This is a genomic window from Paenibacillus sp. FSL R7-0302 (genome assembly GCF_038006885.1).
Classification (GTDB): Bacteria; Bacillota; Bacilli; order Paenibacillales; family Paenibacillaceae; genus Paenibacillus_AQ.
In genome coordinates this window covers 114,580-172,250 of sequence record NZ_JBBOWB010000001.1, presented here as the reverse complement: position 1 = coordinate 172,250, position 57,671 = coordinate 114,580, and the positions used below count along the sequence as shown (strand labels likewise).

The 57,671-nt window shown below is 55.9% G+C and carries 45 protein-coding genes (2 of these 45 only partly in view); 9 read left to right on the top strand and 36 right to left on the bottom strand.

Annotated elements, in window-relative coordinates; genetic code table 11:
• The 3 genes from MKY96_RS00785 to bglB all read right to left on the bottom strand — a co-directional run.
• On the bottom strand, nt 1-293 hold the 5' portion of the coding sequence (locus MKY96_RS00785; protein WP_445322037.1) for an ABC transporter permease. Its footprint begins 679 nt before the window's first position; 293 of the gene's 972 nt are visible here — the first part of the coding sequence; its start codon is at nt 291-293; the stop codon falls past the left edge of the window.
• 163 nt (nt 294-456) lie between these two features.
• Nucleotides 457-1,497, bottom strand: coding sequence for an SGNH/GDSL hydrolase family protein (locus MKY96_RS00780; RefSeq protein ID WP_340937935.1), 1,041 nt, complete (start codon nt 1,495-1,497; stop codon nt 457-459).
• Nucleotides 1,490-2,554, bottom strand: coding sequence for a beta-galactosidase BglB (gene bglB / locus MKY96_RS00775; RefSeq protein WP_340937932.1), 1,065 nt, complete (start codon nt 2,552-2,554; stop codon nt 1,490-1,492). Before bglB ends, MKY96_RS00780 begins: the two co-directional genes overlap by 8 nt.
• A 302-nt stretch (nt 2,555-2,856) precedes the next feature.
• On the opposite strand from bglB, the gene MKY96_RS00770 reads away from it, so the two are divergent.
• A complete protein-coding gene (locus MKY96_RS00770; protein ID WP_340937930.1) occupies nt 2,857-3,657 on the top strand; it encodes a polysaccharide deacetylase family protein in 801 nt (266 codons plus the stop codon).
• A gap of 131 nt (nt 3,658-3,788) precedes the next feature.
• The gene (locus tag MKY96_RS00765; protein WP_340937926.1) at nt 3,789-4,919 is read left to right on the top strand and encodes an IS4 family transposase; all 1,131 of its coding nucleotides are present in this window, start codon (nt 3,789-3,791) and stop codon (nt 4,917-4,919) included.
• A gap of 481 nt (nt 4,920-5,400) precedes the next feature.
• Here the strand turns inward: MKY96_RS00765 and MKY96_RS00760 are convergent, their stop codons facing one another.
• The 8 genes from MKY96_RS00760 to MKY96_RS00725 all read right to left on the bottom strand — a co-directional run bounded on the left by MKY96_RS00760 (nt 5,401) and on the right by MKY96_RS00725 (nt 14,882).
• Entirely contained in the window at nt 5,401-6,465 is a 1,065-nt protein-coding gene (locus MKY96_RS00760; RefSeq protein ID WP_340937924.1) for a hypothetical protein, read from the bottom strand.
• A gap of 1,011 nt (nt 6,466-7,476) precedes the next feature.
• Entirely contained in the window at nt 7,477-8,772 is a 1,296-nt protein-coding gene (locus MKY96_RS00755; protein ID WP_076084569.1) for a homocysteine synthase, read from the bottom strand.
• A gap of 145 nt (nt 8,773-8,917) precedes the next feature.
• Nucleotides 8,918-9,892, bottom strand: coding sequence for an alpha/beta hydrolase (locus MKY96_RS00750; RefSeq protein WP_339251396.1), 975 nt, complete (start codon nt 9,890-9,892; stop codon nt 8,918-8,920).
• A 302-nt stretch (nt 9,893-10,194) separates the two neighbouring features.
• The gene (locus MKY96_RS00745; RefSeq protein WP_209876752.1) at nt 10,195-10,941 is read right to left on the bottom strand and encodes a GntR family transcriptional regulator; all 747 of its coding nucleotides are present in this window, start codon (nt 10,939-10,941) and stop codon (nt 10,195-10,197) included.
• Nucleotides 10,928-11,941, bottom strand: coding sequence for a sugar kinase (locus tag MKY96_RS00740; protein WP_036730392.1), 1,014 nt, complete (start codon nt 11,939-11,941; stop codon nt 10,928-10,930). The genes MKY96_RS00745 and MKY96_RS00740 overlap by 14 nt, the downstream gene beginning before the upstream one ends.
• Nucleotides 11,934-12,689, bottom strand: a complete 756-nt coding sequence (gene dagF, locus MKY96_RS00735; RefSeq protein ID WP_339251400.1) for a 2-dehydro-3-deoxy-phosphogluconate aldolase — start codon at nt 12,687-12,689, stop codon at nt 11,934-11,936. Before dagF ends, MKY96_RS00740 begins: the two co-directional genes overlap by 8 nt.
• Nucleotides 12,689-13,795: a DgaE family pyridoxal phosphate-dependent ammonia lyase gene (locus tag MKY96_RS00730; protein ID WP_339251402.1), complete on the bottom strand. Its 1,107-nt coding sequence runs from the start codon at nt 13,793-13,795 to the stop codon at nt 12,689-12,691. Before MKY96_RS00730 ends, dagF begins: the two co-directional genes overlap by 1 nt.
• The gene (locus MKY96_RS00725; RefSeq protein ID WP_339251404.1) at nt 13,773-14,882 is read right to left on the bottom strand and encodes an amidohydrolase/deacetylase family metallohydrolase; all 1,110 of its coding nucleotides are present in this window, start codon (nt 14,880-14,882) and stop codon (nt 13,773-13,775) included. The genes MKY96_RS00730 and MKY96_RS00725 overlap by 23 nt, the downstream gene beginning before the upstream one ends.
• A 262-nt stretch (nt 14,883-15,144) precedes the next feature.
• Between MKY96_RS00725 and MKY96_RS00720 the strand changes: the two genes are divergently transcribed.
• Nucleotides 15,145-17,481 (top strand): helix-turn-helix domain-containing protein, encoded by a 2,337-nt coding sequence (locus tag MKY96_RS00720; RefSeq protein WP_339251406.1) that lies wholly within the window; start codon nt 15,145-15,147, stop codon nt 17,479-17,481.
• An 800-nt stretch (nt 17,482-18,281) separates the two neighbouring features.
• Here the strand turns inward: MKY96_RS00720 and MKY96_RS00715 are convergent.
• The 6 genes from MKY96_RS00715 to MKY96_RS00690 all read right to left on the bottom strand — a co-directional run bounded on the left by MKY96_RS00715 (nt 18,282) and on the right by MKY96_RS00690 (nt 28,586).
• Nucleotides 18,282-19,298: a glycoside hydrolase family 130 protein gene (locus MKY96_RS00715; RefSeq protein ID WP_340937919.1), complete on the bottom strand. Its 1,017-nt coding sequence runs from the start codon at nt 19,296-19,298 to the stop codon at nt 18,282-18,284.
• A gap of 224 nt (nt 19,299-19,522) precedes the next feature.
• A complete protein-coding gene (locus MKY96_RS00710) occupies nt 19,523-22,693 on the bottom strand; it encodes an alpha-mannosidase (protein WP_340937917.1) in 3,171 nt (1,056 codons plus the stop codon).
• A gap of 3 nt (nt 22,694-22,696) precedes the next feature.
• Nucleotides 22,697-25,000 (bottom strand): glycoside hydrolase family 3 N-terminal domain-containing protein, encoded by a 2,304-nt coding sequence (locus tag MKY96_RS00705; RefSeq protein ID WP_340937916.1) that lies wholly within the window; start codon nt 24,998-25,000, stop codon nt 22,697-22,699.
• Nucleotides 25,001-25,095: 95 nt separating this feature from the next.
• Nucleotides 25,096-26,706, bottom strand: coding sequence for an extracellular solute-binding protein (locus MKY96_RS00700; RefSeq protein WP_340937915.1), 1,611 nt, complete (start codon nt 26,704-26,706; stop codon nt 25,096-25,098).
• 37 nt (nt 26,707-26,743) lie between these two features.
• Nucleotides 26,744-27,655 carry a carbohydrate ABC transporter permease gene (locus MKY96_RS00695; protein WP_036694906.1) on the bottom strand — a complete coding sequence of 304 codons (912 nt, stop codon included), beginning with the start codon at nt 27,653-27,655 and terminating at the stop codon, nt 26,744-26,746.
• A gap of 16 nt (nt 27,656-27,671) precedes the next feature.
• Nucleotides 27,672-28,586 carry an ABC transporter permease gene (locus MKY96_RS00690; RefSeq protein ID WP_235192024.1) on the bottom strand — a complete coding sequence of 305 codons (915 nt, stop codon included), beginning with the start codon at nt 28,584-28,586 and terminating at the stop codon, nt 27,672-27,674.
• 357 nt (nt 28,587-28,943) lie between these two features.
• On the opposite strand from MKY96_RS00690, the gene MKY96_RS00685 reads away from it, so the two are divergent.
• Together MKY96_RS00685 and MKY96_RS00680 are read left to right on the top strand one after the other, a co-directional pair.
• Nucleotides 28,944-31,700 (top strand): alpha-mannosidase, encoded by a 2,757-nt coding sequence (locus MKY96_RS00685; protein ID WP_340937914.1) that lies wholly within the window; start codon nt 28,944-28,946, stop codon nt 31,698-31,700.
• Nucleotides 31,701-31,727: 27 nt separating this feature from the next.
• Nucleotides 31,728-33,008, top strand: coding sequence for a glycoside hydrolase family 125 protein (locus MKY96_RS00680; protein ID WP_340937913.1), 1,281 nt, complete (start codon nt 31,728-31,730; stop codon nt 33,006-33,008).
• Between the two features lie 259 nt (nt 33,009-33,267).
• On the opposite strand, the gene deoC is transcribed toward MKY96_RS00680, so the two are convergent.
• Entirely contained in the window at nt 33,268-33,945 is a 678-nt protein-coding gene (gene deoC, locus MKY96_RS00675; protein ID WP_339311648.1) for a deoxyribose-phosphate aldolase, read from the bottom strand.
• Between the two features lie 149 nt (nt 33,946-34,094).
• Nucleotides 34,095-35,804 (bottom strand): methyl-accepting chemotaxis protein, encoded by a 1,710-nt coding sequence (locus tag MKY96_RS00670; RefSeq protein ID WP_340937912.1) that lies wholly within the window; start codon nt 35,802-35,804, stop codon nt 34,095-34,097.
• 294 nt (nt 35,805-36,098) lie between these two features.
• On the opposite strand from MKY96_RS00670, the gene MKY96_RS00665 reads away from it, so the two are divergent.
• Nucleotides 36,099-36,239, top strand: a complete 141-nt coding sequence (locus tag MKY96_RS00665) for a hypothetical protein (RefSeq protein WP_340937909.1) — start codon at nt 36,099-36,101, stop codon at nt 36,237-36,239.
• A gap of 385 nt (nt 36,240-36,624) precedes the next feature.
• Here the strand turns inward: MKY96_RS00665 and MKY96_RS00660 are convergent, their stop codons facing one another.
• The 13 genes from MKY96_RS00660 to MKY96_RS00595 all read right to left on the bottom strand — a co-directional run bounded on the left by MKY96_RS00660 (nt 36,625) and on the right by MKY96_RS00595 (nt 50,763).
• Entirely contained in the window at nt 36,625-37,701 is a 1,077-nt protein-coding gene (locus MKY96_RS00660; RefSeq protein ID WP_340937907.1) for a bifunctional 3-deoxy-7-phosphoheptulonate synthase/chorismate mutase, read from the bottom strand.
• A gap of 488 nt (nt 37,702-38,189) precedes the next feature.
• Nucleotides 38,190-40,466, bottom strand: a complete 2,277-nt coding sequence (locus MKY96_RS00655; RefSeq protein WP_340944409.1) for a PAS domain S-box protein — start codon at nt 40,464-40,466, stop codon at nt 38,190-38,192.
• A 211-nt stretch (nt 40,467-40,677) separates the two neighbouring features.
• Nucleotides 40,678-41,079, bottom strand: coding sequence for a response regulator (locus tag MKY96_RS00650; RefSeq protein ID WP_340937905.1), 402 nt, complete (start codon nt 41,077-41,079; stop codon nt 40,678-40,680).
• 150 nt (nt 41,080-41,229) lie between these two features.
• Nucleotides 41,230-41,904: a Na-translocating system protein MpsC family protein gene (locus MKY96_RS00645; protein WP_340994531.1), complete on the bottom strand. Its 675-nt coding sequence runs from the start codon at nt 41,902-41,904 to the stop codon at nt 41,230-41,232.
• Between the two features lie 311 nt (nt 41,905-42,215).
• Complete coding sequence (locus tag MKY96_RS00635) at nt 42,216-42,578, bottom strand: 4Fe-4S dicluster domain-containing protein (protein WP_209876726.1); 363 nt, start codon at nt 42,576-42,578, stop codon at nt 42,216-42,218.
• The gene (locus MKY96_RS00630) at nt 42,575-44,182 is read right to left on the bottom strand and encodes an FAD-binding protein (RefSeq protein WP_340937902.1); all 1,608 of its coding nucleotides are present in this window, start codon (nt 44,180-44,182) and stop codon (nt 42,575-42,577) included. Before MKY96_RS00630 ends, MKY96_RS00635 begins: the two co-directional genes overlap by 4 nt.
• Nucleotides 44,183-44,226: 44 nt before the next feature.
• Entirely contained in the window at nt 44,227-45,027 is an 801-nt protein-coding gene (locus MKY96_RS00625) for an alpha/beta hydrolase family protein (protein WP_340937901.1), read from the bottom strand.
• Nucleotides 45,028-45,056: 29 nt separating this feature from the next.
• Nucleotides 45,057-46,121, bottom strand: coding sequence for an ABC transporter substrate-binding protein (locus tag MKY96_RS00620; RefSeq protein WP_340937899.1), 1,065 nt, complete (start codon nt 46,119-46,121; stop codon nt 45,057-45,059).
• 53 nt (nt 46,122-46,174) lie between these two features.
• Nucleotides 46,175-46,507 carry a ferredoxin family protein gene (locus tag MKY96_RS00615; protein ID WP_340937898.1) on the bottom strand — a complete coding sequence of 111 codons (333 nt, stop codon included), beginning with the start codon at nt 46,505-46,507 and terminating at the stop codon, nt 46,175-46,177.
• Nucleotides 46,504-48,111 carry an FAD-binding protein gene (locus MKY96_RS00610; protein ID WP_340937895.1) on the bottom strand — a complete coding sequence of 536 codons (1,608 nt, stop codon included), beginning with the start codon at nt 48,109-48,111 and terminating at the stop codon, nt 46,504-46,506. Before MKY96_RS00610 ends, MKY96_RS00615 begins: the two co-directional genes overlap by 4 nt.
• A 49-nt stretch (nt 48,112-48,160) precedes the next feature.
• On the bottom strand, nt 48,161-49,048 hold the full coding sequence (locus MKY96_RS00605; protein ID WP_340937893.1) for an ABC transporter permease: 888 nt from the start codon (nt 49,046-49,048) through the stop codon (nt 48,161-48,163).
• A gap of 14 nt (nt 49,049-49,062) precedes the next feature.
• The gene (locus MKY96_RS00600) at nt 49,063-49,884 is read right to left on the bottom strand and encodes an ABC transporter permease (RefSeq protein WP_340937891.1); all 822 of its coding nucleotides are present in this window, start codon (nt 49,882-49,884) and stop codon (nt 49,063-49,065) included.
• Nucleotides 49,885-49,986: 102 nt separating this feature from the next.
• The gene (locus MKY96_RS00595; RefSeq protein ID WP_340937889.1) at nt 49,987-50,763 is read right to left on the bottom strand and encodes an ABC transporter ATP-binding protein; all 777 of its coding nucleotides are present in this window, start codon (nt 50,761-50,763) and stop codon (nt 49,987-49,989) included.
• Nucleotides 50,764-51,156: 393 nt separating this feature from the next.
• Between MKY96_RS00595 and MKY96_RS00590 the strand changes: the two genes are divergently transcribed.
• Both MKY96_RS00590 and MKY96_RS00585 read left to right on the top strand, forming a co-directional pair.
• Nucleotides 51,157-52,305, top strand: a complete 1,149-nt coding sequence (locus tag MKY96_RS00590) for an LLM class flavin-dependent oxidoreductase (protein WP_340937888.1) — start codon at nt 51,157-51,159, stop codon at nt 52,303-52,305.
• A 211-nt stretch (nt 52,306-52,516) separates the two neighbouring features.
• Nucleotides 52,517-53,839, top strand: a complete 1,323-nt coding sequence (locus MKY96_RS00585) for an IS4 family transposase (RefSeq protein ID WP_076086935.1) — start codon at nt 52,517-52,519, stop codon at nt 53,837-53,839.
• A 352-nt stretch (nt 53,840-54,191) separates the two neighbouring features.
• Here MKY96_RS00585 and MKY96_RS00580 read toward each other — a convergent pair whose 3' ends face one another.
• The 3 genes from MKY96_RS00580 to MKY96_RS00570 form a co-directional block, all read right to left on the bottom strand.
• Complete coding sequence (locus tag MKY96_RS00580) at nt 54,192-54,593, bottom strand: hypothetical protein (RefSeq protein WP_340937886.1); 402 nt, start codon at nt 54,591-54,593, stop codon at nt 54,192-54,194.
• A 391-nt stretch (nt 54,594-54,984) separates the two neighbouring features.
• On the bottom strand, nt 54,985-55,212 hold the full coding sequence (locus tag MKY96_RS00575) for a hypothetical protein (RefSeq protein WP_340937885.1): 228 nt from the start codon (nt 55,210-55,212) through the stop codon (nt 54,985-54,987).
• 4 nt (nt 55,213-55,216) lie between these two features.
• On the bottom strand, nt 55,217-56,218 hold the full coding sequence (locus tag MKY96_RS00570) for a TIR domain-containing protein (RefSeq protein ID WP_340937883.1): 1,002 nt from the start codon (nt 56,216-56,218) through the stop codon (nt 55,217-55,219).
• Nucleotides 56,219-56,446: 228 nt separating this feature from the next.
• On the opposite strand from MKY96_RS00570, the gene MKY96_RS00565 reads away from it, so the two are divergent.
• Entirely contained in the window at nt 56,447-57,613 is a 1,167-nt protein-coding gene (locus MKY96_RS00565) for an N-acetylmuramoyl-L-alanine amidase (RefSeq protein WP_340937881.1), read from the top strand.
• Between the two features lie 7 nt (nt 57,614-57,620).
• On the opposite strand, the gene MKY96_RS00560 is transcribed toward MKY96_RS00565, so the two are convergent.
• Nucleotides 57,621-57,671 carry the end of an HD-GYP domain-containing protein gene (locus tag MKY96_RS00560; protein WP_340937880.1) on the bottom strand. Its footprint extends 954 nt past the window's final position, so the window shows 51 of its 1,005 coding nt (coding positions 955-1,005); its start codon lies off the right edge, out of view; it ends in the stop codon at nt 57,621-57,623.

The following is a 57,671-nucleotide window of genomic DNA, read 5'->3' as shown; positions in this document are numbered from 1 at the left end:
CGGATAATCTGCACCGACTGCGCCTGGGTGAACAGATTGGTGAAATTGTCCATGCCCACCCACCTGCTGCCCCATACCCCCTCATAGAAGGTATAATCCTTGAAGGCGATGACCAGCCCCAGCATGGGGGTGTATTTGAAAATCATATAAAATGCGATAACCGGAACGAACATGACCCACAGGGGGACATTATTCTTGAAGCGGCGGGTCTGCCAAAAACGTCTGCGGCTGCTTCCGGTCTGCCGTGAAGTGTCCAGACGCAGCACCGCCTCACTGCTTGTATTCGCTTTCATTACGGTGCCTCCTTTCACTTGCATGTGGTGCCTAATTGTGTGATGAATAAATGCTACGGAGCTGAAATGGCCGATTTCATGTCCTCACCATAGCCGCTTCAGCGGGTTAGGGCAATATTCAGTTTTTCTGTTAATTGCCGCTGAACCCTTATGCAGCCCGGGATTACAGGATTCCGGCCAGCTCCCGGGCCAGATTCTCACCCATCCGTATATGTCCCTCATCCCCCGGGTGAATCAGATCGCAGGACAGCCCGGCCAGGTCATCCAGCACCCGGCTTCCCTCGATCAGGCTCAGCTTGGGACGGGACAGACGCTGCACATGACTTCGCAGAATGTCGTTGAACTGAAGATCCTTCTCGGCTACTCCGCTGCCGGGGAACATGGCAAAATTGGGATACATCGTGATCACCGCTACCGGCTTCCCGGGATGTCTGCTCACCAGCTGGTCAAGCAGGTAGCCGCTCCGCTCACGGAATTCATCCGGCGACAGGTGGTCACGCATATTCACGCCCAGCTCCAGCGTCATGAATGACCAGTCCTCCTGCGCCGCAAGATAGTTGCTCATCTCCCGTTCACAATGGCAGGAGCCACTCATGCCGAGATTGACTACATCGGCAGCCAGCCGTCTTGCCGCGTGGGCAATATACGGCAGGCTGCTGTTCTCTCCATACGTGATGGATGAGCCGTAAGCAATCCAGCGTTTGCGGGGAATCTCCCCTTCCACCGGCGGGCGGAGCGGATGGCCGAAGGTCTCGATGCCGCAGACCACACAGGCATACCGTCCGAAGCAGATCCGCCATACCTCCGGCGCGAAGCCCGCTTCCATCAGCAGCCCGCGCTCTGCCATCGCCAGCCGCGGCGGCTCGCTTAGCTGGAGGGTGCGGATCGTCCCGGCCTGCAGTTCATGCCTGGAATGGAACAGCCCGCCCTTGTATACCGTTACGCTGCCATCCGTCTCCGGCAAGGTCAGTGTGACACGGATATTCGGAGCCGGTGTGACGAACCTGAGCTCGCAGCCGCCCGCTTCCCCGGCGATGAACCGGCCCCGCTCGTTCAGATGCTCCCTAACGCTGCGGGGAATGCGGCGGAGGTGCACTCCGTAGCCCGTAGCCGGCTCCAGCTCGCCAACATTATGGAAGGCAATCCGGTCCAGCCCCGGCAGCCCCTTGATGCTGGCGGAATTGAGGCTGGCGGAATTATACATGCTTCATCGCCTCCACCAGCAGCAGGAGCGCCATGGATTGCCCGTAGGGCATCGGGCAGACCGGAATCTCCCGGTAGTCCTGAAGCGTAGCACCCATTCCCGTGCCGTAGGAGACACCCTGCACCACCCCGTCCTCATCGATCTGGTCCAGCACGTAATGAAGGGCTGCCATTGCAGGCTTGCGGCAGTCCTCAGGCAGCAGTCCCTGCCGCACCGCCTTCAACATGCCGTAAGCAAAGGCAGCGGTGGCCGAGGTCTCCAGATACGAGCTGCTGTCGTCCAGCAGGGTATGCCATGCACCTTCCGGGGCTTGCAGCTCCGTCAGCTTGCGTACCTGCCGCGCAAGGGAGGACAGCAGGAAGCTGCTCACCCCTGGCGGCAGCTCCACCATCTCCAGGTAATCCACCAGTCCGGCGGTATACCAGGAATTGCCCCGTGCCCACAGGGCCCGGGCAAAATGGTGGCCTCCCTCGAAGGTCCAGCCATGGAAGAACAATCCGGTCACGGGATCGGTCAGGTACTTGAGGTGGACAAGAAACTGGCGGATGCTCTCCTGAATGCCCTCCTCTTCCTTCAGCACGATCCCCATCCGGGCTACAAACAGCACCGTCATATACAGCGTGTCGTCCCAGAGCTGCCCGGTATTCGGACTGCCGGTCACCTCATGCTGAAGGCCGCCTTCCTCCGTGCGTGGCATCTCATGCAGCGCATACTCCAGCCACTCCCGGCATAGCTGCATATAATCTGCGCGCCCGGTCTCCTCTGCCAGATAGCTTAGGGTAAGCATCGGGCACATTGTATTGACGTTTTTCACGGGGATGCCCCCGTCAAGTTTGCTGTCGAACCAGCCGGTCAGGTAATGCAGAATTTCTTCCTTCCGGTTCTCACGGTAGTAACTGTACAGGGCAAACAGTCCCACCCCCTGTGGCCACTCCCAATTATCCATAGCAATAATGCCGATGGGCGCAGTCTCCTGAATCGAGCCTTTCATATTCTTCATCCGCTCAATGACACGGGCGATATGGCCTTCCAGTGCTGTTCGTGATATTGTCTCCATAATGTTCCTCCTTGTAAAATGTCCTGCTCTGAACCTGGAGCCTGAAGCGTGAAACCTGGAACCTCAAATCTGGAGCCTGATTCTTCAAACCCGGAACCTGAAGCCTGTGTAGCCTTTTCCCGGCTGTATAGCCCTGTTAGCAACCCCAGTGTAGTCAAGCGCCGCAGTATCGTCCATTAACAAGAATCTTGCTAATCGCTTTCACTTCTGGCATTGTTCATAATGGGACTGTATTCATCAGAAGGAGGAGTACATGCTCACGTTCTAATTCTGTATTGAGAAATCAGGGAGGGTAACAGGTGATGAGAATCAAGTTTGATCTTTTTCCGGGCGGTGTTACTAAAGCGCTCACATTAAGCTGGGATGATGGAAGAATCCACGACAGACGTCTGGTGGAGATCCTTAACCGGCATGGGCTGAAGGGCTCCTTCCATTTGAATTCTGGGTTCTTCGGCAATGAAGGCTATATCACTGAAGACGAAGTGGCTGCGCTCTATGAGGGGCATGAGATTTCGGCGCATACCAGTACCCATCCTTTCCTTACCATGACTCCGCGCGAGGGGATCACGGGTGAGATTCTGACGGACCGCAAGGCGCTGGAGGCGCTGGCCGGTTATCCTGTAAGGGGCATGTCCTATCCGTTCGGCAATTACAATGATCAGGTGATCGGCCTGCTGCCTGCCCTGGGCATTGAGTATTCCCGTACGGTGAATTCCCACCGCAGCTTCAGTCTGCCGGACAACCTGCTGGCCTGGCACCCTACCTGCCATCACAAGGAGATGCTGGCCCTGGGCAAAAAGTTCCTGGAGGAAAAGCCCCGCTTCTCGTATATGCAACTGCTGTACGTCTGGGGACACAGCTATGAGTTCAATGACGACGATAACTGGCAGGAGCTGGAGCAGTTCGCCGCCATGATGGGCGGCCATGAAGACATTTGGTACGCGACCAACATCGAGATCGTGGACTACCTGTCCGCTGTGCAGGGACTGCGCTTCTCAGCTTCGCAGGAGATAGTGTATAACCCGTCGGCTACGGAGGTGTGGGTCTCTGTGGGGGATGAAGCCCGCCGTATTCCGGGCGGGGGAACGGTGAAGCTGGGGTAGGGATTGCTGACCACGAAGGAGAAATGTTGCACAAATTGCAAGCGTGTTGATTTCCCAAAAAAAGGGACAAAAAGGCCGCCATTTCGGGTAATGGTAAGTACGACCAAACCAAACCGAAATGAGGCGACCTCATGAATAAATATACCCCATTCTTAGCCGTTTTCAAACAAGTACTAACACCGGAAGAAGTCCAAATGGTGACCGGACAGACCGAGGACTACGAGGATACAGCAACCAAAATGACCGTCGAGTTGCTGCTCGATTACTTTGTCCAAGCCTGTTACCACAAATGGGACGGCTTCCGGCAAAGTGCCCGCTTAGGCCCAAGCGTTGACTTGCCCGAGATTCATTACTCCACGTTTTCCGGCAAGGCCGGTGAAGTCCCTTACGACATCTTCAAACGTATCTTTCAAATGCTCGTCCAGAAATGTAACCGGCAAACCCGGCGGCACCTGAATCTGCCTAAAGATCTTCTGCTTATTGACTCTACGACGATTACGGCGGCAAACTCCCACATGTCTTGGGCTCCGTATAAAAAATTCAGAGGAGGCATTAAGCTGCATGTCGCTTTTTCGCATGGGCAGCGTTCTCCCGTGAAAGTGGTCGAATCGATTGCCCGGCGCAATGACGCTCCATTTGGAGAAGTCTTGGCCGATAAGGACTACCTTTTAGTCCAGGATCGAGCGTATGGAAAAATCGGTCGATTGGATCAATATGTGCAGCAAGGTCAGTCCTTTGTGATTCGTCTGAAAGACAATCTCCATTTGGTGATGCCGCGAAAGCTTCAGCGACCGGCGGAGGGAGACACCAAAATTGTACGCGATATCACCTGTTATATTGGTCAAGGGAAATGCCAGTCCGCCCAGCGCCACCGCGTCGTTGAATTTGAAAATGACCGGGGTGAAGTCGTACGGGTCGTGACCGATTTGAGAAAAGAGTCCGCTTATGTGATCGCTGAAATCTACAAGGCCCGCTGGCAAATTGAAGTCTTTTTCCGCTGGATTAAACAGCATCTGAATGTGCCCTGTCTATTCGGAACGACCGAAAATGCGGTATATAGCCAGTTATATGTGGCCTTTTGTGTCTATGTGCTTTTAAAGTGCCTATACGATACCGTTCAACCTAAAGTCCCAACCTTTGCTCAATTGACCTTTTGGGAATTTATGCAGTATTGGCGTATGTTTAATCTTCCGCTGGAGTGGCAGGTTCAGTTTAATCTGCTCAGGCGTAAAGGTCATCCTGGCATTTTGTCCCTCCCATAATATGGGGAATCAACACGCCTGCACTAATTGCAGCTTTGATTCATTAATCCCGGGATTTTGAGAGGAATGTTGTACAAAATGCAGGAATTGTCTCGCCCATCGGTTCGGGAGATGAGAAATGCTGCATTTCATGCAACAATCCATAGTTACAGCCGACTTAACGCGGGGAATGTTGTATTTAGTGCAGGATTTCGGCTACAGCAGCCGGTTAGTTCAAAGGTACACTGTGGTGCGGTAACTCCCTGCTATATGCAGCACAATATAACCCGATTCCGCCGCAGCCTGAATGGCTGGTGGAATCGGGTTATTGTTATAGTAGAGTCACTTAGGCACTGATAGTTGTCAGTAATAATGTATGGTCCGGCGGCCCAAAGGCCTGATTACCGGCGTGTGACGGTGATAATGCTCAGGCGGTGGCAGCAGCTTGAACAGCTTGAGTCGCAGCTCTAGATGAATTAGGAACAGCCGCCCAACCCGCCTGCTACTGCCAGCCTCCGGCGGCAGCATCAGGATGCTCCTGCCTCGCTATCCAGGTGAGGCAGGCCGCCCGCAGCAGCGCGTCGGTCCGCTGAGCCGCGCCGCAGAAGACCCCGCTCAGGCCGATCTCGTACAGATCGGCCAGCGCGTACGCCGCCGGTGCCCCCGCGGCGAGCACTGCCGCCGCCGGCCGCACCCGGCGCACGGCGGCCAGCACCCCGGCCGCCGCCTGCGCGAAGCCCTCGGCGGCGTTCTCTCCTGGCGCGGCCTCCTCCGCCGCGCCGTCCAGCACCAGGAAATCGGCGATGCGCGCGATTTCCCCGGCGGCAGCCGGCCCCACATCGGGCGCGAGCAGCGCCCCGATGCGGCAGGCTGCCGCATAAGCGTGGCCGAGAGTCTGCTCGGCCACGCCCTCAATGAATTCGCGCTGCGCCGCGAATTCCTCCAGGCTGGCGGGGTACGGCGCCAGCAGGTCAATGCGGCTGTCGCCGCCCAGCCGCTGGCTGTGCAGGACGGCGGCGAACAGCGCGCCGAGCTGCGCGTCCTGCAGCGCGGCCAGCCGGTCCGGGCGGGCGGCGAGCTCCGCCGTGTAAGGCAGAGTGACTGCGGCCCAGACACCATCCGCCGACTCCAGGAGGTCGGCAGCAGCTGCCCGCAGCCGGTGATAGATCCGCTGCAGGATACGCTCAGCCTGCACCGGCTCCTCATCCCCGCACGACATCCAGCGCGAATAGAGCGCCGACAATTCCGGCTCGTGCAGCCATTCCTCGCCCCGGATCAGGCAGGGCCCCGCAGGGTAGACGCCGGGCGGCTCACGGCGGACAGCCCCGTCCCCCCTGCCCTCGCGCAGCACCAGGAAGGCCTGGCGCTCCCCGGGACGGCGGTTATACGTGCGGCTCGTACTCACGTTACTCTTGCGCCGGTCCCCCTCAGCAAGAAATTCCGCTGCGGCGGAGGCTACAGATGCGGACTGGCTCATCTCCACGCCAATGGTCCGGTCCCCGGCGTTATACTTGAACGGGCGCTCTTCCTTGTTTGGATCATCCTTCTGCTGGCGTTCACCCTTCATCCTCGCACCCACCCTTTACCTTTGAATTACTGCCGCTCCGCTCCCCTGAAGAGAAGCTGCCAGCATATTAAGAGGCTTCAATCTATAAATACTGGCAAAGGTACTGAAATATGCAAACGGTATCAAAGGAATGCGGCAGCAACACCTTACCCGGATCGGTAGTGGACACGGTGGGGCCGCGTGTTGAGGGGAGTGCGTGAGCTAGATTAGGCGGGTGAAATGAAGCGGATGAGTGAGTTGGAGCGGGTGGGGCGAGTTGGAATGTGTGAATAAGCTGGAGTAAGTGAGGCGAGCTGAGGTGGGTAGGAAGTAACTTTACATATTTTATTATTAATCCCTAAAGGCTTTGAACTGGGGTTGCGTTGGGTTGCGTTTCGACTGCGGGTTCGAGCAAGGCTTCGAGTTCTGCTTGGCGCACAGTGATCTATTGTATTTACTACAGTAGATCTTCTCTTTAGCGGTTGTAAAAAGCGATCTATTGCAGTTTGTACAGCAGATTTCCGCAGAAAGGGTGTTTTGGGACCGTATACCGGAAATCTGTTGTATGGAATACATCAGAACGGATTTTAACGCCGGATATGGCCTAATCTATTGTACAAAATACACTCGCTGGCCCATTTCTTGCGAATCAACTCCTCACAAACCGCGCCGCTTACAAACCGCTTCTCTCACGAACCACTTTTCTCACAAACCCATTTTCTCATTTCCTTGCAAATCAGTTCCTCGCAAACCACTTCCTCATTTCTCACATCCTCGCACCCCCTCCTCCCTCTTCCCATTACTCCACACCCACCTCCTGCTCCCGCCAAAAAAAAGACCACCGCCTAATGCAGAAACACTCTGCATCAAACAGTGGTCTGTAACTCCTATAGCCGCAAGGAACTGTGCTTAATTGAAACCGGTTGGGGGGATTACACTGCTTCTGCTCACCGTCTATCCAGCTACAACTCTCCGGCAGCTCAGCGGCTCAACCTCTCACTCCCCAGCACAGCCCGCTCCCGCTAAACCGGCCTAAGCCTGCTGGCTGGCAGCGATCGCCTGCTCCAGATCATAGAGGATATCGTCGATGGATTCAGTACCGATGGACAAGCGCAGCAGCTCCGGTGTAACACCGGCGGTAATCTGTTCTTCGTCCGACAGCTGCTGGTGAGTGGTGCTGGCCGGGTGGATGATCAGCGACTTGGAATCGCCGACATTGGCCAGATGGGAGAACAACTTCACGTTCTCGATCAGCTTCACCCCTGCGGCCGCCCCGCCCTTAATTCCGAAGGTCAGAATCGCGCCCTGGCCCTTAGGCAGATATTTCTGTGCCAGCTCATACGAAGGGTGACTCTGTAGTCCAGCATAGCTGACCCACTCTACCGAATCATGCGCCTCCAGATACTGGGCAACCTTGAGTGCATTCTGGCTGTGGCGCTCCAGACGCAGGTGCAGCGTTTCGAGTCCCTGCAAGAGCATCCACGAGTTGAACGGTGAAATGGCCGCGCCTAGGTCACGAAGCAGTTGAACCCGCGCCTTGATGATATAAGCAATCGGTCCGACCGCTTCAGTGTAAACTACCCCGTGGTAGCTCGGGTCCGGCTCGGTCAGGCCCGGGAACTTGCCGCTGGCCTTCCAGTCGAACTTGCCGCCATCCACGATGACTCCGCCGATAGAGGTACCGTGGCCGCCGATGAATTTGGTCGCCGAGTGTACGACGATATCCGCCCCGAATTCAATCGGACGCAGCAGATACGGACTTGGGAAGGTGTTGTCTACAATCAGCGGAATCCCGTGCTCGTGGGCGATGGCTGCAACCTTTTCGATATCCAGAACGTTCCCTTGCGGATTACCAATCGTCTCAGCGTAGAGCGCCTTGGTCTTGTCCGTAATAGCTGCCCGGAAGTTCTCCGGGTTATCAGAATCCACAAAATTCACCTTAATGCCCAGCTTGGGCAGCGTCGTGGAGAACAAATTATAAGTTCCGCCGTACAGGCTTGCGGAGGAGACAATCTCATCCCCTGCCCCGGCAATATTCAGAATAGAGAAGGAAATCGCTGCTGCTCCGGAAGCGGTCGCCAGTGCCCCTGCCCCGCCCTCCAGCGCGGCAAGACGCTGCTCAAACACATCGGTGGTCGGATTCATCAGCCGGGTATAGATGTTGCCGAACTCCTTGAGCGCGAACAGATTAGCAGCATGCTCCGCATCCCGGAAACCGTAGGATGTAGTCTGATACAGCGGCACGGCACGGGCTAAAGTAGTGGGATCAATCTCCTGGCCTGCGTGGATGGCGAGGGTTTCAAAGGACAGCTTGCGCTCTTCTGACATGGGTATTTCCTCCTCTAAAATAGGTAATGTCAAATGTTAACTCTATAAGATTGTACCTATTCTCTCACAAACCATGTCATTTGAAAAGATAAAATTCTTATTAATTCACTGTGTTTTATTAAGTTTAGTAAGCCCCGGCATAGCCTCATGGCTGCTGCGCTATCCCCTTCATGAAGCTCATGAATTTCTCCGCAATTTCTTTGGGGTGGGAACGGTACAAATAATGATTGGCATCCAGCAGCTCCATGTCTGCATGTACGGAATTCTGGATCAGCTTCTCATGCTCAGGAATCCATTGATCGGTTGCCGGATGCTCTGCTTGAACAAAAAGAAGGACAGGAAGATTAGGAGGGAACGTTACCCCTCGCTGTTCAGCCCCTCTAAAGCTGGAGTACATGTTTTCTGCCTCATTTAACAGAGTGGTGTTATACATATTTCTCTGTATCAGCAGTTTCAATTGTTCTTTGGTATGTTCATCATACGGCAGTCCCTCATAAGGGTCAGCACTCAGCTTCAATTGCAGCCGGGCGAAGCCCAGATTGCGGAACCATTTAACCATGCTTGTCTCTGAAGACTCTATTTTCTTCTCGCTCAGCGAGGGTACACTGCTATCCAGTCCGACAAATGTACTTACTTCATCTGAGTATTTATTCACATAATCCAGACTGTAAATTCCTGAAATAGAATGGCCCATAAGGATATAACGGTCAATATCGAGCTGCTGCAGCGCTTCATGGATTTCACTTACGATATTCTCTGAGGTTCGTTCTTTCTTCGTTGCGTCGCTTAAGCCGTAGCCGAAAGGCTCAACCACTACAACCTTGTAATGCGGAGACAGCTCATCGATGAGCAGCTTGAAATCAAGCGCCGGTGAAGCTGTTCCGAAGCCGGGAAGCAGCACGACCGTGTCCGGGCCATCTCCTTGAATGAACACATTCATATTCTTGCCGTCTACGGATACATGCTGGCCGTAAGGCTCTATCCTTTTGGCCTCCGCATTGCTGCTGATTACATTCGTGATATACACAATCCCCACAAAAATCACAATAGCGAGCAGGATGGCTCCCAATATTTTAAGCAGAATCTTGCGCAGTTTCTTGAACCCCGTTTGATTTCCCATTATGTTATTCGCCGATGGTCTCATGTTCATCTTCCCCTATCTTAAATGGTAGTAAGCTTGCTTCATTGACGTTAATGCAAGCTTACCGAACGAAGATGTACTCTTTATGACGACAATATGAACAGAATATGAACCGAATATGTACTATCAGGCGGACGCTACCGCTCCTACAGTTCCAAAATTCCCCTCCGCCACTTTCCCTTTCCGTATATTTTCAAGTTCAATCTATATAAGCAAAAATGCTACAGTTACCTACAAGCGAGCTTGTGTGCAACCGTAGCATAGAATGAGAGTGACGAGCCTCAGGTGTCGTAGCTGACCAGATAATGATGGAGCTCCGTATTATAGCTGCCGATGCTGTGTTCGATCAGCCTGCCTTCCCCGTCATAGGAGTTGCGCAGGCGCTTCAGCACAGGCGTCCCCGGCGGAAGCTTCAGCAGCAGGCATACCTCAGGTGGTGCTGACTCGACAAAAAACCGGTCCCTGAAGTTCTCCAGCACGATGTCGTTCTCCTCCAGCGAGTCGTACAGGGACTGGATGTCCTCCCCCAGCTCTGCCGACCCTCCGCCGGGCAGTGCTGCTGCCGTCAAGAAGTGCACCAGATGGATATAAGGCTGTCCATCCAGAATATACAGACGTTCAATCCGCTGGCAATACGGCCCGTAGCGGCTGTATTCCTCTGTCCCAGTCTCATTGGTGACCAGACTTGTGCTCAGCAGCTTCTTTTCCAGCTTATGACCTGCTTCAACCAGCAGCTCTGTGAACCGTTTGCCCTTAGAGAGCTTCTGATAGGCGGTATTGCGCATGACAATGGTTCCGACACCGCTTTTCTTCTGCACATAGCCTTCCTGGGCCAGCTCCTGGACCGCACCTCGGACCGTCATTTTGCTGACCCCGAACTCCTTCTCCAGCTGCGGCTCGGAAGGGATAATGCTGCCGAGCGGGTATACCCCGTGCAGAATCCGGTCCTTGAGGATCTTCTGGATCTGCTGGTATAAGGGGCCTTGCTTGCGTTTCAGAGACACCTTACGTTCACTACCTTTCAACATCTGAGGTATGGCCATCCAGCGCGCGGAGCACCTCGCTCTCGGTGAACAACGCTGTATCGCCCGGGATGGTATGGGCCAGCATCGCTGCGGCCGCTGCCATATCCACCGTCTGCTGCTGCGGATAATCCTGCAATTCACCATGAATAATGGCACTGGCATAAGCATCCCCGGCACCGATCCGGTCATACACCGGGAAGGTGAGCTTACGGGAGAACGCGAACGTACCTTGACGGTACAGATATCCTGTGAGGGAATGCGTATTGTCTGCGTTAATCTCACGGTGGGTGCCCGCTGCCGCTGCGATTCCGAAGCGCTCCGCCACAGCGGGCACCGCTTGCTTCAACTGTGTTATTCTATCATAATCTGCCGCTGCGGTGCCAAGAATGTACAGCGCATCCTTCTCGTTCATCAGCACCAGATCGGCAAGCGTAAGCAGCTCTTCGTAATGCGGGCGGGCCTTGGCATAACCCTCCTCGCCCCATAACGCCGGACGGTAGTTACAGTCGAATACCACCCTGCCCCCCGCACGCTTCACCTCTGCCGCAAGCTGCTTCATTTGCCCGCGCACCCTGTCATTCATAGCCAGCGTAATGCCGCATAGATGAAGCACATCCACCCGGGAAACCAGCGCCGCCATATCATACTGATCAGCCTCAGCGGTATTGAAGCTGCTGCCCAGCCGGTCGGTATACGTGACTCTTCCGGGGCGGGCACCGAACCCGTTCTCCAGGAAGTACATCCCGAGGTGCTTGCCGCCCCGGCGGATCAGTGACGTATCTACCCCAAGCTTGCGCAGATAAGCGATTGCGGCTTCCCCTACCGGAGTCTCCGGCAAGGTCGTGATTAATGCTCCGTTATGGCCATATCTGGCCAGCGCTGCCGTTACATTTACCCCGCTGCCCGAAAAAGAGTACTCCAGCCTGCTGCTCTGGGCCAGTGTCTCCACCCCCGGAACCTGCAGCCGCATCATCACTTCGCCAAATGCAGCGATTCTAGGCATACCGGTCCACCAGTGATTTCATCGCGCTGAGCAGCGTGCGGACATCCTGGATGTTCGTGTTCCCGGTCTGCGGATCGATGATCGAGGAATAGACATGCGGGATCACCTGCGGTACACCCGCCTGAAGCGCAATCTCCAGAATGGGCGCGAAGTTATCCAGATCGATGCCGCCCGTAGGCTCAAGGGCAAATCCTTCTTCTCCGCAGGCCTTGGCTACCGCACGATACTCTTCTTCCAGCTCCAGCCCCTTCATCGGATAATATTTGAGCGCATTGCCGCCCATGTCCCGGACCAGGGCGATGGCAGCGTGCACCGGAACGATGGCCTGCGAAGCATTCCCCGCGCTGACCGGGCCGGTGGATATATTGACATAGCCCGGCTGTCCGCAGGGAGAGACCAGGCTGTTAATCCAGCTGTCCTTGGCTCCCAGATTGGCCCGGGTCGCTCCTACAGCCGGAAACACCTGATTGATATGGCTGCCCGCATAGCTTGAAGCAATCTCTGCGACTACCGCCGCCTGGCGGTTGTCCCCGGCTCCAAGCCCGATGGATACGGCATCCTGGATCATCTGTCCATACTCCGTCATAGCGGCGGACGCTTCGCGGGCGTTGGCGTAATTTTTGGAGAGTACGCCTACCAGAACATGCCCTTCGGCAGCCTCGTATATATCCTTGGCATTCCTGATACTGCCGGCCAGTACATTCAGTGCCGCTCTGTTCTTATAGAATCGCTCCTGAATCTTGCTCATTATGATCTGCCCCCTATAATCTCATGAATTCTGCTGACAATGACCTGCAGATCATCGCCCTGCAGCGGCCTTGGATCGATATCGAAATACCCTTGCTTCACTCCATAGTCCCGGGTGTACACTGCAATCTCGCCTTCCCGCAGGCGGTCATTGACCTCCCTTGCATCCACGCCCGCAGCAGCGGCATCAATCTGGATGCGTCCCCGGTAAATCGCCCGGCCCGCTTCATCCTGCACGGTGCGGACCGACACTCCGGGAAGACCGGCCAGCGGCTGAAGCGCCTCCAGTGCCTGCTTCTCCTGCTGGCTGTTGTCCGCCTTGTCCTGGTACTCGTCCAGAGCCTTGAGCAGTCCGAAGGTCGTCTCTTTGCCGACCTTCATGCTGCGGCCGATCCCGTGCAGCTGCACCTTTAGCCACCCGATGTATTCCTGCTTGCCAGCTACAATGCCTGAAGTAGGACCTTCCACCGCCTTCGAGCCGCTGTAGATGGCCAGATCGGAATACTGGACATACTTGCGCAGATCCTCCTCCGCAGCCGCATCGACAATCATCGGTACTCCCCTGCGCTGTGCCACCTCCCAGGCTTCCTCCACCGAGATCATATTCTTCTGGACCGCATGGTGGGATTTCACATAGAGGATCGCTGCGGTACGTTCACCGATGGCCTGTTCAATATGCTCTGCACGGCCTTCGTTGGCATATCCCGCTTCAACCACCCGGCCGCCGCCGAGGAAAACCATCGTCTCCACCGGCGCTCCATACTGCACATTATGGCCCTTCAGCATAATGATCTCATTCTTCAGCACCGGCTCCTGGTGCAGACGCAGACTGAGGCGGGGATCTCCGGCGGTCACAATGGCTGCCACCGACAGCGCAATGCCGCTGGAGGCCGAATTCACGACAACAGCCCCTTCCGAGCCGAGCAGACGGGCGATGTACGCTCCCGATTTGTCCACCAGATCCGCAATCTCCACGTACTGCTGCCCGCCCTGCTTCATTGCCTCCATCACCGAATCTGTTGGGGCAGATACACCAAGGATGCTCATTCTTCCACTGGCATTAATCACACGCTTCAATCCATATTTAGCTTGTAATGAGTGATCCATTGATAAAGACTCCTTTTGCTTCAATATAGTGATTCGCGGTCCGGACATCGCCCTCCGAGTCTATAAGCTGCTTCTCTCCGGCTTCCAGAGCGAACAAAGTCAGGTTGGCCTGCCCGCCTACCCGGATCTGCCCAAGCTCCGGCTTGCCGAGCCACGCTGCGGCGCTGCTTGTGACTGCACGGATCACTTCTTCCAGGCTGTAGCCGAGATAGAGGAATTTGGTCAGTACATCCGCCATACTGTACACTGGACCATTCAGCCGGTTGCCCCGGTAGATGTCTGTGCTGATCGTATTCAGCGCAACCCCTGCCTGCTTGGCCTGCTCCGCCACTTGGAAGGAGAAGCTTGCCGTGCCGTGTCCTACATCCAGCAGGACGCCCCGGGCCACAGCGTCCAGCAGCTCGGGCAGCGGGGTGCCGCCCGCCTGGAACAGATTATTGGCTTTGCCGTTCAGGTAATGGGTAATTACATCGCCTGCCCGCAGCAGCTCCAGCACTTCGGAGATCGCAGGCGGAGCGGAGCCGATATGCACCATGAGCGGGAGCTTCATCTCATCCGATAAGGTACGCGCCAGCTTAAGCGGCTGTATGCCGCTGTCTTTGACGACGCTTTGGCTGATGCGGGCTTTCAGGCCGACGATGAATTCAGGATAAGCCTCTACTGCTGCAAGTGCGCAGTTTCGGTCAATCCAGTCCAGCTTGGAGAGCTCATCGGTCCGCGTAAGGCCGATTCTTGAGATATTGAGCAGCGCGAATACCCGTGTATCCGCCAGAAGACTGGCACTATAAAAAGCCCCGATCCGGTCTGCCCCGCAGCTTCCGGCATCCACCACTGTCGTCACTCCCTGCTTCACCCCGATCTCGTCGATCACATCACCATAGGGGTCAAGCTCCGGCACAGCATGTACATGCAGATCAATCCATCCGCTGGAGCCGTATAACCCGGAGCAGTCCAGCAGGGTCCTGCCTTCTGCCTGGCCCGGCGGGGTAATCGCGGTGATGATCCCATCCTGAATGGAGATATCTACCGTCCGGCCGTCCACCAGCCGCAAATTGCGCAGCACGTTCTCTGTGCCCACTTGTCCCATCTCCTTTTTTCCAAATACAGATTTACAGGGGAATTACAAAAAATGATTAATGACATGAACTCCATACATCCTTATATTTAACAAGTAGTAACGGACATGCCGTCCTCTTAGAAAAATATAAAGCTGCTTCACTCCAAAGATTATAATGTTATAATGTTTATAGTAGCACAAGTGTAATCCAGAAGAGAACTGCAATTTCTAAGTCAAGAGGTTCCATCCTAGATTTCTAGTCCGAATATCTTAACACTGGAGGTACTGCTGTATGGCTAATTCCGCACCCAAGCCATCCTTGCTGAACCGGTTCCGGCTGACCTGGAATCATTTCAAGTCAAGGCTGCTGCTGAAATACGCTTTTTCCTATATCCTCATGTTCCTGATCCCGCTCACAGGTGTTACCATCTTCGTCTATGAAAACGCCGTCAAGGGCCTGCGGGTCGAAATTGAACAGTCCAATGTCAATCAGCTCAATCAGGTGAAAAGCACCATCGACGGCCGGATGAACGAGCTTCAGGAGATCGCCGGAAGAATCGCCTATGACAAGCATCTGACTCCTTATATGGTCCGGCATCCCTATTACAGTCTGGAGGCGATTCAGGCACTGGCCAATTACAAGGCCAGCAGCAGCATCGCGGAGGATCTGTTCCTCTACTTCCACGGTGATTCCAATATCTATTCTTATCGCGGCCTGGCTGATCTTCATGTCACCTTCGATACCCTCTATCAGTTCGAGCGCTGGACCTCGGAGGAGCTGCGGCGCGACTTGAACGAGACCCGTCAGCCGCTCGTCCGTCCTGCCGAGAATGTGACCGTCAATTCCCGGATGGAGCCGATGCTCGCCATGCTTGTCCCGGTGAAGCCGAATGACCCTTTCCCTTACGGGACGGTCGTCTATCTGATGAAGGAATCCAATCTTACCGGCGTTATGGATTCGGTTCTGAGCGATTTCTCAGGCAGCAGCTATATCTTCGGCCCCTCCGGCGAGGTGCTGACCGCGAACAGCCATGGCGTCAGCTTTCCCCAGAACGAGCTTCAGACCCTATCCGCCCTTGAGCCGGGGATACACAATCTGGAGCTGGACGGGGAACAGTACTCCGTCGTGTCCGTGCAGTCGGAGGAGAATGGCTGGACCTACGTCACCACGATGCCCAGCTTCCAGTTCTTCAGCCGGGTTGCCCATGTCCAGACACTGATTCTGATTGTCTTCTGTATTACAGTCGTTACCGGCATAGCGGCCGCGCTGCTGCTGGCCAAGCGGCAGTATCACCCGATCCGCGATCTGATGGAGTTCGCCAAGCCGAGAGGCAACAGCAATGAGGCTCCGAAGCTGCGCGATGAATGGGAGTCCATCCGGCAGACGCTTCATGACTACAGTGCCCGGATTGATCTCCAGGAGCCTTTTGTCCGCAACCAGTGCATGCTGCTGCTGCTCAAGCACGGCCAGCCGGATGATCCCGAGATTGAACAGATGATCCTGAGCGCAGGCTTCCGGCATCCGCAGGGACAGGGTCTCTACTTCTCGGCCATCCTGTCCTGGGATGATACCGCTCCGGGCGGCAAGTCCTGGCAGGAACGCCATCTGCTGCAGGAGATGCTGAGCAATATCTGCCTGCCGGGCCCGGATGCGCAGATCTTCGGGATTGAATTCTCGGTCAAGGACCAGTTCGCCCTGATCATCTCCCTTCCAGGGGAGGGAGAACTGCCCGTTCAGAGCCGGATGGAGCAGGTGATTGAAGCGATTCAGGATGTGATCCGTGAACACTCGCAGCTTGCGCTGAGTATCGGTGTCGGTATGGCCTACCGTGATCTCGCCCGGCTGAACCAGTCTTTCATTGAAGCCGCCGCCGCGTTGGAGCACCGGATGATCCGGCGCAGCGGCCAGGTCACCTACTTCGAGCAGCTTGCGGAGCTGAACCCTGCCGCTGCCGAGAGCTTCTGGATTCCGCGCAAAACCATGCTGAAGCTGGAGCAGAGTCTGAAGCAGGGCAACGAATCGGTAGCGGCCCAGATGATTACCGACACCATTGACACGATCAAGGACGAGCCGCTGCAGGTTCATCTGTTGCGGTGTATCTGCTTCGATCTGCTGAACGCTTTTCTGCGCACCGCCTCCGAGCTTGGAATGGATGAGGTGTTCACCAATATGCCGGAGCTGACCTCCTTCGAGACATTAGAGGAGCTGGAGAGCCGGCTGCTCTCGCTGGCTTCCGCCATTTGCGCGCAGGTCGAGCGGAACACAGAGACCAGTGAGTCTTCCCTGATGGATGACATTCTGGAGTATGTGGACCAGCAATTCGCAGACTACACCCTCAGCCTGGAGCATGTAGCGCTGAAGTTCGCCATCTCGACCTCTTATTTAAGCCGGAGCTTCAAGGAGAAGACCGGCAGCAATTTCTCGCAATATATCTGGCAGCGGCGTGTGGACGAGGTCATCCGGCTGCTGGAGAACACCAGCGCTCCGCTCAAGGAGATCATCGAGCAGGTCGGTTACCTGGATGCGCCCAATTTCATCCGCAAGTTCAAAAAAGAAACCGGTCTGACGCCGGGGCAATACCGCAAGGAACATGCCTTGAAGGGGGCCGCTGCGAAAAGACCGGTTTGAAACGGGCGGAGCTTCCGCCCTGCCTGGATAGGCTGAGCTTAAGATTACGGATCACCGCCAATGCTTCATCGTGTGAATAGTTAATAGCCTGAATTCCGGCGGCGGCGGTGGCCGCAGGGAATTTCGGTTTCGTGCAGCTTCATGCGGCTTCGTCCAATTAGATTCAATTAAATCTGGTTATATCCAGTTATATCCAGCCCCATCTGTTTGTCCGGCTCCATGCGGTTCCATCCAATACATCCCAGTTACACTCAGTTCTATTGGTTCCATTAGCTTCGTCCGTTCCATCTGCTTTGTCCGGCTCCATCTGCTTAGTCCAGTTCTATCTGGTTCGCTATCTGGTTCGTCCGGTTCCATCTGGTTCGTCCGGTTCCATCAAATTTTAACCATATAATCCCATTTATCTATTTGCATCCGGTCAAATAAAATTCATCTGCCTTTCGGCCACTTTTCATCCGCCTTCTCGGGCAGAAATCTGGTGATTAACCCAATAATCCTGCAACAAATGCAACATTTCCCTCATCCTATCGTCCAGAATCAGCAATTGTTGCACAAAAAGCAGGATTTCACCTTTTGTAGGCGGCTTAGCAGGAATATTGTTGAATTTTATGCAACAATCGGTCCATACACCTGACTATCTGTGAACCAAAACTGCAAAATATACAACATTTATGTCCTCAATGCCTTATGAAGAGGTCTACGGTCTGCCGGGGTTGAACCAGGCGCCCCAAGAAGCGGGGCTACTGGCTAATCCGCGCTTCCGGGAGCTATCGCCTACTCCGCTTCCTAAAGGCTACCAGCTACTCTGCTTCCTTCAGAATATGCTCCACCAGTTCATCCAGCGGCACTGTGGCGAGCGCGATCGCTGTGTCGGTTACGCCGTAGTAGATATAGAGCAGGCCGTCTTTGACCACATTGCCGGTCGGGAAGATGACATTTGGAATCTGGAAGCCGAATTTCTCGTAATACGTCTCCGGCTCCATAATGAAGTTATGGGTCCGGGCAATAATCTTCTCCGGCTGCTCCAGATCCAGCAGCATCGCCCCCACGCGGTAGACGATCTCTTCATCGACGCCGTGATAGAGCACCAGCCAGCCCTTGTCTGTACGGATGGGAGGCGTAGAGCCGCCGATCTTCCGCGATTCCCAGGACAGGTTCCCGGCGGTGGCGAGCAGCTTGGGTTCTTCCCAATTCACGAGATCCTCGGAATAGGTAATCCACATGGCGGCTTTCTCCGTGCCGTAGGCCTCGCCCACATATTCTTCAGGGCGGCGGAGCAGCACGAATTTGCCGTTTATTTTCTCAGGGAACAGGATGTTGTCCCGGTCGTTAATATCCAGCGGCGTGGTGTCCGCCACGAACTCCCAGTCCAGCAGATTCGTTGACTTCAGAATCGAGGAGCGGGTCAGCCAGTGGCCCTCCTCTTCTCCCCAGCCGTCCGGGTAGGTCGGAATGGAGCGCTCAGGGACGCCGCGCCCGGTAGGATAATAGCTCATGGCGCAAGGGCGCAAGGCGTAGTTCAGGTAGAACGTTCCGTCAATCTTCACAATGCGCGGGTCCTGTACACTGCCGTAAGGGAAGCCCAGCATATCCGGCGTCACAATAGGCTCATCCTTCACATGGGTGAAGTTCACTCCGTCTTCGCTCTCCAGCAGCCCCAGATAGTTCTTGCACGGAGTCAAGGAACCGGCTGTGCGCTCGATCATATAGAACTTGCCGTTGTCGATGATAACCGCCGGGTTGAACACGGTCACCTTGCGCCACTCATAGCCGCCCGGGACGACAATCGGATTATTGGGATGTCTTGTAATTTGCATGTCTATTCCTCCTGCGAATGATGTTGGTGGTATATAAGAAGCACTTAGCCTTTGGACTTGAAGCTTGATCGTCACTCCGGTGAACATTTGGACTTTCGGCCGCTGTTGTCAACAGATTTCTTGATTTAATCCGCTTTTCAGCGGTTGAAACCCGTTGACAAAGGCGGACGCTGCCGCTCCTACAGTTCCAAATTTCCCCTCCGCTTATTTGCTTTCAATTAATTTCATTTGTGCTTCTTATATAGCTTAAACGTCTGGACCTCGTAGGGTCTGAAGGACAGCGGAATCACACCGCAGCTGGTCGTCACGGAGCCGGTCGTGCTCTCCAGCAGATTGACGCGGCAGGCGCTGATCTCCTGGTCCTTCCAGTCCAGCGTGGCCGACTCTCTGCTGCCCGCAGCTTCATACAGCCGGATAATCGTGCCGCTGCCGTCCTCTGCTTGCTTGATCGTATCAAGCATGACATGACCGCTCTGGAAGGCGAGCCAGGCATGGGTGCTTGGATAGCGGCCGGGATGTGCAGCTTCGCTAATCGCCAGCAGCGGCTCATTCAGCGCTGCCGCTTCCCGTACCACATCCGCCTGCCGCCACTCTCCGCTGTGCGGATATAGGGAATAAGTAAATTCATGCTCCCCCTGATCGGCATTGCGGTCCGGCCAGCGCGGGGAACGCAGCAGCGAGAGGCGCAGCACCCCGTTATGGATGTCATAGCCGTATTTGCAGTCGTTCAGCAGGCTGACGCCATAGCCGCCCTCGGACAGATCGGCCCAGCGGTGTCCGCAGACCTCGAATTGCGCCTGCTCCCAGCTGGTGTTGCGGTGGGTCGGGCGCTCCAGCGCGCCGAACGGAATCTCATACGTAGCCTTAGTTGCCACAATATCCACCGGAAAAGCAACCTTCAGCAGCTTATGCTGCTCCCTCCAGCTCACGCGGGTGCGGAAATCCACCCTGCGGCTGTTCCGGGGCAGCACAATCTCCTGCTCAATCTGTGATTCACCGAGCTGCCAGCGGAACTTCAGCACGGTCTGCACAGGGCCGCTGCTGACTACCCGGCGGTCCAGCAGCTTCGCCTTGCCCGCAGGCTGCTGCTCATAACGCGGGTCTATATCCCAGGCATCCCACAGCGGCGGGGTGTCATGATAGAACTGCAACTGGTTGCCGGTCTGGCCGGGCTGGAGCAGCTCACGGTCCGCGCTTTTGTCCAACCAGCGGCTGATTTCGCCGTCTTCATTGAATGTCAGGATATAATGGTCCGTCTCCCATTGCTCCGGGAACTCGTCTCCGGCGGCGGGATCACCCTGCAGCTCAAGCCGTACTCCGGCTGGCTCCGCAGCCTCCCGCAGCCAGATTGTCCGGCAGCCGAAGGCCGGAACCTTACGGACCTGTACAGCCAGTGTGTAGCTGTCCCCGCCAGCCTCCGTGTTCCAGCATTCAGTCGGCAGCATGCCATCTTCATCGAATACCTGCACCTCAGCCAACTCAGACCCGCCCGTAAGCCGGATGACCTCCGTCCGCTCCCAGCCCAGGCTGTTGAAGACCACATAAGGACGGCCCTCGCCAGACGAAGTATTCACCTGACCCGCCAGAGTGTGCAGAGCGGTGTCCAGCACCTGCCCGCCCAGACGGAAGATCTCGGCGTATTCCTCCCGCGAGGTCGTATACACCTCCGGGATGGAGGTGCCGGGAATGATGTCATGGAACTGGTTGAGCAGCAGCAGCTTCCAGCCCTCGGCCAGCTCCCCGGCGGGCAGCAGACGCTGCACATCCGGCTGCTCCGGCTGCCCCAATTCCAGAGCACCGTCCTTCTCCGCCAGCACACTCCAGATCTCCGCCTGCCGGTACAAGATCTCCGCCTTGCGGTTACTGCGCTTATTGTAGGCATGGGTCGTGAAGGTCCCCCGGTGCAGCTCCAGATAAAGATCGCCGTGCCACGCCGGAAGCTCCGGCTGGCGCGAGCCGATCTCCGAGAAGAAGGCTTCGGCCGTCGAGAATCTGCTGACCGGCTGGCCCGGCGCGAGATCAGTACAGGCCACATATTCCAGCATCTCGTGCGTGACCCCGCCTCCGCCGTCGCCGTGGCCGTAGAGCAGCATCAGCTCATCGTGCTCTTCCTTCTGGGCGTAGGCCTCCCAGTGCTCCTGCACATCCTTCGGATGCGTATGCTCGTTCACCCCATGGTTCTGATAGGCCACAATCTTCGTCCCGTCAATGCCGACCCAGTGGAATAAGGTATGCGGGAAGGAATTGGTGTCATTCCAGCCCAGCTTGGTGGTCATGAAATAATCGATGCCTGCCTGCTTCAGCAGCTGCGGCAGGGAAGCGCAATAGCCGAAGGTATCCGGCAGCCATTCAATCGTGGAATGCTTGCCGAATTCCTTCATATAGAAGCCCTGGCCGTACAGCATCTGCCGCACCAGCGACTCCCCGCCGGGAATGTTCAGATCCGGCTCCACCCACATGCCGCCGACCAGCTCCCACCGGCCTTCGGCAATCCGCTCCTTGATCCGCCCGTACAGCTCGGGATAATGCTCCTTGGCGAAGGCATAGAGCTGGGGCTGGCTCTGCGAGTACCGGAAGTCCGGGTACTTGTCCATCAGTGTACAGACCGTGGAGAAGGTCCGGCTGACCTTGCGGACCGTCTCCCGGACCGGCCACAGCCAGGCCACATCAATATGCGACTGGCCGACCATATGCATTGTCCCCGGGTCCAGTCCCGCAGGCCGTTCCGCTGCCGCAGCTTCCCGAAGCTGCTGTTCCGCCGCAATTACGGCCCCGCCGTCCAGCAGCAGCTCCTCCTTCATATAGAGCGTGTCCATCACCCGCTCCAACGCCTTAAAGCTGCGGAGGCGGCGCATGTCGCCCTCCGGCAGCAGAAGGGCCGCTTCATACACGATCCGCACCGTATACAGCAGGCTGTATACGGGACGATTAACGCGCACAAACTTCATTTCAATGCCCGTCAGCGGCGGCTTGATCACCGCCTGGCGGTTCAGCGGGTCCTCCGGCTCAGGCACCGGATCATACAGCTCGATGTCCAGCTCCAGGCGTTCACCCGCAGCGCCGGACGGCAGCGGAATGAACCAGTGATTGCTGTCCAGGCCATGGTATGGCGCTCCGTCCAGCTTCAGCAGGCCTTCCCCGCGTCCCAGATAGAGCAGCGCGGCCTCTTCCGGTCCCCAGTCTCCCGGAACCGTGATCTCCCGCTGAAGGAAATAGGTGGTTCCATATCCTCCGTCCAGCAGGGAAACGTTGTATTGCTGGTGCAGCTCCTCCTCATGCTCATAGCAGCCCGGAGTGAGGTAACGGGATTTGCGCATCCTCCATTCCGCAAGCTCTATCTTCTCAGCCCACTGCCGCTTGGCCAGCCATCCGGTGAACCGCTCCATTCGCTTCATGGCTTAGCCCTCCTCTCTGACCTGGAGCGGCGCGCTCAGATACTCTGCGGAGTGCGGGCCTGCCATCACCGCGAATTCTCCCGGTTCGACAATCCGCGTCAGATCCGCTGATACGTATTCCAGCTCCTCCCGGCCTACACGGAACGTTACTGTCTGCGTGTCTCCCGGCTGGAGGCTGATTTTGCGGAAGCCCTTCAGCTGCTTCTCGGGCCGGGTAATGGAGGAGGCCAAGTCGGAAATATACAGCTGGACCACCTCGCTGCCCGCCCGGTCACCCCTATTAGTTACATCCACGGAGACAAGCGCTTCTTCATCCGCAGAGATTACTGGAGGCTCCACCTTCAGGTTGCTGTAGCTGAATTCACTGAAGCTAAGACCATAGCCGAAGGGATATTCGGCGTGGAAGTCTGTCTCCAGATACCGTTTGCCTCTCGTCCGCCGCTTATAGTAATACACGGGAAGCTGGCCGACATGCTTCGGAATGCTGATCGTCAGCCGCCCGGAAGGATTCACCTCGCCGAACAGGATATCGGCAATGGCATGTCCGCCCTCTTGGCCCGGGTACCACGCCTCCAGAATGGCGTCGGCGTGTTCTACAATCCAAGGCTCAGCAATCGGGCGTCCGTTGATATAGACCACAATCAGCGGCTTGCCCAGCTTGTGAAGCTCCTGCGCCAGCTCCAGCTGCACGCCCATCAGATTCAATGTGGACCGGTCGATGCCCTCTCCGCATTCCATGTCGCTCCAGGAATGCTCCGTCACGACAGAAGCGCCGGTGAGCAAATCAATTGTCCCCTCACCGAAGTCTCTGGCGCTGGAACCGCCGATGGCCAGCACCACCGCATCGGCTTCGGCCGCACAGGCCAGCGCAGGGGCGAAGCCTTCGCGGGAATCGCCCTTGATCCGGCAGCCGGGCGCATACAGGACCTTGTCCGCTCCGCCGCCCAGCGCCTGCCGGATACCCTCTAACACGGTGACAATCGCGCCTGCGGGCTGCGGTGAGGTGTAGTCGCCAAGCTGGTTGTACAGGGCATCGGCATTGGGACCGATTACGGCAAGCTTACGAATCCCCTTGCTTAGCGGCAGCGCTGCGTTCTCATTCTTCAGCATGATGATGCTCTCACCAGCGATCCGTCGCGCCAGCTCCCGGTGCTCCGGCTTGCCGATGATGCTCTCCGCCTGCTCAGGATCGGCATAGGGGCGGTCAAACAGCCCGAGCTTGAACTTCAGCTCCAGAATCCGCGCCGCCGCGCGGTCCAGATCGGATTCCTGCAGCCGTCCATGCTCGATAGCAGCCGCGATATGCTGCTCGAACATTTCGCCTGACATCTCCATATCGATGCCTGCCAGCAGTGCCTGGGCTACAGCCATTTCTCCGCTATCTGCGGTGTTATGACCATTCGTCAGCATGCCCAGCGCTCCGCAGTCCGTGATTACGAAGCCATCGAAGCCCCACTGCTCACGCAATACATCCTGCAAAAGATAACGGTTCGTCGTACAAGGCACGCCGTCAATCTCGTTGTACGCTGTCATAATGGACAGCGCTCCGGCCTCTACCGCCTTACGGAACGGCAGCAGATCGACCTCATGCAGCTCGCGCAGTCCCATATGCACGGGCGCAGAGTTCCGCCCGCCTTCAGAGCTGCCGTAGGCGGCGAAGTGCTTCAAGGTGGCCAGCACGGAATCCCCGGCGTCCAGCCGTTCCCCCTGCAAGCCCTTCACTGCTTCTACACCCATCGCCGCAATCAGGAACGGGTCTTCGCCGAAGGTCTCCTCCGTCCGGCCCCAGCGCGGATCACGCACCACATCAAGCACCGGCGAGTAGGTCGCCGCTCCGCCCTGGCTGCGGGTCTCCAGCGCTACCACCCGGCACATCTCCCGGTATAGCTCCGGGTTCCACATGCTCCCCAGAGCCAGCGGAACCGGGAATACCGTCGCTCCGATAGCCATATGCCCGTGAGAGCACTCCTCGCCGAACAGAATCGGAATCCCGAGCCGGCTCTGCTGCATGGCGTAAGCCTGAATTGCATTAACAGCCTCCGCCCCCTCCTTCGGGGACAGGCCGGTCTCCAGCGTGACCCCGGTCCACGGGTCGGCACGCAGCGTCCCATACAGGGAGCCGACGCCTCCGGCGGCAACCTGGCGCTTGAAGGCCTCTGTCATGCCTGTTGTTCCGTCCGTGCGCTTCTCATAGCACTGCCAGCCGAAAGGCTGGACTAATTGTCCAGCCTTCTCTCCAAGCGTCATGCGCTGCAGCAGGTCCTGTACCCGATCTGCCACAGGGCGCGCTTTATCCTTATAGATCATTTTTACAGCACCTTTCTGCATTAGTCATTCATGCCGCTCTTTGGCGGCACTTCAGAGGATGAATTTTCGAAGAAGATGGATAGAGCCTGTAGGATTTAGTTGGTTTTCCAGCGGTCATAAGCAGCTTGGTTGATCTCAGCCACTCGCTCTCCGCCCATCTTCTTGACAGTTGCCACATAGTTATCCCAGCCAGTCAGCGGCTCGGCGCCGGTGATGAACTTCGCTTCCATCTGCTTGACATAAGTGCTCAGATCCGAATTCAGACTGCTGATTTCCGTCTGCTCTTCCACCGTCAGGAACAGGGCCGGGAACGGAATCCGCGCGCCTTTATCCAGCAGCTTCTGCTTAGTCTCCTGCTCTACCCAGAGGTCAAAGTCTGTCTTCAGCCCCTTGTTAATGTCATCCATCGACAGGGTTGGGGCAGGAATGCCGTAGTTAGGCGTCAAGGTGGCCCGGAAATCTTCCATTTCCTTGCCGTCCGGTACAGGCAGGTATTGCTTCACACGATTCTCTTTGTCGGTGTACTCCCAGAGCGTTCCCTCCGGCCCTTTGTTGAAGAACAGAGCGCCTTCATAGGAATAGAGGTAATCTACCCAGCGAAGTGAGGCTTCCGGTGCCGGATTGCTGTTCGTGATGGCGAATGCGCCGGTCGTAATCCCTCTGTTCTTGGCAATCGCCGGAGCGGACACCGATTCACTGCGCACCGGAGCGAACATCGGATCTGCCGTGGACGGCTCTCCGCCCTTAGTCATATAAGCATGCCAGTCGGAAAAGAGCGCCACGCGGTTATTCTGCGCCTTAGCCTTCTTCTGCTCCGCCGTCTGCGAGAAGCTCTCATGATCCAGCAGTTCCTCGGACCACAGGCGGTTCATATACGTCAGATATTCCTTGTAGCCTTCTTCAAGCGGTGTATAGTGGACCTTGTCCGCATCGTCTACATAGATTTCTTCTTCATAGATGCCAAAAGCGCCCAGCAGCCAGGTGCGGATATCGCGGAGGTTCGCAGCAGTTGTCGTCACCGAAGAGATCGGAATCTCATCGGCGGTTCCGTTGCCGTTCGGATCTTCCTCCTTCACGCGCTTCAGGTAGGTGTACAGCTCCTCAGTCGTTTCCGGCAGCTTATCGATGTTCAGGGCCTTCAGGAAGTCCCCGTTATACCACATCGGGTTGCGGTACCAGTGCTGGCTCATTTCCACCACCGGCAGGGAGTAGATATGACCGTCCGGAGCGGTAATCGATTTACGGACATCCGGGTTCTCCGCAAGCAAAGCCTTGAAGTTCGGAGCGTATTCTTCGATCAGGTCTTCCAGCGGGATCAGAATCCCCTGCTCTCCGTAATTCATCTGCTCGGCAGTCGTCAGACCGGCAGCATAGAAGATATCCGGGTAATCGCCGCTGGCGAACACCAGATTCTTTTTGGTATCGAAGCTGTCCTTCGGCGCATTTTTATATTCCATCGTAATCCCGGTCTTCTCCTTCATCTGCTGGAGCACCGGCATGTTCTCCCAGTTCTGAATGCCCACATCCGGCGCCATCAGCGTCAGGGTAACGGGTTCGCTAACAATCGGGAAGCCCTCCTTGTTCACCGTGGCCTCTCCGGTACTCTTATTCGCGGTGCCTTCATTGGAGCTCCCGCAGCCTGCCAGCAGTCCAAGAATCACAGCCGAAGACAGCAGAATCTTCCATGGTTTACGTGTGATCTGCATTAATAATTCCTCCCTTAGGTTCATTACATTTTAACCTTTAGCCTTTCACAGAGCCAATCATGACCCCTTGGACAAAATAACGCTGCAGGAACGGGTAGACCGCCACAATCGGCAGTGTAGAAACAACGATAACGCCATATTTGACCAGCGATGCCGTCTCTGCCTTATTATTCATGGCCATAGCTACCTCGCCGTTGATCGCAGCGCCTGTTGTTTCAGCAGACATTTCCTGCAGGACCAGAATCTGGCGCAGCACCATCTGCAGCGGATACTTGGCTTCATCATTCAAATAGATCAGGGACGGGAAGTAGCTGTTCCAGTGCCCAACCCCGTAGAACAAGGCCATCACGGCGACAATCGGCGCGGACAGCGGCAGGATAATGCGGATGAACAGCTTCAGATTCGTACAGCCGTCGATGTGCGCCGCTTCCTGCAATTCTTTTGGAATGGTGGACTGGAAAAAGGTGCGGGCGACCACGATGTTCCACACCGATGCGGCCACCGGCAGGATCAACGCCCCCATGCTGTTAATGAGGCCCAGGTTCTTGACGAGCAGATACGTCGGCACCAGCCCGCCGCTGAAGAACATCGTGAACAGAATGAGACCCATGAACAGCTGGCGTCCGACAAAATCAGACCGGCTGAGCGCATATGCAGCAGGCAGCGTAACCGCCAGATTCAGCAGCGTGCCCACCGCCGTGTAAATGATGGTATTGAGATACCCGTTCCAGATTTTCGGGTTCTCGAACACCAGCTTGTAGCCGTCCAGCGTCACATTCTTCGGGAACAGCCACATGGCGCCCGAATTGACATCCTGCGGCGAACTGATGGACGCGCTGAGGATGTAGATCAGCGGATAGAGGACCACTACCAGCGCAAGGCACAGATAGATGTAGGTGCTGATCAGAAACAGCTTATCTCCCCTGGATTCTTTCATGGCAGTAACCATAGACTTCAACTCCTTTCTACCAGAGGCTGTTCTCACTGGTGCGTTTGGCAATCCGGTTCACGGTAACGAGCAGTATTACATTGACCACCGAGTTGAACAATCCGACAGCGGTCGAGAAGCTGTATTGGGCGTTCACCAGACCGGCGCGGTAGACATAGGTGGATATGACATCAGAGGCTTCCATGTTGAGCGAATTCTGCAGCAGCAGGATTTTCTCGAAGCCCAGGCCCAGAATGTTACCCATGTTCAGAATCAGCATGATCGTAATCGTGGGTATAATCGTCGGCAGATTGATATGCAGCACCCGCTTGATCCGGCTGGCTCCATCCACAATGGCTGCTTCATGCAGCTGGGGATCTACGCCGGACAGGGCTGCGAGATAGATGATCGTCCCCCACCCGGTGCTCTGCCAGACGCCCGAGAAGACGTACACCGTCTTGAACCAGGCGGGATCGGTCAGGAACTGTGCGGGCTGGAAGCCCAGGAATTCAATCGCCCGGACAATCATTCCGCTGGAGGGCGACAGGAAGGTAATGATCATCCCCGCCATGACGACCACTGAAATGAAATGCGGCGCATAGGTAACCGTCTGGACCGACTTCTTGAACGGGCCGTTGCGGACCTCATTGAAGGCCAGGGCCAGAATGATCGGCAGCGGGAACCCGATGGCCAGCTCATAGAAGCTGATGCTGAACGTATTCCACAGCAGATCCCAGAAGAAATAAGAATTGAAGAACCGCTCGAAATGGTCGAAGCCTACCCAGTCGCTGCCCGTAATTCCTTTGGAGGGCACGAAGTTCTTGAAGGCAATCTGAATGCCGTACATCGGACCATAATGAAAGATGAAGAAATACAGTAACGCGGGAAGCATGAACAGATAGAGCTCCCAATTCTGCCAGATTCTTTTGCCAAGGGACTTGTTCCCCTTCATTCTCCCACTCCTCTCTATGTTAGTTTTCATTACACATAAATCTGTATCCGCTTCGCATTCTTGCTATGGCCTTTCCTGCTAACGCTTACATCCCAAATTGTAGAGAAACTAAGCTGACATCGTAAATATGTAGGTTGTGCATTGTCATGTTAAAAGAGTGTAAAACCGCGCTGCTACGGGGCTTATGAGCTGAATAACTTCTACGGGCCGCTACTGGCTGACTGCCGTAAATGTGTGAATTATGAACCCTCCTCCCCCCTGCAAAAGTTACATATTGTGATCCCCCGGCAGGTATGCAAACATTTGCTACGAATGCCGACACTACAACACCGACTCAAGATATAGGAGGTTTCTGTCATGACCCGTACAACTGCCCACCTGATCTCACACACCCATTGGGACCGGGAATGGTATATGCCTTACGAGCGTCACCATGTGCTGCTGGCGAAGCTGATGAACGAGCTGCTGGAGACGCTGGAGCAGGACGAGCGCTACCGGTACTTCCACCTGGACGGACAGACCATAATTATTGAAGACTATCTGCAGGTGCATCCTGAGCGGAGAGAGCAGCTGGAGCGGTTCATCCGCGAAGGCCGGATTGTCATCGGCCCCTGGTATGTGCTCCAGGATGAATTCCTGACCAGCTCCGAAGCCAATGTGCGCAATCTGCTGATCGGCCATCAGGACGCGGCGAAATACGGCGTCATCTCGAAGCTCGGGTATTTCCCCGATTCCTTCGGCAATATGGGCCAAGCCCCCCAACTGCTCAAGCAGGCTGACATCGAGACTGCGGTGTTCGGCCGTGGCGTGAAGCCGACAGGCTTCGATAATATGGTCGGCGAGCTGAACAGCACCAGCTATGAGTCGCCATACTCGGAGATGTACTGGGAATCCCCGGATGGCTCAGTTGTGCTTGGAATGCTGTTTGCGAACTGGTACAGCAACGGCAATGAGGTGCCTGTAGATGCTGAGGACGCCAAGGCCTTCTGGGACAAAAAACTCGCGGATGCCGGCAAATATGCCTCCACCCCGGAGCTGCTGTTCATGAACGGCTGTGATCATCAGCCGGTGCAGCGTGATCTCGCGGATGCGCTGGAGACCGCCCGGAAGCTGTACCCGGACACGGACTTCGTCCATTCCAGCTTCGAGCAGTATCTGAAGGCGCTAGCGCCTTCGCTGCCTGAGGATCTGGTCACCGTGCACGGCGAGCTGCGCAGCCAGCATACGGACGGCTGGGGGACGCTGGTGAATACCGCTTCCGCCCGCGTCTATCTGAAGCAGCTCAACCAGCAGGGCCAGACGCTGCTGGAGAAAGGCGCTGAGCCGCTGGCGGCACTCGCTTATCTGGTCAGCGGGCAGGCCTACCCCCATGCCCTGCTGACCTACGCCTGGAAGACCCTGATGCAGAACCACCCGCATGACAGCATCTGCGGCTGCAGTGTGGATGAGGTTCACCGTGAGATGATTACGCGCTTTGAGAAGAGCCGCCATGTGGGAGAAGCTATTATTGAAGACAGCTTGAAGGCGGTCTCCGCGCAGATCGGAACCCGGAATGTTGCCGCCTGGGGCGAGTCTGCCCGGCCGGTGACGGTCTTTAATACCACCGGCTGGGAACGCAGCGGAACAGTTAGCGTGGAGATCATCTTCGCCAAGCGTTACTTCAAGGAAGGGCCGAACCCTGCGGCGATTGCCGAGGCGCTGGATCAGCTTCCGTTTGCGCTTGAGCAAGGGAGGCTGCTGGATGCTGAAGGACGGCATGTGGCTTGCCGGGCGGAGGATCTGGGCACCCGGTTCGGCTACGAGCTGCCGGACGACCAGTTCCGCAAGCCTTATATGGCCCGGATGGTCCGGCTGACCTTCGAGGCCGCGCAGGTGCCGCCGTTAGGCTACAGCACCTACGCCTGGGTAGAGTCGGCGGATGAGTCCGCCGGAGCTGCTGCTGAAGGTCCGCTTAAGCTGCTGGAACGTGGGATGGAGAATGAATTCCTGGCTGTCCGTATCCATGAGGATGGCTCTTATGATGTGGCCGACAAGCGGACGGGCCGCAGCTTCACTGGACTCGGCGTCTATGAGAACTGCGGCGATATCGGCAATGAATATGTGTTCCGCCAGCCGGAGGGCGATGTGGCGCTGACGACCAAGGGACTCGCTGCCCGGATCTCGCTTGCCGAGCAGGAGCCTTACCGGGTCACCTATGAAATCGTGCACGAATGGGCTATTCCCGCTTCGGCCGATGCTTCGTTCGAGGACGAGAAGCGCAGAATGGTGCCGTTCCGGCAGCGCAAAACCGGACGCTCTACGGAGCAAGTGCCGCTGCGGATTGTGACCCGGATTAGCCTGGAAGCGAACGGAACCGGCATTCAGATCTCGGCCGCGTTCAATAATCAGGCTAAGGACCACCGGCTGCGCGTCCTCTTCCCTACCGGTCTGGCCGCCTCGACCGTGCGGGCCGATTCCATCTTCGAAGCCGCAGAGCGCGAGATTGAGCCGGCAGCGGATTGGATCAATCCGAGCAATGCCCAGCACCAGCAGGCTTATGTCAGTGTGTCGGATGGCAGCACCGGACTTCTCGTAGCCAATAAGGGGCTGAACGAATACGAGGTGCTGCGGGACGGCAGCAATACGATTGCCGTTACCCTGCTGCGCAGCGTGTCGGAGCTGGGCGACTGGGGCGTATTCCCTACACCGGAAGCTCAGTGCCTGGGCGAGCAGACCGTAGAATTCGCGGTCCGTCCCTTCGCCGGTGATGCGGACTGGACGGAGGCCTGTGCCTGGGCCTACCAGTACCAGGTGCCTTGGTTCACGGTCCAGACCGGCTGGCAGGAGGGCTCGCTCCCTGCGGTCTATCAGCCGCTGGAATGGCAGGGCCGCACCCTGGCGCTGTCCGCCTTCAAAATGTCCGCAGACCATGAGGACATCATTCTGCGCTGGTACAATCTGGCGGGCGCGGAGCAGGAGCTCGCGCTTACGCCGCATTTTCCTGTGGAGGCTGTCCATGCCAGTGATATTCTGGAACGGCGCAAACAACGGGAGATCCTGGAAGAAGGTACTCTCCGCCGCTCTGTCGGCAAAGCTCAGATCGTCACCTATGCCCTAAAGCCCGTACAACCCTAAATTCACTATGCCAGGAGGAGTTATACTATGAACCTGCCCGCTTCCATTACCGCTTATCTGAATGAGGCCGATGAACGGCTGGCGCATCACCCGAAACTGCAGCAGTTGTTCCGCAACTGCTTCCCGAACACACTGGAGACCACGACCAAGCTGCTGGAAGACGGCACTACCTTCGTGTTCACCGGCGATATTCCGGCCATGTGGCTGCGCGATTCGACGGAGCAGGTGCGGCACTATATCCCTTTTGCCAAGCATGACCCTGAATTGCAGCGGATTCTCCGCGGCCTGATTGCCCGCCAGATGTTCTATGTGAATATTGATCCATACACCAACGCCTTCAACGAGACGGCAAGTGACAAGCATTACCGGGATACGGACGACTGCAATCTGAACCCGTGGATGTGGGAGCGCAAATATGAGCTGGACTCCCTCTGCTTCGTCGTTCAACTGGCTTATATGTACTGGAAGGAAGCGGAGCAGACCGACATCTTCGATGCCGCCTGCTATCAGGCGCTGACCTCCATCGTGAACACGATCGAGACCGAGCAGCATCACGGGGAGAAGTCGCCTTACCACTTCATCCGGCAGACGCTCCAGGATACGGAGACATTGCACAATAACGGACGCGGAATGCCGGTCAACTATACGGGGATGAGCTGGTCGGGCTTCCGCCCAAGCGATGACAGCTGCGAATTCGGCTACAATATTCCCTCGAATATGTTCGCTGTGGTCATTCTGGGGTATATCGGCGAGATGGCAAGCGAGGTATACCAGGACGAGCGGCTGGCGGCAAGAGCGGCGAAGCTGCGCAAGGAGATCGACTTCGGCATCCGTACCTACGGCATCGTGACCCATCCGAAATACGGCAGAATCTACGCCTATGAGACGGACGGCTACGGCAATTACTCGCTGATGGACGATGCCGGAACCCCGGGACTGATCTCCATTCCTTATATTGGTTATGTGGGTGTGGAGGATGAGATTTATCAGAATACCCGCCGGTTCGCGCTCAGCTTCGATAACCCCTTCTATTTCGAGGGCAAGCACGCCAAGGGCATCGGCAGTCCGCATACACCGGGCGGTTACGTCTGGCATATGGCGCTGTCGATGCAGGCGCTTACGGCGGATAACGATGAGGAGATCAAGGAGCTGATCGACATGCTGATCCGCACCGACGCCGATACCGGCTACATGCACGAAGGCTTCCACCCGGATAATCCGGCGGACTTCTCGCGCGAATGGTTCGCCTGGTCCAACAGCCTGTTCGCTACGCTGATCGGCAAGGCGATGGATAAGGGGCTGGTTTAAGGGGGTAACCCTGAACGGATAGCTCATCCTGCACCAAGCAAGTGGAATAACGTATCTTAATTCGCCCATTGGGCTGGAGTTACCGGCAACAGGTGGAAAAACAGCAACTAATATAGTTAGTTTAAGGTACTTTGGATGAATGGGGAGAATTTAGTTGGAGGAAATCCATCTATCATACTTCCTCTATACACAAAACGGCTGCGGCTCCCTTGAACTCAAGGAGGCCGCAGCCGTTTCTATATGTCTGGCTTACCTATGCTTAGTAGCCGCTCTGGCTCTGCTCGCCTTTGGCAATAGCTACGCCGCCGCTGGTTCCGATCCGGCTGGCGCCTGCGCCGATCATTACGAGGGCGTCTTCCGCGCTGCGGACACCGCCGGAGGCCTTCACGCCGATCTCAGGGCCGACCGTTGCCCGCATCAGGGCAATATCTTCCTTCGTGGCTCCCCCGGTCGAGAAGCCGGTTGAGGTCTTCACGAAGTCTGCGCCCGCTTCTACAGCAAGCTTGCAGGCACGGACCTTCTCCTCTTCAGTCAGCAGGCAGGCCTCAATAATCACCTTGGTCAGCGCCTTGCCGCGTGCGGCTTCGACTACGGCAACCATATCGCGCTTGACCAGCTCGTCATTGCCGTCCTTCAGTGCGCCGATATTAATGACCATATCCACCTCACCGGCACCGTTCGCAATGGCATCCTTCGTCTCAAAAGCCTTCGTCTCAGGCGTCGATGCCCCGAGCGGGAAGCCGATTACTGTACATACCTTCACTTCCGGCGTATCCTTCAGTACGGCATGCGCCGTAGCCACCCAGGCCGGATTCACGCACACAGAGGCGAATTTGTAGGCTTTGGCCTCTTCGGCAAGCTTGATAATATCGTCTTTCCGGGCATCTGCCTTCAGCAGCGTGTGATCGATAATCCCGGATATTGTAGTTTCACTCATCATTAATTCCTCCAAGTCATCGGTAATGGATGCGACATCCCTTGTAATCATACCAATAGTCGGACGCTTTTGAAAGCTGGAGGGCATAACATCTGCTAATCCTGTATCCACTCCGGACAGTATAGATCAAGCGCACTGAACCCCTAGTCCTATACATTCACCTGCCGGATAGCCTCCCGCAGATCGCCCGTACTTGCGCTGACGCTCAGCGAAGCCTCGTAGACTTCTTTGATTCGCGCCAATTGCAGATCAGTCAGCTCACGGATCTCCCGGGTCTGCTCCGAGACCTCTCCGGCAATATCGGCCATGCTGCCCACCGCTGCCGCAACCTCCTCTGAGCCGGCGGAGAGCTGCTCCGCTGTCGCCGACACATCAATGATCTGTCCGGCCACCTCCCGGAAGGCGGCGGAGGCCTCCAGCAGAGCAGCCTCCGCTTCGGCTGACATCCGCACCCCTTCCCTCACTTCAGCGGATGCTTCCGTCATCTGTACCCCGATGCTCGCCGAAGCCTGGCTGATATGCAGCAGCAGCTCGGCTACCCGCTCGGCCGAGGCTGCGGAGCCTTCCGCCAGCTTGCGCACTTCACCGGCTACGACAGTGAAGCCTCTGCCGTGCTCCCCCGCATGCGCCGCCTCAATCGAGGCATTCAGCGCCAGCAGCTTCGTCTGATCCGCAGACTCCCTGATCGCAGCCAGCGCACCTTCAATCTCATCCGTGTACTCTTGCAGCCGCAGCACATTATCCAGCGTCTCCCCGGTGGATACAGAGATCGATTTCATTTGCTGGTTAGTGTGGTTCATGGACGTCTGGGACGCCTCTGCAATGTCCAGCGCCTTGACTGCGAATTCCGAGACCGCAGCCGAGGCCTCCGAGATGCGCGAGATGCCCAGCGCCATCTGTTCCATAGCCACAGCGCTGCTCTGTGCGCCTACCGTCTGCGAGTTAGCCCCGGCATGGATATCGCTGATTCTGCCGCTCACCGTCTCACTCATTTTCAGCACATCATCGGCATTCCTGGCGAAGGTCTCGGAGGAGCCGTAGAGACTGTCAGATGCGGTAGACACCCCGGATACCATCCCTTTCACTCTGGCATTCAGATCCCCTGACATCTGGAGCATCGCCTGATAAGCCCTGCCAATCTCATCCCGGGAGGTGACCGGACGGGCATGCAGGATACGGGCTGCTCCGGCGAGATCCCCTTCAGCCATCGTGCCCGCGCTCTCTGTAATCGTCACCAGCGGACGCAAGGACCGGGAGACGAACCAGGCCAGCACCGCGAGTGCGCCCAGAGACAGAGCTAGAATAATACTATAGAGCGGCAGGCTCTCCATCAGGACATCACGGGTCAGCGTACTAAGCACAGCAACATCGGTATCAATGCCCAGCGCCCCGACCAGCTTCCCGCCGGTGTCCTTCATAGGAACGAATGCCGAGATATAATCCCCGTATTCGGGATTGCTGATCAGCGGCGTGCTGGCATTCTCTCCGGCAAGCACAGCCGTAACTGCGGCCGCAGGCATATCGGTAGTCTCATTAATCCCCGAAGCCAGCGGGTCTCCCTCCGGCCTGCCGTCAATCATCAGCTGCGGCTGACGGGCATCATCAATCCTTACAAAATATACATAACGGGCACCAATCGACTTCCGGAACTGATCCAGTTCATGGCGGAGTGACCAGTACAGGTCCGACTCCTGCGGATCGGCCAGGAATTCGCTGTAGCGGCCGGGATCAATCTGTGTCACATAATGGCTGGCAATACTCATGTTGTAGCTGCTGATCGTCCCTTTGACCGCTGATCCGGTGTTCACCCACTGAATGGCGGCATTGCCTGCTGTAATGCAGAGAATCACTAAAGTCATAACACAGAGAATACGGGCAATCAGTCTGGTTCGGATAAAAGAAAACATGGAGGCCTTCCCTTTCGCGCATCACAATTGCGTGGTTATAGTAGGGCCATCCGATAAAGCAATGACAAATGTCCCTCTACCGGAAAATTTCGACAAACTTTTCAAAAATCCTTTTCCAAAGACGGCGCAGACTATTAAAATTTGAAAATCAAGTGGAAACGGCTTTGCTGTCTTTTTAAAGGACGGTACCGTTTCGGCGAGAAATAGAAGGATAATGGATAGCGTGAAACCTATACATTCTTATATTTGAACCAAATCATCCTGCGGGTGAACGATGCTAATGCCTCTCTCACCGGCCGCTTTTCAGGAGCAGTAATGTTGCACTTTTGGCAGGATTTCTCTACACCTTTTACCGGGTTGAAGTACAATGTTGCATTATTTGCATAAATTTAGGTATTTAGAGCAAGTTAGCGCTGAATTTGTTGCAGTTCGTGCAGGATTTCAGCATTGACTGCTTCTTTGGGGCAGTATTGTTGCATTTTTTGCAGGATTCCTCTTAAAATGTTACTGCCTGTGACGCATGGGGCCCTTTCCTCCGCGCAGCTACACCCATTGTATTCGGTTTTTCGTATACACTCAGGCCCACGTACCTTCGCCCAGCACAGTATGTATAGCGTGAAACATACACATTCTTATATTTTTTTTAAAAAAGGCTGCTTCTGAAGCCTAATCGCTCCAAAAACAGCCTTCTGGCCTTAACCCGTCAATGGCCGCCCGAAGGCGAGAATCCAACCCGCTGCACCAGCCGGGTACTTTCTTTATTTTAGACTCGTTAACGGTATAGTCCCGAAGCCTTCACTTCATTGAAGAAGGTGTTGAACTCCTCAATATTAAGCTGCTGCGCCGCATCGGACAAGGCTGTAGCCGGATCAGGATGCACTTCTACCATAATCCCGTCGGCTCCGGCAGCGAGTGCGGCCTTGGCACATGGAATCAGGATGTCCTTGCGTCCGGTAGAATGGGTGACATCGACCAGCACCGGCAGATGGCATTCCTGCTTAAGAATCGGTACCGCCGAGATATCCAGCGTATTGCGCGTCGACCGCTCATAGGTGCGGATACCGCGTTCAATCAGCATAATCTCCATATTGCCGCGGGACATAATATATTCTGCCGCATGAACGAATTCATCCAGCGTAGCGGATAGTCCGCGCTTCAGCAGCACCGGCTTGTTCACTTCCCCTACCGCCTTAAGCAGCTCGAAGTTGTGCATGTTCCGCGCGCCGACCTGAATGACATCCACATAATCCAGCGCTTCTTCAATATGCCGGGGATCGACAATCTCACTGATCGTCAGCAGCCCGTATTCATTCGCCGCTTCACGCAGAATCCGCAGACCATCCATGCCCAGCCCCTGGAAATCATAAGGGGAGGTCCGTGGCTTGAAGGCGCCGCCGCGCATCACCTTGACGCCTGCCTTCTGCAGGGCCGCAGCCACCGTACGGGTCTGCAGCTCGCTCTCCACCGAACACGGGCCAGCTACCATCAGGGAGGATAATCCGCCTACTGTAACGCCGCCCGGCAGCTCAATAACTGTATCCTCCGCATGGTCTTTGCGCGCTACCAGCAGGGTCTTCTTATGCTCCGTACTTTGCAGATCAAGCGAAGCTGAGAAAATCTGCTTGAACAGCGTACGGATGGTTCCATCCGTGAACGGCCCCTTATTGCCTGCGACCATTTTCTCCAGCATCGCCTTCTCCCGCTCAGGATCGAACTTCGGCACGCCTTGCTTCTCTTTGAGCACCCCAATCTCCTGAACGATTCCGGCACGCTCCGAGATCAGCTCCAGCAGCTGACCGTTAATCTCATCCAATCTTGCTCTCAGATCATCCAATTCCACATTACTCATTCCAAGACACTCCTTTGTGCAGTTAATAGTTAAGGCTATGAACGAACGCAAAAAGACCCCCCGCCGCAAGGGACGAGGAGCCGTGGTACCACCCTTATTTAGAGCTGAATCCTGCTGACGCATCAGCACATGACGGCATACCTGAAGGATACCGGCCAGTCGATTCATTCTGTCTTACATCCGTTAACGCAGGAAGCGGGCCACCCTACCCATAACTGCTGCAGCAGTGTACTTCAGGGACCGACTCGGAAGTGAACTTCGGCACTAAGCGTCTAATGGGGGTGCTCTCAGTCTCCGGCACGCCTTCCCTGTTAAAATCCGCTATGAAGTGCTTACTCTCTTCGTCATTGTCATTACAAGGTATATCGGTGCTGCTTATGCACCAGTTTCTGCTATCTTAATCAAAAAGACTTCCATATGCAAGACACCACAGCACTGTATTGCAGCTTTGACTCAGCATTGTGATTATTTTGTGAAGAGAGATCTGCTTATTCCTGTTCCGCAAAAAAATGCCCGATGACTTTGGCAATGCTGTCGCTTCTCAGCGGCTTGCTGATATACTCATCCATCCCGGCTTCAAGGCATAGCTCCCGGTCGCCCTTGAGCGCGTTGGCCGTCACTGCAACAATGACCGGCTGCTGGTCTGCCGGCTGCTCTGCCCTGATGGCAGCTGTGGCCTCCAGGCCGTTCATCCCGGGCATCTGCACATCCATGAAGATCAGATCATAGCCATGCCGGGCCGTCATATCGACCGCCTGCCGCCCATCCTCGGCCACATCGACGGTGAAGCCGCGCTTCTCCAGGATTTTGCGCAGGACGATCTGGTTGATCACATTGTCCTCGGCTACCAGAATATGCAGGGACCGGCCTTCTGATTGCGGCTCCGGCTGGTTCCCCTCCGGCCCGTCAGCCGGAAGCGCCTGCGCTTGCGTCCGGAGGACCACGGTGAACACAAAGGTCGCCCCCTGCCCGGCTGCTGTATCCAGATAGATCTCTCCGCCCATCCGCTCGACCAATTGCTTGCTGATCGCCAGCCCCAGACCGGTGCCTTCCCCATGGCGGCCCCTGAAATGCTCCAGCTGATAGAACGGCTCGAACAAGCGGCTGCGGGCCTCCTCGGGAATCCCGCTCCCCGTGTCCGCCACGGTGAACTGGAGCGTTACGCCTGCCAGGCCATCGGCAATGCGCTTCACGCTTACCTTTACCCCGCCGGTACAGGTGAATTTCACGGCATTGCCGGCCAGATTGAGCAGCACCTGCTTCAGCCGCTCCCCGTCCCCGATCAGCCGCTGCGGCACATCCGGGTCCGTCTCCACGCTGAGGGTCAGGCCTTTACGCTCCGCCTTGAGCTGAAGCAGCTCCAGCGCGGAATCCATACAGTGCTGGAGGATGAACGGCTCATCTTGGAGTGAGATTTTGCCTGCCTCAATCTTGGAGAGATCGAGAATGTCGTTGATGATATTCAGCAGGGATTCACCGCTCTGGCGGATAATCTCCAGGAACTCCCGCTGCTGCGAACCCGGCTCACTGCTCTCCAGCAGCAGGTCGGTCATCCCGATCACCCCGTTCATCGGAGTACGGATTTCGTGGCTCATCATGGCCAGGAACTCACTTTTGGCGCGGTTCGTATTCTCTGCGGTCTCCTTGGCAATCAGCAGCTTCTTCTGCTCGGTAATATCCTTGACGATAATATAAAAGCCTACGGTAGACTGGTTGATAATAATCGGCGCAAGGGTAGTCAGAACCTCCACAGAATGCCCGTCCTTATGCCAGATCAGGTTGATATCCTGGCCTGCGGAGCCGCTCTGCCGGCGGGGACCGAGTACATTCTGCAGCTGCCGCTCGCCGATGATCCGGCTGACACTCATGCCCACCATCTCGGGGATCGTATACCCCGTCAGCCTTACCGCCTGTTCATTCCCGTTAATAATATGGCCTTCCAGATCCAGCGATATGATCGCGTCATGATTATATTTCTTCAGCGAGGTATAACGCTCGACCGATTCCTGAAGCTTCTGCTCCACAATCTTGCGCCGGGTCACATCGCGGCCGACAGCCAGCACCCCGCGCTCCCCGCCGTCTTCCACCGTTCTCAGAGAGAATTCAATCCAGATATATTGGCCGTTCGCATGTAATATCCGCAGCTGGACATCAGGCGAGTCAGCCATCTGCTGCGCACTGATTAAGGCCAGATCCTCAGAGTGAACCAGTCTGCTGTTATCCCGGCCGATCAGCTCCTCCGGTCTGTACCCGAGCACCTCTTCCACGGAAGGGGAGCAATAGCGGCAGACTGAGCCCGGCGCAGCATAGTACACAATGTCCCTGATGTTGCCGGCAATCAGCTCGTACAGCCGCTCAGACGTCCCGGGAAATGCCTCCACCGGTGCCGCAAGCGGCCTTCCAGCCAAGTGAACGATATAATACAGCCCCTCTCCCGTCGAAGGCTCGCTCACCCTCGCCACATGCAGCAGCACCGGAACCGCAGAGCCATCCGCATGGCGCAGCTTGATTTCGGCTTCAAAAAAAGGGGCTGCTCCTGTCCTGAGGCTCCCCATCCTGTAACTATGTATGTGCAGGCTATCTTCATCCCAGAACGCTTGGAAGCTGCGTCCCAGCAACTGTTCTTCGGAATATCCGAGCAAGAGGGTTACCGCCGGATTCACCTTCATCCATTCTTCAGCCATGGAGAGAAAGGCTACTCCGGCAGTTCCTGTCTTCAATGCCTGTTCAAATGGAGAAGTCGTCTCCGTATGCTGCTCTAGCATAAGATCCACCGCCCGTTTGTGAAGTATTAGATGCAATTCCTTTATATTAAATCTGCAATATAAATATCTTGCATAATCGGGCGAAAGTCAAATCATTATGTCGAATACAGACAATTCCTTATTCAGCGGATTACAGCAGCCCGTGAACCCGCCGCCAGACAGAGATCTCCCCAGCTCCCCACCTTAATGAATCCCCTGTTGCTATTTCAAGCTAAATCTTCTGCAGGTCTTCTCCGTAGAGCAGCCTTTTCACGGTTTCGGTGAACGCTTTCACCTGAAAGGGCTTGGTGATATATTCGGCAAAGCCCTTCTTCCGGGCCTTCTCAATATCCGAGCTTTGCGCAAACGCGCTCGTCGCCAGCACCGGAATATGACAAGTTGCCTGATCCTGCCGCAGTATTTCCAGAGCTTCATACCCGTTAAGTCCGGGAAGCCCGATGTCCAGGATAATCAGATCCGGCAGAGCTTCCCGCGCTATTTGCAGTCCAAGCTCTGCCGTTTCAGCCTTCAGCAGCAATACGGAGGGCAGATTTCTTTTGAAGATATGGTGTACTAAGGCCATATTGAGCTGATTATCTTCTACATATAATACCGTCCACTTACACTCCTCCATCCAGCTTATCCTCCTAAAAAGTCTCAGCACCCCTAACGGCAGATGGGCAGAAAATAAAAAAACCGAAGAAAGGGACTATTCCCCCTTCTTCGGCTCATGTTCGGCTCATTTACATGTCCGACTCATTTCCACCTCATATATGGTTAGACTTCAGTGAAAAGTATAGGCTATCACGCTGGTATCTTTGTCGAAATCCCAATCCACATAAATATCCGCCAGCTCTTTGCCGAGCATCTGGGCTATAGTGGTGGTATCATCCAAGTAACGCTTCTCCATCTTGCGCTTGGTAGTCTTAAGCGTATTCTCATAGCCGAGGCCAATCAATTCCTTCTCCAAAGGAATCATGATACCCTCACGCTTAATAATTAGAATGCGGGGTCCCAGCCACCAGGAGTCCGTATGGACCGGTTCCTTCTGGACCTTCCTAGTTACTTCGTTAATCTGGAGATGGACTTCCTCGCGCCCGGCATAATCATCAATCGGTACGTCGTCATTCTTGATGAGCGCCACGATCATCCCCGATGCGTTATGAATGCCCCAATCATAAAAAAGCTCGCCGACCTCAATAGCCATGCTCTCCTTCAGGTACGCTGCAAGCTCGGGAAGCAGGGACTTCATCAGAAGCTCCCGTGTATAACGAAACGCCTGTTCTTCTTCCTTATTCAATAAAAACCTCTCCACAGGTCCGATGAAATTACGGATATGCAGTGCTATACATTGCTCCCCGATAGAGGCATGTATCGATTCAGGTCCCTTCCCGAAGCGTTCCCGCAGTAGCCTTCCTGTGAAACTGGAAAGTTGGCTAGTAAGTTCTGTAGTGCTCATTCAATTTCCTCCAGCATAATATTGTAGTGTCTGTGTGTAGATTTGGGGAGACGCTCCGCCTGCTGAAGAAACGGTTCGTTCAACTTAGTATAATCGGTAGCCGCCCGGTTCGTATATATTAAAATAATTTATATTTTTCTGCAGCAGCTTCGCCTGCTTCTATATGTATCGGCGTGCTCCTAGTATTGCCCAAATTATGTCATATTACTTAGACACGGCCGAAACGTACAAGAACATGCACCCGTCAGTCAGAAGCGATTATATACAAAAAGGTGTTCCGCTGCCGGCATGGCTGCGGAACACCTGTGAATTCACTTGCCTATCTCTTGCTGCTTGCCGCGGTAAGCTTCGGTGAAGACCTCGAAGAACGGTGTCGTGTCCCGCTCTGCCATCGTGTCCTCCGCCCCCGGATTCCAGCCGATCTCCTTCCGCCAGCTGCCCAGCCGGCCGGATTCAATCAGCTCCTGCTCATCCGGGTTCGCAGACTTATCTGCCTGTGGTGCCACATACAATGCATCGACAGGACAATAAGCTTCGCACATGAAGCAGGTCTGGCAATCCTCCTGGCGGGCAATGACGGCAAGCTTGCCCTCCATCGCGAAGACATTCGTCGGACAGACCTTCACGCACAGCCTGCAGCCGATGCAGCGGTCCTGGCTAACCAGCTCAATCATATGGCCCGCTCCTCTCCCGGAATCCGCAGCTCATGGGCATGAGGCACACTTTCCGTGCGGATACCGATCGTATTAACGCCGGAGAGAATCAGGCGGTGGGTCTGGCGCGGGTCCAGCGCCGGATACTCGGCCAGGCGCTGCAGGCCGCGGCTCTCCTTGCGGGCCAGCGCAGCGGTGTAGATCCAACGGCCGACATTCAGCATAGCGGCCGCTTCACGTGACTGCACGATGCCCTGAACCGTGGCAGGCACCTGCCCGCCCAGCTCGGGCATCAGGCGGTTCAGGCGCTGTAGAGCGGCAGCGACTACGGGCTCGCTGCGGAAGTAATTGATCCGCAGCGGCAGGATCTCCTGCTGGACCGCCGCGATCAGCGGCTTCGCGTCCAGCGTCCGTGAGGTGCCGGCGCCAGCCGGCATGCCGTAGCGGCCCGCCGCGCGGAGCATCCGGCGCTCCGCCGGATGCGGCTGCTGCAGAGCGTGCCGCGCCGCGCTTCGTCCTGCCCAGCTGCCGCTGCAGATGGCCCAGGATGCATTGTAGGCGCCGCCGCCGGAGATGGCGCCGGTCACTTTCTCGCGGGAGGCGGCGTCGCCTGCCGCATACAGCCCCGGCACCGAGGTTTCACACCCGGGGCCGGTCAGGCGCAGGCCGCCCGTGCCGCGCATCGTGCCTTCATAGCGGAGCGTAAGCGGAAATTTATCCTTGAACGGATTAATCCCCGCCCGCTCCAGCGGCATGAAGAAGATCGGGTGGGCATTGCGGAGGAATTCCTGCTTCTCCTTCGTATCAGCCAAATCCAGAGAAGCATAGACCGGGCCCTTCAGCATCAGCTCGGGAATGCTGCCGAAGGTGCGGTCGCCCCGGTGCAGCGGCCTTCCCGCAGCATCATACAGCGTGGCCCAGGCCAGCATCCGCCCGCGGGTTACCGTTCCGTCCGCGAAGCTCGGAGCATATTGCCGGGTGAATTCCATGCCCGACAGCTCGGCACCGGCTTCGGCTGACATCAGCAGCCCTTCACCGGTAAGCACATTACAGCCCAGCCCCTTGCTGAGGAAGGCGCAGCCGCCCGTAGCCATAATCACCGCATTCGCCTTCACTTCCCAGCTCTCTCCGGTCAGGCGGTTGATTCCGCGGGCGCCACCCACGCCGTGCTGATCATGGAGCAGCTCCAGTGCCGGCGATTGATCCCAGATGCGCACTCCCGCCTTGCGCACCACTCTGCGCATAATCTTCATGTATTCGGGGCCATGCAGATGCGTCCGCAGCGGCCTGCCCTCCTCATCCTTCGGGAAGGGATACCCCCATTCCTCTACCAGCTGCAGATTCTGCTCGACCTGATCCAGCACACGGTGTATCCAGGCATTCTCCGAGAGATAGCCGCCGGCCTTAAGTCTGTCCTGCACGGCCTGTTCCCGCAGCTCTGCCACCGGCGGAATCACCAGCAGCGTCGTTCCCCCCGGCGCGGTAGCTCCGCTTGTTCCGAGATATCCCTTATCGGCCAGGATCACTTTCGCTCCCTGAGAAGCTGCACTCCATGCCGCCCATGCTCCGGCCGGGCCTCCACCCAGCACTAGCACATCTGTTGTAGCCTGCTGTTGCTGCGGCATTCCGCTTCCTCCTCTTCATGGTTCTTTGAAATGTAGAAATAAGATCAGGCCAGCTTCTCCTGCAAAAATGCTATCGTCGAGGTGACAGCCTCATTCAGCGCAGAGGTGGAGCCTTCGTACGGATCTACCGTGCCGAAGGTATGATCTGCACCCCGGATGCTCAGGTACCGGTGCTGCGGCGCTTGTTCCCTGAAGCCGGCATGCTGCAGCAGCAGGGCATCACGGTCCTGATCACCCTGAATCAGCAGCGCAGCAGCCGATACTCTGCTGAGCGCTTCCTCCAGATTGAAACGCTCCTTATTCCGCAGCTGATCCTCCCGGACCGCCTGCTCCTGCGGCGTAAGCGCCGCAGGACCTTCACCCTGCCGAGGCTGCGGTGCAGCACCGCCGTTCCAGACTACCAGCGCCTTCACCTCAGGATGCTCTGCCGCGAACAGGATGTTGCTCCCGCCTGCACGGCTATGCCCCAGAACCGCTATCCGCTCCGTGTCGGCTAGCCCGGCAAGCGGCAGCCTGCCTTCAAGCAGGCTATGGAGCAACTGCTCCAGATCCGCCAGCTCCCTGCTCAGCGTGGCCGCTTCGGCTGCTTCCTCCGGGCTGATCCCGTCAGCATCACGGGCAGCGATACGCGAGAAATTGAAGCTTACGGTGTAGAACCCGCTTCCGGCAATTCTGCCGGAGACCTCCGGCCAGAACGCCCAATCTTTATGCCCTCTGAAGCCATGGCTGATCAGGAGTACGGGCTTCGGTGCCGTCCCCACAGGGACCCGTACCTCACCTTCCAGATACAGTCCATTCTCCAGCGGCAGCTTGAAATGTTCAAAAGTTAAGGTTTCATGAGACATCGGCATTCCCTCCGTTTCCCTATGTTGAATTACTTGAGCTGCCAATCGCTGATATTGAAATTCTTCTTGGCCAGCTTCTCATCGACGAGGAAGTTCTTGGTGCCCTCCAGCAGCTTAATACCGTCATCTGTGAAGGCTGTATCCTTGATATCACTGATTGGATTGACCTGCTTCGCGAGTTCCGGGGTGGTATCTCCGATCTCAGCCAGGAATGCATAATATTCATCTTCATGCTGCTTCAGGTCGGCCAGTGCCTTCTCCCGGGCCGCATTCCAGACCTTGGGGAAATCCGGGAATTTCGCAAGGTACTCCTCTGACACTACAGTAGCGCTGCTACCGAGCAGATCCGGATGCTGCGAGGCATCATCCAAATGGGTGTACCCCTGCTCAATCTGCTTAAGCGCTGCCACACCGTTATTGGTGGTCGCGTCTACATCGCCGCGGGCCAGTGCTGCGCTTGCATCGGGAATCAGCATGTGAACCAGCTTATAATCAGTTACGCCCTCCTGCTTCAGCAAGCCGACTACATAACGGTGCATAAACGAACCTTTTTGGATGGCAATCGTCTTGCCCTTCAGCTCCTGCACCGTCTTCGGCCCGTCCTTCTTGCCGATCAGATAACCGACTGTATGCGCTGAAGTCTGGGCGATCAGCCGGGTCTTGGCTCCTGAGGCGTAGGCGATAATCGCCGGGGTATCCCCGAGGCTGCCGAAATCAAGTCTTCCGCTGATTAAGGATTCCGTCTGATCCGGCCCGTTCGGGAAGCCTGTCAGTTTGACTTCGGTAATTCCGTATGGTTTCAGCTCTTCCTGAATAATGCCCTTGTAAAGGCCCCAGCCTTCCGCGCCTCCCGGCAGATTCAGCTTATTGGAGCCAATGAATCCGTAATTCAGCACGGCCGGAACATTGCTTGAAGCCTTATCGCCAGCCGCTTCAGCGGTATTGGTACCTCCACTGCCTGCTGCTGAGCTGCTGCTCCCCGTATTATTTCCGCAAGCCTGCAGTACCAGCATGATCACCACCATACCTGTAATCAGCGTGAGGCGTCCCCTTTTGCTCCATATACCTGTAATCTCTCTGTACAATCTGCTCATTGCTGTATTCTCCCCTCAGTCGTCTACTGGATGTTGTTATCGCATATCAGAAATCAGAATCCTGCCCGCGCCGCCAGCTTAACCATGAAGTCATGACTAGCCACCGGCTGTCTGCCCTTGCCCCAGCCTACCTTCTCGCGGTAGCCTCCAAGCAGGCCCTGCTCCTCCAGCTCTGCCTCTGTAATCCCGGTAATTCCCTCGGAATCCGGAGCAACATACAGCGCATCCACCGGACAATACAGCTCACACATGAAGCAGGTCTGGCAGTCGCTCTGCCGGGCGATAACAGGAATTCCATTATCTACCCGGTCGAATACATTGGTCGGGCAGACGGATACGCATTGGTTGCATTCTACACACCGGTCAGCGCTGATGACTTCAATCACAACAATACACTCTCCTTCGCTACCTCTTCTGTCTTCACCCATACCTGATCCAGTCCGCCGCTAATCAAGCGGTGATGCTGGCTGTCGTCACTTCCCTTGAAGTCCTCCCGTTTATGCATTCCCCTGGTTTCAGTGCGGGCCAGTGCGGAGCTGTACATCCAGCGTGCCGTTGCCGTCATCGCTTCGGCTTCACGCGCCTTCATACCTTCCGGCGTACGCTGGATTTCCCGGCTGCGCTGCTCCTTCCATAGTCCGTCCAGACGTTCCAGCGAAGAGGCCAGCCCCTGCTCTGTACGGAACAGATTAATATCGTACGGTTTGACTTCTGCCTGCACAGCCTCCACATATTCTGCGGTTCTGGCCGCCGCTCCCGCCTTCACTTCCTGGTGAACCAGCGGTGAAGAGGATAACCCGACGGGTGTGCGGTGATCCGCATGCCGCCCGAGTCCGGCTGTATAGGCTGCCGCCCCTTCTCCGGCGAAGGAGCCGGAAGACATTGCCCAGGCGGCATTATGGCTGCCGCCTCCGGTGAATCCGCCGCAGATCAGCTCCCGGGTAGCCGCATCCCCTGCGGCATATAACCCTGGAACACCTGTACCGCAATTCTCGTCTGTAATCCGGATGCCGCCTGTGCCGCGGACTGTGCCTTCCAGCCGCAACGTCACCGGGAATACATCCTTGAAGGGATTGATGCCCCGCCGGTCGAACGGCAGGAAGAAATTCGTCTGCGCCACCCGCAGCAGCGGCTGCAAGGCCTCGTCGGCTCCGTCAAGCTTCGCGAACACCTGGCGGCCCGCTAGCAGATTCCTGGCAATGACCGAGCGGCCCTTCTTGGAGCCCGCTCCTTCCACCACACTGCCGTCCTCATAATAGAAGCTGGCATAGCTGTAATACGCAGTCTTCGTTACAGAAGAGAAGGTCGGGCAGATCGCATAGGCATTGGAGAACTCCATGCCGGACAGGCTCGCCCCTGCTTCCGCAGCGAATAAGTAACCATCACCTGTCAGGACGTTGCAGCCCAGCGCCTTACTGAGGAAAGCGCAGCCCCCGGTAGCGATAACCACCGCCCCGGCATGCACACTCCAAGCTTCTCCGTTCTGGGTCTGCACGCCGGCCGCTCCGGCTACCCCGTGCTCATCGGCGAGCAGCTCCAGCACGGGACTGTGGTCCAGAATCTTCACACCTGCCTTCTTCACCAGCTTGCGCATCAGTCGCATATATTCAGGTCCTTGCAGGCCCCGGCGGTACGGGTTGCCCTGCTCATCCACCGGGAATGGATAGCCGCTGACGCCCAGTCTGTTCATATTCTCATAAGTACGGTCCAGCACCCGGTCCATCCAGCGGTGCTCTGCCAGCTTACCGCCCATAGCATAACGGCTGGCCTTCGCCGACTCGCGCAGCTCTGCCTCCGGCTTCACATACCAGACCCCGGTGCCCGACGGGGCCGTTGCACCGCTGGAGCCGCAGTAGCCCTTATCGGCCAGAATCACCTTCACTCCCTTGGCTGCGGCTGTAAGTGCCGCCCATGTTCCTGCCGGACCCCCGCCGATGACCAGTACATCTGCTGTCAGTTTCAATGCTTCCTTCAGTGCCGGTTGGTTCATGTTGTTTCCCCCTTGGTTTCATTAGCGTTAGCGTTGCATTAGCCCATCTTCAACCTTGGTAGCTGTCACGCCAGTGCAGGAATTTGCGTTCGATGACACGAAATAGAGAATCGATTAGCTTGCCGACCACAGCGAAAATAAGTATTCCGACAAAAATAACTGCCGTATTGGAATTCTGCTTCGCTTCATTAATGAGAAATCCAACCCCGGACTGTGATCCGATCAATTCAGCAACCACCAGACCGATCCAGGCCACAGCCATCGACAAGCGCAGTCCCAGGAGAATGCCGGGCAGCGCTGCCGGCAGGATCAGCCGCCGCAGCTTCTGCAGCGGACTGAAGCCGAGCACCCGGGCCACTTCGAACAGCTTGTTGTCCACTCCCCGGATGCCCATGAAGGTATTAATATAGAGCGGGAAGAAGGAGCCGCTCATGATAATAACCACCTTCGAAATCTCCCCGAAGCCAAACCACAGAATAATTAGCGGGGCAATCGCCAGATGCGGAACCAGCCGCAGAATCTGAACACTCGGGTCCAGCAGATAGGCAGCGCTGCGGAACAGGCCGGTTAATGTCCCCAGCAGCAGGCCGAGAATCCCTCCAATCAGGAATCCGGTACCCGCCCGTCCGATGCTGACGCCCAGATGATGGAGGAGCTCTCCCCTAACGGCCAGATCCGCAAATGCGGAGAGGATCGTCAGCGGTGCCGGAAGGAACTCCGGCGAGATCCAGCCTGCGCTCCCGGCAAGCTGCCATACGGCTAGTACCGCTACGGGAATGGCTGCCCCGGCTCCCCAGTCATACAGAAGCTTTTTCCAGAATACAGAATCTGTCTCTGTCTTGTTGTTAGCTGTAGTAATTGAAGCAGTTCCGCTATAATCACGGGCTTCCCTTACGCCCTTGGCTGTCTTAATTATGGCTTCTATCCCTTCACTCATGCTGTTCTTCCCCCCTATCCCTGATAACTGTCCCGCCACCGAAGCAGACGCTGTTCGATCAGGCGGACAATCGTGTCACTCAGCAGTCCGACAGCGGCAAATACAATAATTCCGACAAATACAACCGGCGTATCGGCAAACTGGCGGGCATCCGACATCATGTAGCCAATCCCCGAGGTAGAAGCAATAAGCTCCGCAACCACCAGTCCCAGCCAGGAGAGTCCCAGCGACAAGCGTACGCCGAGCATAATATTCGGCACCGCCGCAGGCAGCACCAGCCTTACAATCTGCTTCCCTCTGCTGAAGCCAAGCACTCTGGCTACCTCAAACAGCTTGTTATCCGTCCCGCGTATACCGATAAAGGTATTGATGTAGACCGGGAAAAACGCCCCTTTGGCAATCAGCAGCACCTTGGATTCTTCGCCGATGCCGAACCAGAGAATGAACAGCGGCACTACGGCAAGGCTCGGAATCATCCGGATCATTTGCAGCGAGGGGTCCAGCAGCTTCTCCGACCGGCGGAATAATCCGACCAGTATGCCAAAGAACAGGCCGAGCCCGCCGCCAAGCAGAAATCCTGATAATGCCCGCACGACACTGATTCTGAGGTTGCTCCATAAATCTCCGGTAGACGCCAGCGTAATGAACGACTGGACAATCGTATAAGGTGTCGGGAACAGCATCTCCGAGATCACTCCGTAATGGCCCAGAATCTGCCACAGGATCAGCACCCCTGCCGGAAGCAGCAGCCCCAGACCGGCAATGACCACTTTTCCGGGTCCATCAGGCCGTCCGGTTCTTCCGGCATTCCCTGCCACTACAGTCCGCTCTGCCATGACTGTCCCTCCTTGAGAATTATTTAATATATTCGCATGGATTAAGTCGGATATAAGTCGGCACTTACCCTCACTTTTCCACAATTAGCATCTGGATTTACTTTATATTCCCGCCCCGTCCTTCAATTCAAGCTCCTCCACCTTCTCAAAGTAATTCAAAACCTTCAGCCGCAGCTCCTGAAAGGAGGTTGTCGTTTTGGTGCGCGGATACGGCAGGTCTATGGGAACGATCTTGCGGATTCGTCCGGGTCGGGGCTCCAGAATCACCACCCGGTTCCCCAGGAACACGGCTTCATCAATATCATGTGTCACCAAAATCATCGTCGTCCGGTTCCGCCGCCAAATGTCGAGCAGCACCGACTGCATATGCGCCCGCGTAAAAGCATCCAGCGCACCAAAGGGCTCATCCAGCAGCAGAACCTTGGGACTGCGCAGCAGCGCCCGGGCAATCGCTACCCGCTGGGCCATCCCGCCCGACAGCTCACGGGGATAGGACTTCTCGAAGCCGCCGAGCTTCACCAGCTCAATCAGTTCATCTACCCGCTGCCGGATATCCGGCCTGCCCAGCGGCAGATCCGAGGCAATATTCTTCTCTACCGTAAGCCAGGGAAACAAGCGGTGCTCCTGAAAAATAAACCCCTTATCGATTCCCGGCCCGCTGATCGCTGCTCCCTCCAGAGTAACACTGCCGGTATAGCCGGTATCCAGACCGGCAATGATGCGGAGCAGGGTACTTTTGCCGCAGCCGCTGGGTCCAATCACCGTGATGAACTCGCCCTCCTGCACCTCCAGCTCAACATCCTCCAGCGCCTGCACCTTACCTCCAGCGGCCTCAAAGTGCTTATTCAGTGCTGTGATAGACAACAAAGCCTCTCCCATATCTGCTCCTCCTTCTGGCTGAATTCCCTTAGTAACAAAAAACAGAGGAACCTCGCGCAGCAATCACGCAGGCACCTCTGTATGTACAGTCGGTAAAATATAATCCAAAGTAAATTGATTGGAATTTGTAAATTTAAAATATCATCCATTAGGTGATCTGTCAATAAAAATACATAATATCCGAGCGGATTAATTTGATTTGATGCTGACATCCTTTTGAAATTATGAAACAGCAACTAGGAAGCAGCCCATATTAATGGGATAATCGCAAACTTCCACTCATATACTTACAATTAGTAAGTAATTATGATATACTAGGCTATATCCTTGCACTAACGGACAAGCTTACAAGTAACTGCTGCTCAATATTCTGGATTATAAGGGGTCTGTACCATGAACAATCAAGGGAATACACAAGCTGATGCGCAAGCAAATACACAAGCGGATGCTCAAGAAAAAGAAGCAAGCCTACCGGAGTTTGAATTCGGCATTTATACATTAGGCGATATTGTTACCGACTGCCATACAGGGCAGCGGATCAGCCCCTCCCAACGCCTGCAGGAAGTCATTGCAGCCGCGAAGCTGGCCGATGAAGCCGGGCTGGATGTATTCGGCGTAGGCGAGCATCACCGGCTGGATTTCGTAATCTCATCGGTGCCCGTTGTCCTGGCAGCTATTGCCCAGGTTACACAGCGGATCAAGCTCACCAGCGCTACGACCGTGCTAAGCACCATTGATCCGGTCCGTGTCTTCGAGGATTTCGCCACCCTGGACCTCTTGTCGGGCGGCCGGGCCGAGATCATTGCCGGACGCGGCGCTTTTCTGGAATCCTTCCCGCTGTTCGGCTACGAGCTGGAAGATTACAAGCAGCTGTTCAGCGAGAATCTCGACCTGCTGCTCACACTGAACCAGCATGAAGTCATGAACTGGAAGGGCAAATTCCGCTCCCCGCTGCATAACGCCGAGATCGCTCCACGCCCGCTGCAGCAGAGGCTGCCGCTCTCGGTCGGCATCGGCGGCTCAGCCGAAAGTGCCGAGAAGGCCGGGTCCCTTGGCATCGGCATGGCTATCGCTATCCTGAGCGGCAGCCCGGAGCCCTTTCAGAATCTGGCCGGCACCTACCGCCGCGCCGGGGCTGCCGCCGGCCACCAGCCGGAGGACCTGAAGATCGCCATCACCAGCCACGGCTACATCGCCAAGACCTCACAGCAGGCACTCGATGAGTATTACCCTTATTACTACAGCTACCGTAATAGCATCAGCCCGCGTCCCGGTCAGGAGTACCGGATCTCCCGCAGCGACTTCGGCCGGTTCACCTCGCCGGACAACACCCTGGCCGTGGGCAGCCCGCAGCAGATTATCGAGAAGATTCTCTATCAGCATGAGCTGTTCGGCCATAACCGCTTCATGACCCAGCTCGACATCGGCGGCCTGCCTTACGCCAAAGTAGCCGCCGCCATCGAGCTGCTCGCCACCGAGGTCGCCCCGGTGGTGCGCCGCGAGGTTGCGAAGAAGCAGCGCGGAATTTCCTCCGCGCAATAAACTGTACTGAGGCCGCCCGGTTAATGGGCGGCTTCTTTTGGCGGGAGCAGGTGCACTAGTGCCAATGTCATTAAGTTAAGATATAGAGCCAAAAACAAGAAAAAGGCAGGTTATCGAAAAGATAGCCTGCTCTTTTTTTGCACAAAAAAATCTTGACAATCCGTAGAAAACGTGTGGCGAAGCCCCTTGAAAAAACGAGGAGGTTACGCCAATGAATGCTTATGCAAATTCGCTGAAAGACAGACTGACATCTCTCATCCGTGAGATGGCGGCTGCCCCCGCGCCTTACGTCAGAAACCCGGGAAAGGATTTTACCCGAACGAAAAAACTACCCTTTGAAATGGTTATGCAAACCCTGATCTTTATGGGCGGCAACAGCCTCTATAAGGAACTGTTGGAATCGCAGGGCTATGACGTTAACACCGCAACTTCTTCTGCTTTTGTTCAGCAAAGAAATAAAATTTTGCCGTCTGCGGTCGAATCTTTGTTTCACACCTTTACCGCGTCCCATACGGAATTCAAGGATTATCGAGGCTATCGATTATTGGCCATTGACGGTTCCGATCTGCATATTGCAACAGATCCTGCGGACCCGTTGACCTATTCTCAAAGTCAGCCCCACTCGAAAGGCTTTAACCTTCTGCACTTGAACGCTGCTTATGACCTCTGTAACCGGCTTTACGTGGACGCCATCCTTCAACCTCGAAAGCTGCGCAACGAAGGAAGGGCGCTGTCCACGATGGTGGATCGGTCCCCTATTCAGGGGAACGTCATTGTGTTGGCGGATCGAGGATTGGAAAGCTACAATACGTTCGCGCATCTGGAACGGAAAGGATGGAAGTACGTCATACGGGTCAAGGATTTGCATTCGAATGGCATTCTTTCGGGCTTGCACTTGACCTTTGAAGGGGCGTTTGATCAGGAGATTCACCTGACGCTGACTAAAAAACGAACGAAAGCGTTCAGGGATCACCCCGAAATCTATAAAATTCTTCCGGCCACCTCTAGCTTTGATTTTCTGGACATGCAAAAGAACCTGTTTTACCCGATTTCCTTTCGGGTGGTTCGTTTCCTCCTGCCCAGTGGCGATTATGAAACCGTCATTACCAATCTACCGGCTGCTGAATTCTCACCGGATGAACTCCGGGAACTGTATCACCTGCGATGGGGGATTGAGACCTCTTTCCGGGCCTTAAAATACACCATCGGTCTGACCCATTTTCACGCAAAGAAGCAAGAGTCCATTACCCAAGAGATATTCGCAAGAATGATCCTCTACAATTTCGCTGAAATGATTACCTCGCACGTAGTCATTTCCCAAAAGGATAAACGGCACCTCTACCAAGTCAACTTCACGGTGGCCGTTCACGTCTGTAGACATTTCCTGCGCTCCAAGGGCGATGGACCCCCGCCTGATGTGGAAGCTTTGATTCGCAAAAATATTTTGCCGATTCGTCTCACCCGTCCTGGGCAAAGGAATACACGCAGAATACGTAGCAAATCCGCCATTAGCTTCGTCTACAGAGTAGCATAATTCGGTTCGCATGAACATTTTTTTAAGTGGATCTTCCATCCGCTTTGTTTGCTATGCGCTTTTTTCCTTCCTTACACCAAAAACAAACGGCATAGGACGTTTCCCCATACCGTTTTGGATTCTCTTTATTAATTCCAAACTTATCTTTGAACTTATCTTAATGACATTGGCACTAGTGCTCCTCATTTCCGCTCACCGCCCACTTTCTGCGGAATCGGGTGCATTAGTGCACCTTAATCTCCTCCTTTAGCTACCTTTTGCCGGAATCTGGTGCACTTCTGCTCCTCATTTGCTCATTTAACCAACTTCTACTCGATTCAGGTGCACTTATGCACCTGATTTTCTCATTCAACTAACTTGCCCTCCCCCGTCCCCGCCCACTTTCAGCTCTACCAAAGGGATTTATCCCTCTCATTTCCCCATCCAGCCCACTTTCAGCTCCACCAAAGGGATTTATCCCTTTCATTTGCTCATTCAGCCCGCTTCCAGCACCACCAATGGGATTTATCCCTTTCATTTGCTCATCCAGCCCGCTTTCAGCGCCACCAAGGGGATTTATCCCTCTCATTTCCTCATCCCGCCCACTTTCAGCGCCACCAAGGGGATTTGTCCCTTTCATTTCCCCATCCCGCCCACTTTCAGCGCCACCAAAGGGATTTATCCCTTTCATTTCCTCATCTGCCCCACTTTCAGCTCTACCAAAGGGATTTATCCCTCTCATTTCCCCTATCCAGCCCACTTTCAGCTCCACCAAAGGGATTTATCCCTTTCATTTGCTCATTCAGCCCGCTTCCAGCACCACCAATGGGATTTTTCCCTTTCATTTCCCCTATCCCTATCCCCTTCACCCTCTAATCCACCCCGCAGCACTCAGCCCGCTTCCGGCGGAGTTCACATATCACCCTAATTCCTTATATTAGTTTAAATTCAAGACCCGGCAGACGGAGGATGCCACGGATGAGCAGGCGCATCAGGAGAGCGCATAACCTAAGTGGGCGGCGGCCGTTCGTTCCTTCATTCGTTCGTCGTTCCGCCATTCGTTCGTCGTTTCCGCCATTCGTTCGTCGTTCCGCCATTCGTTCAAAGGACAAAAAAGCCCCCAGCGATTGCTGGGGACCTGTTCAATAGTATGATTTAGCCAATGTTCAGGCAAATGAAGGCTTGTTATTATCCACTTTACCGCTGACCAGCTTCTTGTACTCGTCGTTTCCACCCTCCACGGATGGTGCCAAATACACGCTTGGCGCCGAGGGCGTAAGCTTAGAGCCGGATTTGCGTCTGGAGCGGCCTTTGCCTCCCGCGCTGTTGCCGTCACCGCTTGCAGACCGGCGGACAGTACTGGATACACTAACGGCATTCTTCATATTCTTCATCCTGTTAGTCCCCTCCCACTAAATGATTGACGGTGCGGAACAAATCCCGGTTATAGGCCACGACTGCTGTAATATCCTCTGCCGATAATCGCTGACTTCCCGAGAAGTGCACGGACAGCACATGGTTCTCCCCTAAAGGATAGCATAGGATATATACCTCCGCAACTTCCGTACGCTGTAAAAAAGTCCATTCTTTTGTCAGAAAGGCATCCAGCACCCCCGGCTTCACGCTCCCGTCCTCGAAGGCGGCGAACGGATACATCTGCCCGCGTCCCACATTGCCGCCGACCTGCTTCAGGCCCGCTTCCGCTTCGGCCCGCCACATGGCGGCTCCGATGACCCGGCAATCCTCCGGAGGCAGGAATGAATTGCGGACGGCTTCGCTCAGTGCCTGATATTTCTCGGCTGCCTGCGGTGGCGTTACATTATTATTATATTGCCAAAAGAAGTGAAGGATACTTTCTTTTCGCCTAAGCTCTGCCCGAAGCTGCAGCAGCTCTACAGCCGGGTCGTGGTACATCCCCTGCGCCTGAATACTGTCGATGATCTTGCCGCAGCTCACATCCACCGCCGCTGTAACATTGTCATGCTGCCACTCATATTCCAGCGGGGTTAGTCCCGACAGATCCGACAGCAGATGATACTCTTCCACATTCTCACCCGGGATCAGGTCACTGCGGGCGGGTACCTGATCCGGCAGCAGGCAGAAGACCCGGCCGCGCCGCAGCCGCGCCCAGAACAGGCCCATTTCGAACTGGGTGTTGTCCCGGGTCACATAATAATATTTACCCCTAATCCGGGCTACATCATCCGGCGAGAACACAAAGACGGCAAAATCGCTGATATCCAGATTCCGCTCCAGCGCTTCCATGGTGTATTCATTCGGCCGGAAAGCAGCGGCATACCACGGATGAACCTCGGCGGTCCGCTTCAGCTGTTCGTGGATAGCTCTGGCATAGCGGATAGATTCTCTGGAAGAACCAATGAATAATCTAGGTCTGATCACGGCGGCACTCCTTTGTCTGTTTCCCCAATATGTAATAATTATACAGACATTTCCTGCCAACGAATAGGGCTTAGAGCGATATTGGGCAGCAGCAATGGAAGGTAACTAGCAGCGTTGTTAGCGGTATTCAGAGTAATTATTTATCTTCAATTTTAAATTTTCGGTATTCTCCGGCCGATGAAACGGGTAATAGAAGTTTATCTCTCCGGGAAATGAGGATTTATTTGTATGCGACTAAAATTACATACTGCAGTCCTGTCAGCCTGTCTGCTGACTTCATCCATACTGGCACCTGTCCTGCCGTCTTCCACAGCTTACGCTTCAGCGGCCTACTCGGCCAAAGTGTACGCCAGCTCCCTGAATGTACGCAGTGAGCCTGCTGCAGGCGCCGCCGTCACAGGCACTCTGGCTGGCGGTGCCACCGTTACCGTCACCGAAGAGCAGCATGGCTGGCTCAAGGTCCGCTCCGGCTCTGTCTCCGGCTGGGTAGCCGGTTATTATCTGAAGCGCACCAGTGGAAGCTCCAGTACCTCTGCCAGCGCCACCGCCTCCAATGCATCCGCCAAGTCGGCTGTGAAGACCTCAGCGGTCTCCAGCGGAACGGCTGTCGTTACAGCTTCTTCCCTGCGCATGCGGGGAGGTCCGGGAACCGGCCACGAGGTCGTGGGATCGCTGCAATCCGGCAATAAGGTGACCATTCTGCTCCGCCAGGGAGAATGGTCGCGGGTCCGCACAGCCGGAGGAACCGTCGGCTGGGTATCCTCCCAGTATCTGTCGGGCGGAGCCGTCCGCAGCGCAAGCACAGTCAGCTCGAATAGCCAGACTCCGAGTGTCGTACGGAAATCCGGCAGCATCCGGGGCAAGCTGATCATAGTGGACCCTGGCCACGGCGGCACCGATCCGGGCATGCTCGGGACAACCTATAACACGATGGAGAAGGATCTGACGCTCCAGACCTCCCTGTATCTGCGGGATTATCTGACCGCCAAGGGAGCCAGAGTAGAGATGACCCGGACCCGCGGGGAGCAGAAGCCTGCGCTCTCCCAGCGGGTGCAGCTTGGACGGCAGCTCGGTGCGGATGCTTTTGTCAGCATTCATTATAATTCATCGCCGAAGAATGTCTCCGGCACGCTGACCTTCTTCTATTCTCAGCAGAATGATCTGCGGCTGGCCCGGGCAGTGGAGACCCGGCTGGGTGAGGGCATCGGCCTGCGCAGCAACGGTCTCTCCTTCGGCGACTACCATATTCTGCGGGAGAATCCGCTGCCGGCTACCCTTGTAGAGCTGGGCTTCCTGTCGAACCCGTACGACGAAGCGATTGTGCGCAAGGCGGCTTATCAGCGGAAGGCGGCTCAGGCGGTCGCTGAGGGAGTGGCTGATTATTTCAACAAGTAGAGAGGAATCAGAGGCTGATCTCCCGGATGTTAAGCTCCGTTCTTTTGCTGAGGTCGAT

What these genes read in the sequence shown, in the direction of transcription:
- MKY96_RS00680 (WP_340937913.1), top strand. Translation starts at nt 31,728, where the DNA reads ATGAACCTGCCCGCTTCCATTACCGCTTATCTGAATGAGGCCGATGAA.
- MKY96_RS00730 (WP_339251402.1), bottom strand. Translation starts at nt 13,795, where the DNA reads ATGGATCACTCATTACAAGCTAAATATGGATTGAAGCGTGTGATTAAT.
- MKY96_RS00655 (WP_340944409.1), bottom strand. Translation starts at nt 40,466, where the DNA reads ATGCTAGAGCAGCATACGGAGACGACTTCTCCATTTGAACAGGCATTG.
- MKY96_RS00635 (WP_209876726.1), bottom strand. Translation starts at nt 42,578, where the DNA reads ATGATTGAGCTGGTTAGCCAGGACCGCTGCATCGGCTGCAGGCTGTGC.
- MKY96_RS00705 (WP_340937916.1), bottom strand. Translation starts at nt 25,000, where the DNA reads ATGATCTATAAGGATAAAGCGCGCCCTGTGGCAGATCGGGTACAGGAC.
- MKY96_RS00715 (WP_340937919.1), bottom strand. Translation starts at nt 19,298, where the DNA reads ATGCAAATTACAAGACATCCCAATAATCCGATTGTCGTCCCGGGCGGC.
- MKY96_RS00740 (WP_036730392.1), bottom strand. Translation starts at nt 11,941, where the DNA reads ATGCCTAGAATCGCTGCATTTGGCGAAGTGATGATGCGGCTGCAGGTT.
- MKY96_RS00770 (WP_340937930.1), top strand. Translation starts at nt 2,857, where the DNA reads ATGAGAATCAAGTTTGATCTTTTTCCGGGCGGTGTTACTAAAGCGCTC.
- MKY96_RS00605 (WP_340937893.1), bottom strand. Translation starts at nt 49,048, where the DNA reads ATGAGTGAAGGGATAGAAGCCATAATTAAGACAGCCAAGGGCGTAAGG.
- MKY96_RS00575 (WP_340937885.1), bottom strand. Translation starts at nt 55,212, where the DNA reads ATGAAGAATATGAAGAATGCCGTTAGTGTATCCAGTACTGTCCGCCGG.
- bglB (WP_340937932.1), bottom strand. Translation starts at nt 2,554, where the DNA reads ATGGAGACAATATCACGAACAGCACTGGAAGGCCATATCGCCCGTGTC.
- MKY96_RS00700 (WP_340937915.1), bottom strand. Translation starts at nt 26,706, where the DNA reads ATGCAGATCACACGTAAACCATGGAAGATTCTGCTGTCTTCGGCTGTG.
- MKY96_RS00630 (WP_340937902.1), bottom strand. Translation starts at nt 44,182, where the DNA reads ATGCCGCAGCAACAGCAGGCTACAACAGATGTGCTAGTGCTGGGTGGA.
- MKY96_RS00750 (WP_339251396.1), bottom strand. Translation starts at nt 9,892, where the DNA reads ATGGGAAATCAAACGGGGTTCAAGAAACTGCGCAAGATTCTGCTTAAA.
- MKY96_RS00685 (WP_340937914.1), top strand. Translation starts at nt 28,944, where the DNA reads ATGACCCGTACAACTGCCCACCTGATCTCACACACCCATTGGGACCGG.
- MKY96_RS00670 (WP_340937912.1), bottom strand. Translation starts at nt 35,804, where the DNA reads ATGACTTTAGTGATTCTCTGCATTACAGCAGGCAATGCCGCCATTCAG.
- MKY96_RS00620 (WP_340937899.1), bottom strand. Translation starts at nt 46,121, where the DNA reads ATGAGCAGATTGTACAGAGAGATTACAGGTATATGGAGCAAAAGGGGA.
- MKY96_RS00780 (WP_340937935.1), bottom strand. Translation starts at nt 1,497, where the DNA reads ATGTATAATTCCGCCAGCCTCAATTCCGCCAGCATCAAGGGGCTGCCG.
- MKY96_RS00610 (WP_340937895.1), bottom strand. Translation starts at nt 48,111, where the DNA reads ATGAACCAACCGGCACTGAAGGAAGCATTGAAACTGACAGCAGATGTA.
- MKY96_RS00600 (WP_340937891.1), bottom strand. Translation starts at nt 49,884, where the DNA reads ATGGCAGAGCGGACTGTAGTGGCAGGGAATGCCGGAAGAACCGGACGG.
- MKY96_RS00690 (WP_235192024.1), bottom strand. Translation starts at nt 28,586, where the DNA reads ATGAAGGGGAACAAGTCCCTTGGCAAAAGAATCTGGCAGAATTGGGAG.
- MKY96_RS00625 (WP_340937901.1), bottom strand. Translation starts at nt 45,027, where the DNA reads ATGTCTCATGAAACCTTAACTTTTGAACATTTCAAGCTGCCGCTGGAG.
- MKY96_RS00585 (WP_076086935.1), top strand. Translation starts at nt 52,517, where the DNA reads ATGAATGCTTATGCAAATTCGCTGAAAGACAGACTGACATCTCTCATC.
- MKY96_RS00645 (WP_340994531.1), bottom strand. Translation starts at nt 41,904, where the DNA reads ATGAGCACTACAGAACTTACTAGCCAACTTTCCAGTTTCACAGGAAGG.
- MKY96_RS00720 (WP_339251406.1), top strand. Translation starts at nt 15,145, where the DNA reads ATGGCTAATTCCGCACCCAAGCCATCCTTGCTGAACCGGTTCCGGCTG.
- MKY96_RS00660 (WP_340937907.1), bottom strand. Translation starts at nt 37,701, where the DNA reads ATGAGTAATGTGGAATTGGATGATCTGAGAGCAAGATTGGATGAGATT.
- MKY96_RS00760 (WP_340937924.1), bottom strand. Translation starts at nt 6,465, where the DNA reads ATGAAGGGTGAACGCCAGCAGAAGGATGATCCAAACAAGGAAGAGCGC.
- deoC (WP_339311648.1), bottom strand. Translation starts at nt 33,945, where the DNA reads ATGAGTGAAACTACAATATCCGGGATTATCGATCACACGCTGCTGAAG.
- MKY96_RS00755 (WP_076084569.1), bottom strand. Translation starts at nt 8,772, where the DNA reads ATGTCAGAAGAGCGCAAGCTGTCCTTTGAAACCCTCGCCATCCACGCA.
- MKY96_RS00695 (WP_036694906.1), bottom strand. Translation starts at nt 27,655, where the DNA reads ATGGTTACTGCCATGAAAGAATCCAGGGGAGATAAGCTGTTTCTGATC.
- MKY96_RS00595 (WP_340937889.1), bottom strand. Translation starts at nt 50,763, where the DNA reads ATGGGAGAGGCTTTGTTGTCTATCACAGCACTGAATAAGCACTTTGAG.
- MKY96_RS00590 (WP_340937888.1), top strand. Translation starts at nt 51,157, where the DNA reads ATGAACAATCAAGGGAATACACAAGCTGATGCGCAAGCAAATACACAA.
- MKY96_RS00745 (WP_209876752.1), bottom strand. Translation starts at nt 10,941, where the DNA reads ATGTTGAAAGGTAGTGAACGTAAGGTGTCTCTGAAACGCAAGCAAGGC.
- MKY96_RS00650 (WP_340937905.1), bottom strand. Translation starts at nt 41,079, where the DNA reads ATGGAGGAGTGTAAGTGGACGGTATTATATGTAGAAGATAATCAGCTC.
- MKY96_RS00565 (WP_340937881.1), top strand. Translation starts at nt 56,447, where the DNA reads ATGCGACTAAAATTACATACTGCAGTCCTGTCAGCCTGTCTGCTGACT.
- MKY96_RS00725 (WP_339251404.1), bottom strand. Translation starts at nt 14,882, where the DNA reads ATGGGACAAGTGGGCACAGAGAACGTGCTGCGCAATTTGCGGCTGGTG.
- MKY96_RS00765 (WP_340937926.1), top strand. Translation starts at nt 3,789, where the DNA reads ATGAATAAATATACCCCATTCTTAGCCGTTTTCAAACAAGTACTAACA.
- dagF (WP_339251400.1), bottom strand. Translation starts at nt 12,689, where the DNA reads ATGAGCAAGATTCAGGAGCGATTCTATAAGAACAGAGCGGCACTGAAT.
- MKY96_RS00710 (WP_340937917.1), bottom strand. Translation starts at nt 22,693, where the DNA reads ATGAAGCGAATGGAGCGGTTCACCGGATGGCTGGCCAAGCGGCAGTGG.